The 56,709-nt window shown below is 57.4% G+C and carries 51 protein-coding genes and 12 tRNA genes (2 of these 63 running past the window's edge); 36 read left to right on the forward strand and 27 right to left on the reverse strand.

Annotation, left to right across the window (positions count from 1 at the left end):
* Positions 1–614, reverse strand: partial view of a sigma-54 dependent transcriptional regulator gene (locus tag MRK42_RS03155; RefSeq protein WP_338611761.1) — the start only. Its footprint begins 736 nt before the window's first position; only the first 614 of its 1,350 coding nucleotides appear in the window; it begins with the start codon at positions 612–614; its stop codon lies off the left edge, out of view.
* The gene (locus tag MRK42_RS03160; RefSeq protein ID WP_338611762.1) at positions 589–2,430 is read right to left on the reverse strand and encodes an ATP-binding protein; all 1,842 of its coding nucleotides are present in this window, start codon (positions 2,428–2,430) and stop codon (positions 589–591) included. Before MRK42_RS03160 ends, MRK42_RS03155 begins: the two co-directional genes overlap by 26 nt.
* A gap of 171 nt (positions 2,431–2,601) precedes the next feature.
* Between MRK42_RS03160 and MRK42_RS03165 the strand changes: the two genes are divergently transcribed.
* Positions 2,602–3,072, forward strand: coding sequence for a DUF2753 family protein (locus tag MRK42_RS03165; protein ID WP_201941846.1), 471 nt, complete (start codon positions 2,602–2,604; stop codon positions 3,070–3,072).
* Positions 3,073–3,096: 24 nt separating this feature from the next.
* Here MRK42_RS03165 and MRK42_RS03170 read toward each other — a convergent pair whose 3' ends face one another.
* The gene (locus MRK42_RS03170; RefSeq protein WP_338611763.1) at positions 3,097–3,846 is read right to left on the reverse strand and encodes an enoyl-CoA hydratase-related protein; all 750 of its coding nucleotides are present in this window, start codon (positions 3,844–3,846) and stop codon (positions 3,097–3,099) included.
* A 90-nt stretch (positions 3,847–3,936) separates the two neighbouring features.
* Between MRK42_RS03170 and MRK42_RS03175 the strand changes: the two genes are divergently transcribed.
* The 3 genes from MRK42_RS03175 to MRK42_RS03185 all read left to right on the forward strand — a co-directional run bounded on the left by MRK42_RS03175 (position 3,937) and on the right by MRK42_RS03185 (position 5,871).
* Entirely contained in the window at positions 3,937–4,386 is a 450-nt protein-coding gene (locus MRK42_RS03175; protein ID WP_026456391.1) for a copper chaperone PCu(A)C, read from the forward strand.
* A gap of 94 nt (positions 4,387–4,480) precedes the next feature.
* A complete protein-coding gene (locus tag MRK42_RS03180; protein WP_216993070.1) occupies positions 4,481–5,113 on the forward strand; it encodes a TIGR04219 family outer membrane beta-barrel protein in 633 nt (210 codons plus the stop codon).
* A gap of 77 nt (positions 5,114–5,190) precedes the next feature.
* Complete coding sequence (locus MRK42_RS03185; protein ID WP_042026613.1) at positions 5,191–5,871, forward strand: SDR family oxidoreductase; 681 nt, start codon at positions 5,191–5,193, stop codon at positions 5,869–5,871.
* 93 nt (positions 5,872–5,964) lie between these two features.
* On the opposite strand, the gene MRK42_RS03190 is transcribed toward MRK42_RS03185, so the two are convergent.
* The gene (locus tag MRK42_RS03190) at positions 5,965–7,689 is read right to left on the reverse strand and encodes a proline--tRNA ligase (protein WP_042070400.1); all 1,725 of its coding nucleotides are present in this window, start codon (positions 7,687–7,689) and stop codon (positions 5,965–5,967) included.
* A gap of 273 nt (positions 7,690–7,962) precedes the next feature.
* On the opposite strand from MRK42_RS03190, the gene rlmD reads away from it, so the two are divergent.
* Positions 7,963–9,315 (forward strand): 23S rRNA (uracil(1939)-C(5))-methyltransferase RlmD, encoded by a 1,353-nt coding sequence (gene rlmD / locus MRK42_RS03195; protein WP_042070399.1) that lies wholly within the window; start codon positions 7,963–7,965, stop codon positions 9,313–9,315.
* A gap of 276 nt (positions 9,316–9,591) precedes the next feature.
* Here rlmD and MRK42_RS03200 read toward each other — a convergent pair whose 3' ends face one another.
* The 11 genes from MRK42_RS03200 to MRK42_RS03250 form a co-directional block, all read right to left on the reverse strand.
* Positions 9,592–9,918, reverse strand: coding sequence for a hypothetical protein (locus MRK42_RS03200; RefSeq protein ID WP_052815702.1), 327 nt, complete (start codon positions 9,916–9,918; stop codon positions 9,592–9,594).
* 203 nt (positions 9,919–10,121) lie between these two features.
* Positions 10,122–10,616: a hypothetical protein gene (locus MRK42_RS03205; protein WP_139729286.1), complete on the reverse strand. Its 495-nt coding sequence runs from the start codon at positions 10,614–10,616 to the stop codon at positions 10,122–10,124.
* 17 nt (positions 10,617–10,633) lie between these two features.
* Complete coding sequence (locus MRK42_RS03210; RefSeq protein ID WP_139729285.1) at positions 10,634–11,464, reverse strand: hypothetical protein; 831 nt, start codon at positions 11,462–11,464, stop codon at positions 10,634–10,636.
* 311 nt (positions 11,465–11,775) lie between these two features.
* Positions 11,776–13,938 (reverse strand): AAA family ATPase, encoded by a 2,163-nt coding sequence (locus MRK42_RS03215; RefSeq protein WP_354688898.1) that lies wholly within the window; start codon positions 13,936–13,938, stop codon positions 11,776–11,778.
* Positions 13,935–14,372: a VPA1267 family protein gene (locus MRK42_RS03220; RefSeq protein WP_354688899.1), complete on the reverse strand. Its 438-nt coding sequence runs from the start codon at positions 14,370–14,372 to the stop codon at positions 13,935–13,937. The genes MRK42_RS03215 and MRK42_RS03220 overlap by 4 nt, the downstream gene beginning before the upstream one ends.
* A complete protein-coding gene (gene gmtX, locus MRK42_RS03225) occupies positions 14,365–15,048 on the reverse strand; it encodes a gamma-mobile-trio protein GmtX (protein WP_354688900.1) in 684 nt (227 codons plus the stop codon). Before gmtX ends, MRK42_RS03220 begins: the two co-directional genes overlap by 8 nt.
* Positions 15,048–17,714, reverse strand: a complete 2,667-nt coding sequence (locus tag MRK42_RS03230; RefSeq protein ID WP_354688901.1) for an integrase family protein — start codon at positions 17,712–17,714, stop codon at positions 15,048–15,050. Before MRK42_RS03230 ends, gmtX begins: the two co-directional genes overlap by 1 nt.
* Complete coding sequence (gmtY, locus tag MRK42_RS03235) at positions 17,714–19,171, reverse strand: gamma-mobile-trio recombinase GmtY (protein ID WP_139729281.1); 1,458 nt, start codon at positions 19,169–19,171, stop codon at positions 17,714–17,716. Before gmtY ends, MRK42_RS03230 begins: the two co-directional genes overlap by 1 nt.
* Before the next feature lie 169 nt (positions 19,172–19,340).
* Positions 19,341–19,913 carry a PqiC family protein gene (locus MRK42_RS03240; protein ID WP_042070398.1) on the reverse strand — a complete coding sequence of 191 codons (573 nt, stop codon included), beginning with the start codon at positions 19,911–19,913 and terminating at the stop codon, positions 19,341–19,343.
* Positions 19,910–21,559 (reverse strand): intermembrane transport protein PqiB, encoded by a 1,650-nt coding sequence (gene pqiB, locus MRK42_RS03245; RefSeq protein ID WP_338611765.1) that lies wholly within the window; start codon positions 21,557–21,559, stop codon positions 19,910–19,912. Before pqiB ends, MRK42_RS03240 begins: the two co-directional genes overlap by 4 nt.
* Positions 21,552–22,826 (reverse strand): PqiA/YebS family transporter subunit, encoded by a 1,275-nt coding sequence (locus MRK42_RS03250; RefSeq protein WP_042070395.1) that lies wholly within the window; start codon positions 22,824–22,826, stop codon positions 21,552–21,554. Before MRK42_RS03250 ends, pqiB begins: the two co-directional genes overlap by 8 nt.
* Before the next feature lie 175 nt (positions 22,827–23,001).
* Here MRK42_RS03250 and hfq point away from each other — a divergent pair, with 175 nt between their 5' ends.
* On the forward strand, positions 23,002–23,361 hold the full coding sequence (gene hfq / locus MRK42_RS03255; protein ID WP_026457968.1) for an RNA chaperone Hfq: 360 nt from the start codon (positions 23,002–23,004) through the stop codon (positions 23,359–23,361).
* Positions 23,362–23,489: 128 nt separating this feature from the next.
* Here hfq and MRK42_RS03260 read toward each other — a convergent pair whose 3' ends face one another.
* The 6 genes from MRK42_RS03260 to MRK42_RS03285 all read right to left on the reverse strand — a co-directional run bounded on the left by MRK42_RS03260 (position 23,490) and on the right by MRK42_RS03285 (position 31,023).
* Complete coding sequence (locus tag MRK42_RS03260; RefSeq protein WP_338611766.1) at positions 23,490–24,080, reverse strand: beta-phosphoglucomutase family hydrolase; 591 nt, start codon at positions 24,078–24,080, stop codon at positions 23,490–23,492.
* A 66-nt stretch (positions 24,081–24,146) separates the two neighbouring features.
* Positions 24,147–25,250: an HDOD domain-containing protein gene (locus MRK42_RS03265; protein ID WP_042070392.1), complete on the reverse strand. Its 1,104-nt coding sequence runs from the start codon at positions 25,248–25,250 to the stop codon at positions 24,147–24,149.
* Positions 25,251–25,254: 4 nt separating this feature from the next.
* Positions 25,255–26,895, reverse strand: a complete 1,641-nt coding sequence (locus tag MRK42_RS03270; RefSeq protein ID WP_042070390.1) for a sensor domain-containing diguanylate cyclase — start codon at positions 26,893–26,895, stop codon at positions 25,255–25,257.
* Positions 26,896–27,147: 252 nt separating this feature from the next.
* Complete coding sequence (locus MRK42_RS03275) at positions 27,148–29,169, reverse strand: exoribonuclease II (RefSeq protein WP_042070389.1); 2,022 nt, start codon at positions 29,167–29,169, stop codon at positions 27,148–27,150.
* An 86-nt stretch (positions 29,170–29,255) separates the two neighbouring features.
* The gene (locus MRK42_RS03280; RefSeq protein WP_042026604.1) at positions 29,256–30,155 is read right to left on the reverse strand and encodes a LysR family transcriptional regulator ArgP; all 900 of its coding nucleotides are present in this window, start codon (positions 30,153–30,155) and stop codon (positions 29,256–29,258) included.
* 217 nt (positions 30,156–30,372) lie between these two features.
* A complete protein-coding gene (locus tag MRK42_RS03285; protein ID WP_082043384.1) occupies positions 30,373–31,023 on the reverse strand; it encodes an acyl-homoserine-lactone synthase in 651 nt (216 codons plus the stop codon).
* A 62-nt stretch (positions 31,024–31,085) separates the two neighbouring features.
* Between MRK42_RS03285 and MRK42_RS03290 the strand changes: the two genes are divergently transcribed.
* The 3 genes from MRK42_RS03290 to MRK42_RS03300 all read left to right on the forward strand — a co-directional run bounded on the left by MRK42_RS03290 (position 31,086) and on the right by MRK42_RS03300 (position 34,788).
* Positions 31,086–31,868, forward strand: coding sequence for a LuxR family transcriptional regulator (locus tag MRK42_RS03290; RefSeq protein WP_026457604.1), 783 nt, complete (start codon positions 31,086–31,088; stop codon positions 31,866–31,868).
* 199 nt (positions 31,869–32,067) lie between these two features.
* Entirely contained in the window at positions 32,068–32,676 is a 609-nt protein-coding gene (gene lysE, locus MRK42_RS03295) for an L-lysine exporter (protein WP_026457605.1), read from the forward strand.
* A gap of 132 nt (positions 32,677–32,808) precedes the next feature.
* Positions 32,809–34,788, forward strand: a complete 1,980-nt coding sequence (locus MRK42_RS03300; RefSeq protein ID WP_201941809.1) for a bifunctional 2',3'-cyclic-nucleotide 2'-phosphodiesterase/3'-nucleotidase — start codon at positions 32,809–32,811, stop codon at positions 34,786–34,788.
* Between the two features lie 90 nt (positions 34,789–34,878).
* Here the strand turns inward: MRK42_RS03300 and MRK42_RS03305 are convergent, their stop codons facing one another.
* Positions 34,879–36,888 (reverse strand): methyl-accepting chemotaxis protein, encoded by a 2,010-nt coding sequence (locus MRK42_RS03305; protein WP_042070385.1) that lies wholly within the window; start codon positions 36,886–36,888, stop codon positions 34,879–34,881.
* Between the two features lie 259 nt (positions 36,889–37,147).
* Here MRK42_RS03305 and ruvA point away from each other — a divergent pair, with 259 nt between their 5' ends.
* The 25 genes from ruvA (at position 37,148) to MRK42_RS03430 (ending at position 49,728) form a co-directional block, all read left to right on the forward strand.
* Entirely contained in the window at positions 37,148–37,762 is a 615-nt protein-coding gene (gene ruvA, locus MRK42_RS03310; RefSeq protein WP_042070383.1) for a Holliday junction branch migration protein RuvA, read from the forward strand.
* Between the two features lie 8 nt (positions 37,763–37,770).
* Entirely contained in the window at positions 37,771–38,781 is a 1,011-nt protein-coding gene (gene ruvB, locus MRK42_RS03315) for a Holliday junction branch migration DNA helicase RuvB (protein WP_042026598.1), read from the forward strand.
* 935 nt (positions 38,782–39,716) lie between these two features.
* Positions 39,717–41,273 carry a cytochrome ubiquinol oxidase subunit I gene (locus MRK42_RS03320; RefSeq protein WP_026456929.1) on the forward strand — a complete coding sequence of 519 codons (1,557 nt, stop codon included), beginning with the start codon at positions 39,717–39,719 and terminating at the stop codon, positions 41,271–41,273.
* A gap of 11 nt (positions 41,274–41,284) precedes the next feature.
* Positions 41,285–42,421 carry a cytochrome d ubiquinol oxidase subunit II gene (gene cydB, locus MRK42_RS03325; RefSeq protein WP_061476411.1) on the forward strand — a complete coding sequence of 379 codons (1,137 nt, stop codon included), beginning with the start codon at positions 41,285–41,287 and terminating at the stop codon, positions 42,419–42,421.
* A 15-nt stretch (positions 42,422–42,436) separates the two neighbouring features.
* Entirely contained in the window at positions 42,437–42,553 is a 117-nt protein-coding gene (cydX, locus tag MRK42_RS03330; protein ID WP_026456928.1) for a cytochrome bd-I oxidase subunit CydX, read from the forward strand.
* A complete protein-coding gene (locus MRK42_RS03335; protein ID WP_223379909.1) occupies positions 42,540–42,851 on the forward strand; it encodes a cyd operon YbgE family protein in 312 nt (103 codons plus the stop codon). Before cydX ends, MRK42_RS03335 begins: the two co-directional genes overlap by 14 nt.
* 105 nt (positions 42,852–42,956) lie before the next feature.
* Positions 42,957–43,364, forward strand: coding sequence for a tol-pal system-associated acyl-CoA thioesterase (gene ybgC, locus MRK42_RS03340; protein WP_026456926.1), 408 nt, complete (start codon positions 42,957–42,959; stop codon positions 43,362–43,364).
* Positions 43,354–44,043: a protein TolQ gene (tolQ, locus tag MRK42_RS03345; protein ID WP_026456925.1), complete on the forward strand. Its 690-nt coding sequence runs from the start codon at positions 43,354–43,356 to the stop codon at positions 44,041–44,043. Before ybgC ends, tolQ begins: the two co-directional genes overlap by 11 nt.
* The gene (gene tolR / locus MRK42_RS03350; RefSeq protein WP_026456924.1) at positions 44,043–44,489 is read left to right on the forward strand and encodes a protein TolR; all 447 of its coding nucleotides are present in this window, start codon (positions 44,043–44,045) and stop codon (positions 44,487–44,489) included. The genes tolQ and tolR overlap by 1 nt, the downstream gene beginning before the upstream one ends.
* A gap of 5 nt (positions 44,490–44,494) precedes the next feature.
* Positions 44,495–45,616: a cell envelope integrity protein TolA gene (tolA, locus tag MRK42_RS03355; RefSeq protein ID WP_201941803.1), complete on the forward strand. Its 1,122-nt coding sequence runs from the start codon at positions 44,495–44,497 to the stop codon at positions 45,614–45,616.
* Positions 45,617–45,710: 94 nt separating this feature from the next.
* Positions 45,711–47,036: a Tol-Pal system beta propeller repeat protein TolB gene (gene tolB, locus MRK42_RS03360; protein ID WP_061476402.1), complete on the forward strand. Its 1,326-nt coding sequence runs from the start codon at positions 45,711–45,713 to the stop codon at positions 47,034–47,036.
* 49 nt (positions 47,037–47,085) lie between these two features.
* Positions 47,086–47,610 carry a peptidoglycan-associated lipoprotein Pal gene (gene pal / locus MRK42_RS03365; RefSeq protein ID WP_005313284.1) on the forward strand — a complete coding sequence of 175 codons (525 nt, stop codon included), beginning with the start codon at positions 47,086–47,088 and terminating at the stop codon, positions 47,608–47,610.
* A 12-nt stretch (positions 47,611–47,622) separates the two neighbouring features.
* Positions 47,623–48,414: a tol-pal system protein YbgF gene (ybgF, locus tag MRK42_RS03370; RefSeq protein WP_042070373.1), complete on the forward strand. Its 792-nt coding sequence runs from the start codon at positions 47,623–47,625 to the stop codon at positions 48,412–48,414.
* Positions 48,415–48,588: 174 nt separating this feature from the next.
* Positions 48,589–48,664, forward strand: a tRNA-Lys gene (locus tag MRK42_RS03375).
* A gap of 31 nt (positions 48,665–48,695) precedes the next feature.
* Positions 48,696–48,771 (forward strand) — tRNA-Val (locus MRK42_RS03380).
* A gap of 21 nt (positions 48,772–48,792) precedes the next feature.
* Positions 48,793–48,868, forward strand: a tRNA-Lys gene (locus tag MRK42_RS03385).
* 18 nt (positions 48,869–48,886) lie between these two features.
* Positions 48,887–48,962, forward strand: a tRNA-Val gene (locus tag MRK42_RS03390).
* 22 nt (positions 48,963–48,984) lie between these two features.
* Positions 48,985–49,060: transfer RNA gene (locus tag MRK42_RS03395), tRNA-Lys, on the forward strand.
* 18 nt (positions 49,061–49,078) lie between these two features.
* Positions 49,079–49,154: transfer RNA gene (locus MRK42_RS03400), tRNA-Val, on the forward strand.
* 21 nt (positions 49,155–49,175) lie between these two features.
* Positions 49,176–49,251: transfer RNA gene (locus tag MRK42_RS03405), tRNA-Lys, on the forward strand.
* An 18-nt stretch (positions 49,252–49,269) separates the two neighbouring features.
* Positions 49,270–49,345, forward strand: a tRNA-Val gene (locus MRK42_RS03410).
* A gap of 22 nt (positions 49,346–49,367) precedes the next feature.
* Positions 49,368–49,443, forward strand: a tRNA-Lys gene (locus tag MRK42_RS03415).
* Positions 49,444–49,461: 18 nt separating this feature from the next.
* A tRNA-Val gene (locus MRK42_RS03420) sits at positions 49,462–49,537 on the forward strand.
* 21 nt (positions 49,538–49,558) lie between these two features.
* A tRNA-Lys gene (locus MRK42_RS03425) sits at positions 49,559–49,634 on the forward strand.
* Positions 49,635–49,652: 18 nt separating this feature from the next.
* Positions 49,653–49,728 (forward strand) — tRNA-Val (locus MRK42_RS03430).
* Positions 49,729–49,980: 252 nt separating this feature from the next.
* On the opposite strand, the gene MRK42_RS03435 is transcribed toward MRK42_RS03430, so the two are convergent.
* Entirely contained in the window at positions 49,981–51,294 is a 1,314-nt protein-coding gene (locus MRK42_RS03435) for a sodium-dependent transporter (RefSeq protein WP_042073393.1), read from the reverse strand.
* Positions 51,295–51,704: 410 nt separating this feature from the next.
* Here MRK42_RS03435 and MRK42_RS03440 point away from each other — a divergent pair, with 410 nt between their 5' ends.
* Positions 51,705–52,424 carry an ABC transporter substrate-binding protein gene (locus tag MRK42_RS03440; RefSeq protein ID WP_042073395.1) on the forward strand — a complete coding sequence of 240 codons (720 nt, stop codon included), beginning with the start codon at positions 51,705–51,707 and terminating at the stop codon, positions 52,422–52,424.
* Positions 52,425–52,427: 3 nt separating this feature from the next.
* On the opposite strand, the gene MRK42_RS03445 is transcribed toward MRK42_RS03440, so the two are convergent.
* Both MRK42_RS03445 and MRK42_RS03450 read right to left on the reverse strand, forming a co-directional pair.
* Positions 52,428–53,741: a sodium-dependent transporter gene (locus MRK42_RS03445; protein ID WP_042073397.1), complete on the reverse strand. Its 1,314-nt coding sequence runs from the start codon at positions 53,739–53,741 to the stop codon at positions 52,428–52,430.
* A 243-nt stretch (positions 53,742–53,984) separates the two neighbouring features.
* A complete protein-coding gene (locus tag MRK42_RS03450) occupies positions 53,985–54,824 on the reverse strand; it encodes a 2OG-Fe(II) oxygenase family protein (protein WP_042073400.1) in 840 nt (279 codons plus the stop codon).
* A 206-nt stretch (positions 54,825–55,030) separates the two neighbouring features.
* Between MRK42_RS03450 and MRK42_RS03455 the strand changes: the two genes are divergently transcribed.
* Positions 55,031–55,594, forward strand: coding sequence for a DUF2799 domain-containing protein (locus MRK42_RS03455; RefSeq protein ID WP_042073401.1), 564 nt, complete (start codon positions 55,031–55,033; stop codon positions 55,592–55,594).
* 31 nt (positions 55,595–55,625) lie between these two features.
* On the opposite strand, the gene MRK42_RS03460 is transcribed toward MRK42_RS03455, so the two are convergent.
* Positions 55,626–56,444, reverse strand: a complete 819-nt coding sequence (locus MRK42_RS03460) for a Cof-type HAD-IIB family hydrolase (protein WP_042073403.1) — start codon at positions 56,442–56,444, stop codon at positions 55,626–55,628.
* Between the two features lie 214 nt (positions 56,445–56,658).
* Positions 56,659–56,709, reverse strand: partial view of an MFS transporter gene (locus MRK42_RS03465; protein ID WP_042073404.1) — the final stretch only. 1,203 nt of this gene lie beyond the right edge of the window; 51 of the gene's 1,254 nt are visible here — the last part of the coding sequence; the start codon falls outside the window, past its right edge — the gene reads right to left on this strand; the stop codon is at positions 56,659–56,661.

The raw sequence follows: 56,709 nt of genomic DNA on the forward strand, positions 1-56,709 counted from the left end.
TCCGGCACGGCCCCGCAGTTGATGGCGACGAAGGGTTCGGCCGCGCGCACCGAGTGATCGTGCAGGAAGCGGGCGACCAGCTCCTTGCCACTGCCGGTCTCGCCCATGATCAGCACATCGGCGGGGGCATCCTTGATATGGGTGAGGATCTGGCGCAGCCGCTTGATGGCCGGATGGGTGCCGAGCAGCCTGGGGCCGGGGCCGCTTTGGGCCTCCAGCTCGCTGCGCAGCTCCCGGTTCTCCAGCACCAGGCGCCGTTTGTCGCAGGCCCGGCGCACCACCTCCAGCAGCTGCTCGGTGCTAAACGGCTTCTCGATAAAGTCGTAGGCCCCCAGGCGCATGGCCTGCACCGCGGTAGAGATGTCGCCGTGGCCGGTGAGCAGGATCACCGGCAGCTCGGAGTCGCGCCCCATGATCTCCCGCAGCAGGTCGATGCCGTTCATGCCGGGCATGTTGATGTCGCTGATGATGATACCGGGCCACTGGGCGCCGATATGGGGCAGGGCCTGCTCGGCGCTGGCAAAGGTGGTGACCTGCCAGTCGGCCAGCTCCAGGGTCTGGCCGAGAGAGAGGCGCAAGTGATGTTCATCATCGATCAGCATTATCTGGGTCATGGCTCTCTCCTGAAGAGGTAAAGGCTGGGGATCCTGGCTCGCTGCGCAGGCTGGGGTCGACGGCGGGCAGGGTGATGGTGAAGCAGGCGCCGCCGTGGACCGGGCTGTTGGCCGCCTCCAGCTGGCCGCCAAAGGCGGTGACGATGCGCAGCGAAATGGTGAGCCCAAGCCCGAGCCCCTGGGATTTGGTGGTGTAGAAGGGGGCAAACAGCCGGCTCGCCTCGACCGGGAGGCCCGGGCCGTTGTCACTGACTTCGATCACCACCCGATGATCAACCCGTTCGAGGGTGAGCCAGACCCGGGGAGGGGAGCTGGTGGCGCAGGCCTGCAGCGCGTTGTGCAGCAGGTTGACCAGCACCTGCTCGAGCTGCACCGCATCGGCCCGAACATAGAGGGGCTCTGCCGGCAACCGGGTTTCGATCAGCAGGCCCTGCTTGATCATCTGGCTGTGCAGCAGCGCCAGGCTGGCGTGGATCACTGGCTGCAGCGTCACCGCCTGCAGGGTCTGCTCCCCCTTGCGGGCGAACACCTTGAAACGGGCGACCAGCTCGCTCATGTGATGATTGAGGCTGTTGATCTGCAGCAGATTGTCGCGGCAGCTGTCGAGGCGTCCCTTGTCGAGCAGCTGCAGCGCATTCTCGCCATAGGCGCGCATGGCGGCCAGCGGCTGGTTGAGCTCATGGTTGATGCCGGCCGACATCTCCCCCAGCAGGGCCAGCTTGGCGGCTTGCACCAGCTGCTCCTGGGTATCCACCAGTTCGCGCTGGGTCTGGCGATACTTGTCGATGGTGGCCACCAGCTCCTGGTTGCTGGTGGAGAGGGCCAAAGTCCGCTCGCTGACCTTGTGCTCCAGCTGGTTGTTGAGGCGGGCGAGACGGGCCCGGCCGAGCAGCTCCTGGCGCCAGTAGAGCCAGATCATCAGCACCAGCAGGGAGATGAGGGCGAAGCTGGCCAGTGCCTTGGCCATGATGGGCAGCAGGCCGTGCAGGGGCTTGAGGGTATAGAGATGCCAGCCGGCGCTGGGCATGGCGGTGCCGGTGAAGAGATAACCCTGCCCCCAGCGCCACTCATCCTGGCTGCGCAGCAGACCCAGGGTGGGCTGATCGCTCAGGGGAGCCCCCAGCTTGTCGCCATATTTGCGCTCATCGCTCAGGGTGGCGCGGGTCGTGTCGTTCAACCTGACAAGGGGACGGTAGAGCCACTCAGCCCTGGAGGAGAAAAAGACTACCCCGTACTCGTCGGTCAGCAGGTAGTCGAAGTCATCGCGGCTGTCCCAGCGCTCCTCGATGAGGGAGAGGGCCACCTTGACCACGACCACGCCGAGGCGGTGATCCCCCTCCTGCACCGGATAGGAGAAGTAGTAGCCCCGCCGTCCGGAACGCTGGCCGAGGGCGAAATAGCTGCCGGCCCGCCCCTGCATCGCCTGCTGGAAATAGGGGCGAAAGCGGTAGTTGTCACCGACGAAGCTGTCCTGCTGGCGCCAGTTGCTGGCGGCGATGACGTCCCCTTGAGCAGTCATGAGGTAGATGGCGTCCGTGCCCAGGATTTCGTTTTGCTGCTCCAGCAGGGGGTTGAGCCTGGCGGGGGAGAGCGTTCGCAAAAGCGCCTGCTGCAGCTCGCTGCGGGTGGCGATGAGGGCGGGCAGGCGACGATACTTGTCGAGCTCCACCAACAGCTGGCCCGCCAGCCGCTCATTGTCGAGCTGGGCCTGCTGGCGCAGGCTCTCCAGTCCCCATTGGCGGGCCATGAAGGCGAGCACCACCATCAGCGTGATCCAGAGGCCAATCAGCAGGCCCCGACTTCCATTGTTCATCATTCCCTTCCTTGGTTGGCCACATCTTAACCTGTAGCCGGAGGAGAGAGGATGGCGCCGGTGAAAGAGTGTGACCGGCGCAACAGGCGCCGAGATCCTGCACTGTCTGTCGGCTTGATATTCATTCTCAATTAGGCATCATGAAAGACTCCACCCAGAGGAAGGAGCCCTCCCATGACAAAGGCACAAGACGGGCCGGATCAGGCCCAGACACACTGGCAGCGTTACATGATGGAAGCTGAGCACTCCCTGAGCCAGGGGGCGCTGGGCTCCGCGGTCTGCCTCTATCAGCAGGCCCTTGGCACCATCTCGGCGCCGATAGAGATGACCCAGGAAGAGCCGGATCTCGAGATGCTGGCCTCCATGCGGGTGGCGACCTGCCATCGTCTGGCGGATTTCTGGCGCGCCATGGATGAACCCGCCTACGAGCTGCGTTACCTCAAGCTCGCCTCCGAGCTGGTGACGGCGCTGGTGCCACAATGTCCTAACCGGAAGTGCGAGTCGCTGATAAGCGAACTGGGTTGCTGCCGCGCGGCCCTGCTCGGGTTTCTCAAGCGCCACCCCAACCCCGAGATTGCCAGGCTTATCCAGTTGCAGGACAAGGTGCAGGGCTGCGAGTTGATCGGACGCTTTCGCCTCAACTGACCGGCGCGCTATGGTGGCAACGGGCTAGCCCTTGCGACCGAGCCTGGCGGTGATGCGTTGCTGCGCCTCTTCCCCCTGCAGGGCCTGGGCGAAGGCGCGCGCCTCCAGATCGATGACGAAGTGGACCGCCTGCCTGAGCTCCTGCTTGAGCAGCGCCTTGCTCTTTTGCACTGCCCTGGGCGGTTTGGCGGCCAGCTTCAGCCCCTGTTCGCGGGCAAATGCCAGCAGATCCGCGCTGGCCACTACCCGGTTGGCAAGGCCGAGGCGCAGTGCTTCATGAGCATCCATGGATTCGGCCAGCAGCAACAGCTCGGCGGCCTTCAGGTGGCCGACGGCGCGGGGCAGCAGCAGGCTGGAGGCAAACTCCGGCACCAGCCCCAGCTCGACAAAAGGCAGCTGCAGGCGGGCATTCTCCCCCAGATAGACCAGATCGCAGTGCAGCAGTATGGTGGTGCCGATGCCGACGGCCGGTCCCCCCACGGCGGCGATCACCGGTTTGGGAAAATCGGCCAGGGTGTGGAGGAACTGCAAGATTGGATCGTCCGACTCCAGACTGCTCTTGCCGACAAAATCGGCCAGATCGTTGCCGGCGGTGAAGCACGCCGCCTGACCCTGCAACAACAACACATGTACTCCCTCATCGGCCGCGGCCTGTTGCAACTCGCTCACCAGTTGGCGGTAAAGTTCGGTGTTGAGGGCATTGCGCTTGTCAGGGCGGTTGAGGGTCAGCGTGAGCAAGCCGTCCTGCCGTTCGGCAATGAGAATGGGCGCCATGTCTAAATCCTTGTTATTGAAGGGTGCATAAAAGGTTTCTGTTGGGGTAACCTTTGCCTCGTTTAACAACATCATAAAAGGATTTCAACCATGTTTAAACGTGCGTTTTATTCTCTGCTGCTGCTCGGGATGACGGCTCCCGCCCTGGCCAAGGTGGAGGCGGTCGACGGTTATGTGCGCCTGTTGCCCCCCGGTACGCCCAATACGGCGGCCTTCATGGTACTCAAGAACGATGCCGATCAGGCGGTCAAGCTGGTGGCAGCGTCCTCTCCAGCCGCGGGCCGCGCCGAGCTGCATACCCATCTGCACGAGAACGGGGTCATGAAGATGCGCCAGGTCGAGAGCATCGAGATCCCGGCCAAGGGGGAAGTGGTACTGAAGCCGGGCAGCCTGCACATCATGCTGTTCGAGATCGGCACCCTCTCCGAGCAGACCCCCATGCCGCTCACCCTCACCCTGGATGATGGCCAGCAGCTGGCGTTGTCGCTGCCGGTGAAGCCGATCGAGCCGATGGGCGAGATGCAGCACATGAAGCACTGACATTTGTCGTCGTTTGTTCAGGATTCTCGCTGGGTATTTTGGCTGCGCGGAGTAAAATAGTGCCCTTTCCATCCATGCAAGAGGAAGTGACGTGATGAAAAAGACACTGATTGCCGGTGTTGTTCTGGCGCTGTGCAGCCAGGCTGCCATGGCTGCCGATGACTGGCGTTTTGCCGCCGGTACCGACGTATGGTCTGCCCAGGGCAGCGGCCAGGCATACGGCAGAAGTGCCGATGGCGGTTATGACGACAACTACAACTGGAGCGGCTACCTGCAACTTGAACACGGCATCATCCTGCTGCCGAACGCCAAGTTCGAGATCTCCGATTTGAGCAGCTCGGGCGGCAACTTCAAGAACGATCTGACCGCTTACGATCTCAGCCTCTACTACCGTCTGTTCAACAACGATCTGTTCCAGATCGATCTGGGCCTGACCGGTCGTCACTACGACGGTGAGCAGATGTACTTCAGCCGCAAAGGCTATGACGAAGACATGCTGATGGCCTATGCCGGCACCGAAGTACGGATCCCGGGTACCGGCGTCTCCTTCTTCGGCGACGTGCGTTCCAAGGATTCGGACAACCTGGACTACCGTCTGGGCGGTGCCTACAAGTTCTCCTCCGTACCGGTCAAGCTGCGTGCCGGCTGGCGCGAGGCCAAGGTTGACTTCGACGGCGTCGATCAGCGCATCGATGGCTGGTTCATGGGCGGCGAATTCACTTTCTAATCTGACGGAAGTCGGCATGATGATGTCTCACGTCATGGTGCTGGCAGGTATCTAGCAAGGCAGGGAGAGGAGAGATAATGGGGCACATCATAGTGACAGGGGCGGGCTCCGGGCTCGGCCGGGCATTGACCATCGGGCTGGTTGGCCGGGGCCATCAGGTCGCCATGATGGGGCGCCGTTATCAGAAACTGCAGGAGCAGGAACAGTTGCTCGGCAAGGCGGTGATCGGCATCGCCGCCGACCTCTCTCACCACGAAGAGGTGGAGATGGCCTTTACCGCCGCGGTGGAGTGGGGAGGTCTGCCCGACCTGGTGATCCACTGCGCCGGGGTGGGCGAGTTCGGTCCGGTCGGCGTCTACACCGCCGAGCAGGTACGCAGGGTGGTGGAGAGCAACCTGGTCTCCACCATACTGGTGGCCCAGCAGACGGTGCGGCTCATCGGCGAGAAGGGCGGGGTGCTGGCCAATGTGCTCTCCTCCGCCGCTCAGGTGGGCAAGGCCAACGAGAGCCTCTATTGTGCTTCCAAATGGGGCATGCGGGGCTTTCTGGAGTCTCTGCGGGCCGAGCTCAAGGGCTCGCCCCTGCGGTTGGTAAACCTCTATCCGAGCGGGATCCGCAGTGAATTCTGGGACAACTCGGATCACGTGGATCCGAGCCGTTTCATGACCCCGGAAGACGCGGCGGCCTACATGCTGGATGCGCTGGAAGCCAGAAGCAGTTGCCATGTCACCGATCTCTTTATCGGTCGTAACGAGTAGGGCCGGCTTTTCCTGCTGTTTTGCCAACAGATAGTCAGACAAACAAAAAGCGCGCCATCTGGCGCGCTTTTTTTATCTCGGGCAGCGGGACGATTAACGGCCCAGCTTGGCCTTGATCATGGCGATGATGTCGCTGATGGCCACTTCCTGCTTCTCGCCGGTGCGGCGGCACTTGTACTCCACCACGCCGTTGTCCATGCCGCGCTCACCGATGACGATGGCGTGGGGCACGCCCAGCAGCTCCATGTCGGCGAACATCACGCCCGGGCGCTCTTTACGGTCGTCAAACAGCACGTCCACGCCGGCGGCTTTCAGTTCGGCGTAGAACTGCTCGGCCAGCTCGGCCACGCGCACTGACTTGTGCATGTTCATCGGCACGATGGCCACTTCGAACGGGGCGATGGCGTCCGGCCAGATGATGCCGTACTGGTCGTTGTTCTGCTCGATGGCGGCGGCCACCAGACGGGAGACTCCGATGCCGTAGCAACCCATCTCCATGGTGACGGACTTGCCGCCCTCGTTCAGCACGCTCGCCTTCATCGCTTCGGAGTACTTGGTGCCGAGCTGGAAGATGTGGCCCACTTCGATGCCGCGCTTGAGCAGCAGCTTGCCCTGGCCGCACGGGCTCGGGTCGCCTTCCACCACGTTGCGCAGGTCGGCAACCTCGTAGGTGGCGATGTCGCGATCCCAGTTGGCCCCGGTCAGGTGGAAGCCGGTCTCGTTGGCGCCACAGACGAAGTCCGCTAGGTGGGCGGCGCTGCGATCGACGATGATGCGACCGGCAAAGCTAACCGGGCCGATGGAGCCCGCGTCACAGCCGGCGGCGGCCTTGATCTGCTCGTCATTGGCGAAGGCCAGCGGATTGGCGACACCCGGCAGCTTCTCGGCCTTGATTTCGTTCAGTTCGTGGTCGCCACGCAGCACCAGGGCGATGACCGTCTGGTTGCCGTGCTCGTCCGCCTCGCCCAGCACCAGCAGGGTCTTGGCGACGGCGCTCGGGGCCACGCTCAGGAAGGAGGCGACTTCGTCGATGGTGTGAACGTTCGGGGTGGCGACCTTGGTCAGCTCTTTGGTCGCAGCCGGGCGCTCGCCCGCCGGGGCCAGCGCCTCGGCCATCTCGATATTGGCGGCGTAATCTGATGTATCGGAGAAGGCGATCAGATCTTCACCGCTCTCGGCCAGCACCTGGAATTCGTGAGAACCGGTACCACCGATGGAGCCGGTATCGGCCTGCACCGGACGGAAGTTCAGACCCATGCGGGTGAAGGCCTTGCAGTAGGCTGCGTGCATCTTTTCGTAGGTCTCGACCAGGGAGGCCTTGTCGATGTGGAAGGAGTAGGCGTCCTTCATCAGGAACTCGCGGCCGCGCATCACGCCGAAACGGGGGCGAACTTCGTCACGGAACTTGGTCTGGATCTGGTAGAGGTTCAGCGGCAGCTGCTTGTAGCTGTTCACCTCGTAACGAACCAGGGCGGTGATCACCTCTTCGTGGGTCGGGCCCAGCACGAAAGGACGATTGTGGCGGTCGGTCAGGCGGCACAGCTCGGGGCCGTAGTCGTCCCAGCGGCCGGATTCCTGCCACAGCTCCGCCGGTTGCACCACCGGCATGGAGACCTCGACGGCACCCGCATTGTTCATCTCTTCGCGGACAATGTTCTCGATCTTCTTCAGGACCCGCAGACCGGTCGGCAGCCAGGCGTACATGCCGGAGGCGAGTTTACGGATCATGCCGGCGCGCAGCATCAGCTGGTGGCTGACGATTTCCGCATCGGACGGGGTTTCCTTGAGAGTGGAAAGCAGATATTGGCTGGTACGCATCGCGGTAGACCTTAGCTAAACGGGCGCGGGGCCCTGGATAAATTCAAGGGCGGAATTTTAACAGGCGCAGCGTTGCGGCCCAAGGGCTAAATTTGCCGCAATGGCCAAAGGGACGGCGAGCCTGCGCGGACTCAGGGGGGATAACATCACGACAAGCAGGTTTTTTATGCCTGCAATTTGGCCGGATCTTCGCTAAACTCTGCCACCTTTTCTCGACGGGCAGGGCTATGCCACTCCCGTCCCCCCTTATTTTTTGTACTTTTGGAGCCGCTCATGCCGCTAGTGGGACATCAACACCAGATCGAGATCCTGGAACTGACCGACAAAGGAGACGGCAAGGGACGCCTGTTCGACCGCCCCCTCTTCGTCGAGGGTCTGCTGCCAGGTGAGCAGGCGTTGGTCGAACTGACCGAGGTCAAGCCCAACTACCTGCACGGCAAGGTGGCCGAGCTGCTCCAGCCCTCCGCCGATCGGGTCGCCGACTTCTGCCCCAACACAGAATGCGGTGGCTGCCAGGTGCGCCCGCTGGCCTATCCGGCCCAGCTCAAGCTCAAGCAGAGTCTGGTGCAGAGTGCACTGGAACAGGTCGGGCTGGGTGAGACCAAAGTCAATCCCATCCTCGGCATGGAGAGCCCGTTCGCCTATCGCAACAAGGCGCAGTACGCGGTGCGCGGCTGCGAGGCAGGCGCCGAGATCGGGTTTTATCGCAAGCACTCCCACGATCTCATCACCGCCGATGACTGCGCGGTGCAGGACTCGCTGCACGTCGAGCTCAACGCCCGGGTGCGCAGCTGGATGCGCGAGCACGACATCAAAGCCTATGACGAAGTGGCCCATACCGGCTGCGTGCGCAACCTGATGACCCGCAAGGGGTTCAAGAGCGGTGAGCTGATGGTGGTGCTGGTGACTCTGGGTGAGGAGCTGCCGTTCGAAGCCGAGCTGCTGGCCGCACTGCAAGGTCTGCCGGTCACGACTCTGGTGCAGAACATCAACGAGGCGCGCACCAACCGCATTCTGGGTGACAACAACCGGGTGCTGCTGGGCAGCGGGGTGATCCGCGACAAGATCCACGCGCTCGAATTCGAGATCTCGCCGCTATCCTTCTTCCAGAACAACCCGAGCCAGACCGATGTGCTCTACTCCAAGGCGCTGGAGTATTGCGAGCTGACCGGCAACGAAACGGTGTTCGACATCTATTGCGGTATCGGTACCATCTCCCTGTTCCTGGCCGACAAGGCCGCCAAGGTGGTGGGGATCGAGTCGGTGGAGAGCGCCATCGAGGATGCCCGCCGCAACGCGGCCCTTAACGGCATCGAGCAGACCGAGTTCCATGTCGGCAAGGCCGAGCAACTGATGCCTGCCCTGCACGCCGAAGGGGTGAGCGCCGACGTGGTGGTGATGGACCCGCCGCGCAAGGGCTGTGACAAGGCCGTATTGCAGACCCTGGTGGCGATGGCACCGCGCCGACTGGTCTATGTCTCCTGCAACCCTCAGACCCTGGCTCGCGATCTCGCCTGGCTGGTCAAGCAGGGCTTCGTGCTGGACGAGGTGCAGCCGGTGGACATGTTCCCTCACTCCATGCATGTGGAAGCTGTCGCCCGCCTGAGCCTGCCCGCCAAGGGCTGATCAGGACCACACAGACGCCGGTGGTGAGGTTTCCCGACCCGCCGGCCATAAAAAAACGACTCCAAATGGAGTATATAGTGAAAACTATGTATCTTGTCTAGTGAGTGAGTGAACCCTACGCTACCTCTGGCTTTGCTGCAAACACCGAATCGTACACACTATGTATTATGGTGTGTACGATTTTTTTATGCCATCGCCAGGCTAGCTATTCAGGGCTGACGCATCAGCGCCTTTAGGTGTTTCATTCAGTGGGGAGATTAGTCATTCTGGTCAACATCAGCCTAGGTCGGAGAGCAATCGCCTCATTTCGTCTTCTGGGTTGTACTGCTTGCAGGGCTCGGCTTGCTTCAATGCGTGGTTTACTTTTCTGGTCACCCCGTGCAGTGAAGTGTCGAAATCCTGCTGGCATTGGTTCAGTGCTTTCTCGATTGCGATCTGCGCCTGGAACAGCTCTCTACCCTGTAGATGGTCAGTAGCTTTTTTGACGGCACCTCGGTACATAGTGTCGAGGGTATCCTCGCATTTAGCGCGTTTGAATCGGGTGAGCATGTTTTCATGGCTAAAGAACACAGTGTTATCTATGTCGATGATTTTTTCTTTCATACTGCGCTTCTGACTCAGTTAGGGAAGGTGCGAATAAGTCATATGGCACGAGAGCATTTACTGGTAACCCATTGATATTAAATGACTAAAATTTTCATTTTTTGTTCGTGGGATACTTGTTCGCACTTTCCCTTACATTACAATATGTTACTGTTCCGGTTACGTGTTTGGTGACTTATTCTCACCTTCCCTAGTTGGTGATGTTATTTTCTATAAAAATACCAGCCATCTATATTTGTGAATTTAAGGTATTTTTCAACCTGATTTTCAAGTAGCAATAAGTTTTCTCTAAACTCATTCCTTGCCTTTACACTATGCTCATGTAAATTCGATAGTTCATTTCTATTTCCTGTCAGGTCATTGTCGCTCTCATACTTGGCTTTTTCATAAGATAATATAGCGCTTCCATTTTGCTGTATTTTCCCAAGCGTTTCAAAAATTTGACTTTTTTTATCAAAAAGAAACTGTGATTCCCTAAATGCCTTGGTAAAAACAATTGATTTTTCTTTTATTACTTCATGTGACTCATAATAGGTCGCTTGGTAGTATTCAAGTGCAGCCATGTAAATAGAAAAACGCTTATTGTATAAATCTAATTTTGTTTTCGCACTCGCTATCCTCATCTGAGAAAATGCAACAAAAAATGAGCTAACGCTGACTATGACCGCTATGATGCCAAAAATGTTTATGTTCTCCATACTAACTCCACCAAGTGTTAAAATGGTAACACCATTTTTCTCATGCTCATATCAGATGGAAATACTGGATGAAGTGCATTAGGCTTAATTTTCAATGCCATTTCAACAAATTCTTTATCTTCTTCAAATGCATGCATAATTTCGTACTTTTTTACGCCGAGTCTTTTTGCCCTTCGGACTTTATGCAAGTCATGCCCCCTGAAAGATATGGTTCTCATGAATAATTCGTATAATGAATGTTCAAAGCGACTGTTTAGTTCGTCTATCTTAGAAGAAACAAGTGGCATGCTGCTTATATTTGGCGCTGATTTCAGTAGTTCAATCAAATCGCTTTTCTTTGATTTTGGCGGAATAGATAATTGATTATCTATGCATAATGTTTTTAGGTCACTGACCAGTAACGTGCTAAGTACATCTGTGCTAGTTGCGGGAACAGAAACCTCTTTCTTTGGAAATCGCCCTGGAAATCTTCCAAGTTTCGTGAATATGGCATTCCATTCATCATATTCATCCCACTGCCAATATCTACCTTTGAAATACTTATCCCAAACAACAGAATAGTAGCCTGACATATTCAAGAAGCCGCCATCACATTTTTTTATAATATCATGAATTTCCTTGGCTTCTTTTTTTGTTATTCCTGATATATCTGTAATCATAATATTAAAAACTTCATCATAACACTCGAACAGCTCTTTATCCGGTTCTATTGTTGGCATTGAGAAGATTTCTTTGTCTGGTTTTACTGTTGGCATTGAATTACTTGGATCGATTCGAGTTCGAGTGTTAGTTTTGACGACAGATTCTTCTTTATTTTTTGATGATTTTAAAAAATCAAATAATCCCATTGCGCTCTCCTTAATTACAAATCAAAGCATAAACCCTAGCAATATCGACATTTTACTTTGAGTATCATCAGCAAATCATTAATATTGGCTTTCATGGAATATATGCATAGATTAGTTGCAAAATCAATATAATTTATCTTGTTCTAATGAGAGATATCATTGCCCAGCATTAAGCATCAGGATAGTCGCTCAACTACAGGCACATCTTGCTGCGCAAGAGCGCGGAATAAAATGTGGACAACGCTGCGCGTTGACGCACAATTTATTTCCGCTTGTACCCGTAGTCGCTCCCCAAGGGAGCCGATCTCCTCTCACTTCTTCAACAACTCACGCAGATAGCTGTTCCGGTTATTGGCATTACTGGGGGCGTTGGTGATGCTGGCAAACTCAACTGCACTGCCCACTATGTGAACTTCGTGCTCAGCCCTGGTTATTGCGGTATAGAGCCATGCCCTATCTACAATTCGCCCCCTTTGCAGCGCAACGATGATGCGCGGGAACTGCGAGCCCTGCGCCTTATGGAGTGTGATGCAGTACCCCAACCGCATGCAGTCCAGGAGGGATTGGGTAACATACACGCTCTCGCCTGTGTCCAGCTCAACCACCCCGTAGTCATCTCCGGTTCCAACAGCGCTGGCTAGCTTTCCGAGCGAACCATTTTGGATGCCCTTTTCGTAATTATTTTGAGTGAAGAGGATTACATCACCTTGCCGCAAATCGTTGCGGCAGTAGGTTTCGCCATACATCTCAAATGTCATTCGAACGCCATCAGAGTTGACGGCCTCCTGAATAAGATTATTGATGTCAGCCACCATGGCGGTGGTCGCCCCTACCACGCGGCTGTTCTCAGGTGATTGCTGATACAACTCGGCACAGACCTGGGCGATCCTGTCCTTGGAGGTTTCGTGAAAATGGACGTTACCCATATTCAAGTGCTCGGGAACAAGACCCTGATTGATCAGCATCGAGTATTCGGGAATACCTGTGGCTCCCTTCTGGCGTTTAACTATGTCCAGAGTCACGTTTGCAATAGCTTTTGATGCCACTATATCAGCCAGCACCTTGCCACACCCTATAGGAGGCAATTGGTTTGGGTCACCCGTGAATATGATCCGCACGGCGGGGTGCAGATGGTTGACCAGTCGGTACATGGTGGGCAGGTCGATCATCGAGGCTTCATCAATCACCAGCAGATGGTGTGGATACTTGCCAGAAGGTTCTATGGGCTCTTGCCGCAATAGTGCAGCAATGGTCATGGTCTTAAAGCCTATCGACTCGTACAGGCGCATTGCAGCGCGGCCAGACAGTGCGACAGCATGAACCTCAAAGCCCAATCTACGATAGGCTCGTAGCGCCGTCTTGAGCACTGTTGTCTTGCCTGTACCCGCCCCACCCGTGATACAGCAAACCGCGTTATCAAGACTGGTTAGTACCGCTTCACTCTGTTTCTCGGTCAACTCATAGGGCAGCTCATTAACCGCCGTGAGAAACGCAGCATTGGTGCGTTCGTCGTACAGATTTTGCTGCTTTGCCAGCCTCAGCAATCTCTTGGCAACAACAGATTCCATCAGCAATTGCGCAGTTGGATGATAGGTGCCTGTCGCCGGATTTAGGACGTATTGCGCTTGGTTGTAACCCGCTTTAAATGCCTGTGCAGCCAGTTCATTATCGCCAAGTAGCTTGTTCAAGAGTGGGCGAAGCTTGGCGTGAGTCGTGTAGGTATGGCCCTTTGCCACCTCTTGATGAATGGCAGATTCGAGGGCTGCACTCAACCGTCTGGCGTCTTTTCGATCTACCTCAAACTGCGTTTGAGCAAGGATATCCAGTGCTTTAAAATCCATCCCAAAGCCGATCAGCAGGTAGGGGTTAACCCTGATAGCTTCAATCGATTTTTCGTCATGAAATCGCAGCAATCGCTGCTGAATGGACGAGGGTATTCTGTGCTCCGACATCCAGTTGCAATGACTCAAGTTCTTGTATTTGGCGTAACCCTGAAACAGGGCATCAATGGATTCGTCGCTCAGAACCTCCCTGAGGCGTTTTCGTGATGCTTCTGTGTCTGACATCAGGGTTGAGTGAAAGTGCTCGCCCAGCAGTTGCCACAACGCTCGGGCTTTACTCTCACCAATACCTTTGAAGTCTTTTTCTTTCGCAATAAAGGTGATCAGTTGCTCACCCGTTTCAGGCAAGCTGCATGCGATATGGGTTGGCGACTCGTAGGTATGCTGCTGCATAACATGATCACCAACGCACTTAGTCTCGACAAACCTCGCCCCTGTAACAACCCAGTGTTGACCTACCATCGGCTGGACAGGCAGTGCGTCTACGGAGGTCTTGATGGTGACGTAGTATTTGCCGCTATTTCTCTTGTAGGAGTTTGGGTTTAGCGGAATACCCGTGAATATCACCACGCTGGCTGAGTGATAGGGAACACTGGTCACACGGATCTGTTCGGAGAAATCGGTCTGTGTCATCGAGGCATGAACCCCATTTCGGCAAGGGTCTCTGACAACTCGCCATAACGCTCCAACCTTCGCTGGAGTTCGTTCACCTTGGCTTTCAGCTCAATGTTTTCCTGCTCCAATGTCGATACCCGTTTGGAATCTAGTTGGCGTCGATGAGCGGTAGGATCATACACCTTAGGGCTATCGGTACTGGCTTTGGCCTGGGCTGTTAATGGTGGGAGGACTCCTTTTTCCCTCAGACTGTCTTCCAGCGATTTTAGGTGTTTACGCAGCTCAGGATTTTGGCTTAACGCCGACTTGCCACAGCCAACTGCCTTGGCAATTTCGCCTCGATTTAGCTGCCCTTGAAAAATGATTTGCTTGAAATCATCTTCCGATTGGGTGGCCGACCACGCTTGAAATGCCGCCGTATTTTGCTGTGCTTTTTGTTGACCGTTAGCCATTGCTATCAACCTCACCCAGCAACTTACGAATACCAGTCACAAATCCGCGAGGGAAGATTTCAGTGCCGAGTTCTACATCTTTAACTTGGCCCATCTTTGTGTATTGCCAATTGTGCTGGGTCATACATTCATCAGAAATAGCGTAGGCCAGCGCCTTTCTCTCAGACTCGATGAGCAAGCTCGATACCGAGGGAATGAGTACCACCCCAGGCTCAGTGCTGCTGTCAAATTGCCTGACAGGACGCTTATCTATGGTAATATTGGCATGCTGTTTAAGCAGATTGACTTCTTTAAGATAGCGGTTGCGTTCAGCAATAATTTGCCCAAACAAGGCCCGTACCGCCGGATCTGAAATTCGCTCTAGTAATTTCATGTCAGTCGGCACTTCACGGGAACGTGAATAGGGTGCTAACGGCTTTTTCATGCTGGTGTTGCACTTTTGTGCCCACGCATTAATGAGATCACGATAGTGCTGGTTGCGAGTCGCCCGTATTGCCTCATAGCCAGGGCCATCTTTAGCCGCAGAGATACGTCCAATTTGCACGACCGAGAAATCGCGCTGACCGCTCTCTACATAGTGCTGTAAAATACCATTAAGGGTATCAAGGGATTGCTGAGTACGGGTTGATTTCCCATCTTTTAAAGCTTGCAGAATACTATCTACGTTGATCTCCATTATTTCCCCAACAAAGCAGGTTGCATGATAGTGATAATTTTCGATGCGTTATCGGTGAGCGCGGTAATCCCTGCATCTAATAGTTTGTTGTCTTGCAGATATTCAGCCATCTCAAGGTAGTTGGAAACCTTGCGATAACCTTCCATCTTATTGTCAGGGTCGGCGATTTTTGCCATGTGACGTAGCATTGCATTCGCAGCAATGAGTTGCTGCTTTTCGTCCATTTCCATGAAGATGGGATCTAAACCTTTTCTCATCAAGATCCGATTCAACTGGCGTGAGCGTTTTTCAATCGCTGGTGTTTTGCGCAATGTATCCTGTAAATCAGGGTAGAATTCAGCATCATCGCAAAGCAACGACAGGTGCAATAACTCAGAATCTGTTTCGATGAATTTCAGTGCGTAGCTGACATCTTGCTCTGACCCTACAGCGATTATTTTATCATTCTTATCATCACCGCGAGTCTCTTCAATACGGATGATCTTGTGGATCAACTCAAAACAGGCGATCCAGTCTTTAGCGTATTCATCTGCTTCTACCTGCTGTTTTTCGTAACGGCGTTGAAGCACTTGCAATTCATTGTGTTTCGTAAACGGTAGGCCATCCGCTTCGCAGCCAAACTGTTGGTCTTTAAGTGCTTCCAGTTCACCTTCAATTTCAACCGATAGGTTCGCCGCTTGGTGTGCATGGTAGCTTAATTGGTTAAATTGGGCATTGAGTGCAGGCAGGTAACGTGCCTCTGTGATAAACCAGCGACAACGGATGCAATTTTCAGCACCGTGTGGCACAGGGCCGTGAATCCGAAATGATGCATTCGCTGAGTCTCTAATGATATTGCCACCGTTCCAGCAGCCACCTAATGTACCAACATGATCAGTATTAGTCGTGTTGCCACCGACCAGACAAAGCCCTGTTGCCCGATTTTCCCATCCAATGGGCACGCGCTTGTCCAATGCAGCTTCAATACTGGCCGTATCGTTGTACACCATTTTGCACTGGATTTGGCTCATGGAAGCATCTTTGAGAAAGTTGCGCACCGATTGCTCAGAGCTAGAGTCTAGTTGCGCATGAGCCTCATCCATTTTTGTTGCCATCACAGATGGCGTTATTTTGGTGTAGTAGATAGTCATCAACAAACGGGTGTGACCAGCTAACAATTTAGAGATCACAGGTAAAGGTAACTGTGTATCCATTACATAAGCGGTAATTAGCGACACGCGCAAACTGTGCAGAGGAAATAAAGTAGAGACCATTGCATTGCTTGGCGTACCCTCTGAATATTCGTCAACCAACTTCAATCGCTCACCGTTATCCAGCGTGTTGCCTTGCTCATTCAGTTTGTTTTCAAGCGTGAGTAGGAGCTGATACCAGAATGGCCCTAGTGATTGACCTGATATCGGCTTTACTTTATTCTCATTGTTTTTGGCAGTAGCGTCACGAAATAAAAAGCATATATCGCCCATTTGTTCTAGTTGAACGTTAGATTTAACAAAATCTATATGTTTAGCTAGCAGAGTGGTACAACTTACTGGCTTTTCAATTGGATTATATTTCTCTTGCCAGTTACGCAGTTTTTCCAACCAATAGAACACCTCTTCGTGCTGCCAAGGGATTGTATAGCCACATTGCAGTTCTTCTTTGTTTTGGTCAGCGGTTTTATTGGTGTTAATGTACAATCCGGTGGAATATATACCCGTCATACTATCGTAAATTCGCTTGAATACGCCCTTACCAAATGGACGCTTATCATTGCCCATTGCAAAGTTGTGCTTATCGTTTCGTTGCCATTTGCTCCGCTGATAGCGCCATGTATCGGCCTCACCGCTATCGAGCATCCGCACCTGATAGGTGCGCAGCGGTAGTTGTAACTTAACATAGATTGCCATCGCTCTGACGGGCGACCAGAGTTGAAAAATGGTCATTTGTTTGCCATTGCGCGTTATCGTCTTGTGCTTCCAAACACAATCAGGGTCATGCCTGTCAATCAAATCCGGCCCGACATCGAACCAATCACCGCTCCTTCCTCGCTCATTCTCTCCTGATTGCTGTTGCGCCCAAACCCAATCTTTAAAATGGCGGTAATGATAGGCAGGTAGCAAGCTGTCACCTGCATCACATTGTTGCTTGATTGTCGCGAGTTCCACTTTATTGGGGAGTGGACAGAGAATTTGACGCAACTCCTGAATGTATCGATACGGTAACGGATTGCGCACAGTTTCTGTTTGGCTTGCCCCTCCTCCTGCCTTGCTTAGTGGATTTTTTACCAGTGGTCGTGGAACACCGTGATCATCCGGTTCGGAAAAATGATGCTCAATGATAAAATCGACAAACTCACATGAGTAATTAATCGTTCTTGATGAGTGAGTAGTTGATTTAACAGTCCGGCTTACTATTGTTTGAAACTCTTCTGTCGAGCAACGATGACCATTATACCCCTTAAAAAACAAGGTTGTTTCAGTGGTATAAGGTGCGCAAACAAATAAATAAGATTCAAAGAAACGAGTAAGTGCTACTTGTTTAAGGCTAATAGCTGCATTTTGTTTACTCATCCATTCTGCTGCGAAAACTTGCCATTGATTCCACTCGGGGCCAAGCGTGGTTAGCATCCAGCTAAAGGTTAGATCGGATTTGCGTCCATCCCTTTTTTTGACTTTATGACTTCCCATTATTTTCTCCCTAGCTTTGGATGTTTGCCTGTGAAATAACCTTGGGGGTCGATATCATTAAACCCATGTTCTGTCAGTGCTTGCCAGTCCAGTGGTTTTACTTTGGATTCAGGATTGGCTAATTGAAGCGTGGCTTTATTGAGTTCATCAGACGTTTCCTGCTGCCCCTTACCTGTATAAACGATTTGAGATTCAAGTGAACCGTGGTGCATACATTTACGAATAATCATCGGGCTTAAGCCGGAGCGTTCTAATCGCCTGCCGTAATTGTGCCTGTGACCATGTGGGTCAAGTCCTTCGGCTTTGTTAGGTGCTAATCCAATCCGTTTCAGGGCAGATGCATAGTTTTGGTGAAAAGCATTAATGGTATAGGGATTACCCATTGATTTTGGGTGAAATGAGATAAACGCATAGGGATGGTGGCACTCAATGCTGGCGCGGTAATTCAAGTAAACCTTCCACAGTTTCATAAAAATCTTGCCATAATCAGCAGGAAACCACTGTACTTGAATGTATTTATCTTTATGGTCAATAACTCGACATTTCCAGCCGATGTGATTTGTGCGGCTCATCTTGATCCGAGGAATACGAGCATACTGTTCTTTTAAATAAGCTTCCCTGGTTTGTGAGCCACTGCGACTTTTCCAGTCATAAGGCGCTTTACCTTCAACTTCGTTGTAGATACGAACAGTTGCTGAGTCATGGTTGTAAGTATCTTCGAATACATCTGTTACCCAAAGCGTCAGCGCCTCGCTTTCTCGTAAACCGCCACCGTGCATCAATAGCAGTACAAGCTTATCTCTCAGTGCTACACGAGGATCTTTTGCGCGGCCAACACCTTCCAAAAAAAACTTTTCCCAATGAGTTTCTGGAAAAGAAATTGCAGCATCGTCGGTTTGGGCGAGGGGGGTACGCCCTTTGATAGTGCGGGCCATTCGAACGGTCTTGTTGATACTTTTATCTTCGATATGACCCAGAAAGTCATTTTGATTTTTGCGAAACCACGCCGCATAGTTCAGGCGCTGTTCGTGCTGGGTTGCCTCTCGCAGCGGATTCATATTCACCGTGCCTTGCTTGTTTGCGAGCCAGCTAGTGAATGCCGTTAATCTGGAAACATGTCTATTGGCATTCTCCCTCGATGTGGGTATCCAATACAGGCCAGAAGGATCAAGCCCATCATCACCGATAGTGCCCGTATAGAGGCGCTTGGCGAATGTTTGGAACAGAAGTTTAGGATCGTTGAATAGACTGTGATTTGCTTCCATGTAGTTTAAAAGGAGAGTAACTGCCCTGATAAAGCCCTTCATCATTGAAATGCTATTGCCGTCTGCCTCCATCTTTAGCAAGTAGTCAGTAACGACACCTAACTCACCTTGTTCAGTCAGCAGGATAGGCATTTCGCTTTTGATGCCGGTGTTGTCTTCGACAACGGTTGCACGAACACTAACGACAGCCATGATTTTGTCTCACATGCACAAAGTACATGAAATACACTATAGTAACCACTATGAAAATGTGCAACAAAAAGGCAAATTTCTTTGCCTTAACACACAAAATACATACTTTACGGCACTATAGATAACATTTGGAGTCGTTTTTTTATATCTGCCGCACGGAGTGAGGGGATTAACCCGCGCTCAGGCGCACCTCGGTGGCGATCTGGTCGAGCAACAGCTGCCAGCCCTGACCCAGTTCGCCGACCAGCGTATTGTAGCCGTCGGCGGGCAGTACCCGTTCCTGACGGAAGGGGGCGTCGCGCAGCACTGTGCCGTCTTCCGCCAGCAGACGCCAGCGTCCGCTCAGCACGGCGCGCCCGTCGTAGCGCCCCTGAAAGCGCTCCACCACTATGCTCAGCACGGGCCCCTTGCGGGCGCCATCCTGCCGTATCACCCAACCGGGCAACCGGGCCGAGAGGCCGTTCATGGTCACCTGATTGAGCTGATCATCCAGCGAGCCCGCCCAGCGGTGGTACTCGGTGAAGTGCAACTCCTGCCCCTCCAGCTGATAGACCATGCTGATCCGGTCGAGCTGGCTGGCCAGGGTGATGGGTCGCAGCACCAGCTGGTGCTGCGGAGTGGCCGGGGCCGCGCCGGATGACGGCTGGCTGGCGTCAAGCGAGTAGTAATGCAGGCTGGGCTGGCTGGCGCTGCAACCGGCCAGCAGGCCGAGCAGGGCCAGCGTCAGGATCTGTTTTTTCATTGTGTTCCTCGCTTGGGCTCAGGGTCCGATGGTTGGGCGCGATCGAAGATCAGCGAGCTGGGTTGCTCGTTCAAGGAGTGCACCAGCGGCTGCAGCTCACGCATCAACTGATTGAGGGCCTGTACCGACTGGCGCAGATCCTGGTTGGTCTGTGAATGGCCGTCATAGGCCTGCAGCGTCTCCTGCAACTGTTTCAGGCTCTGGTTCAGGGATGCCGGCAGTTGCTGGGTCGCCTCCTTGCTGGTCAGCTTGTCCAGGTTGGCACTGACCGCACTGATGTTCTTCAGGGTCCCATCCAGGGTGGAGAGGGAACTGTTGACCTTGCTGAGGGTGGTCGCCATGTCCATGTCGACAAACTTGTCGAGGATCAGGTTCACCTTGCGCTCGATCTGATCCAGCCCTGCCTGCACGGTCGGGAAGACCTGATAGCCGGAGATCTTGGCCTGCTCGAAACGGGGCGCATCCGGGTAGAAGTTGAGATCGATGAGTTTGCCGCCGGTCAGCAGGCTGGAGGTCTTGAGGCTGGCCCTGAGACCTTCCTTGAACTGCTTGCTGAACAGGGCGCGCCACTGCTCTTTCTCCGCCTTGGCGTAGCGGTGGGAGAGGCGCTGCACCTCGATGCGGGCCAGCACCGGGATCTGGCGATCCTGGAACAGGCGTACGCCCTTCTCCTCGATGAGATAGGGGGCAGAGATAACGGTACCGACCCGGATGCCGCGATACTGCACGGCTGCGCCCGGGTGCAGACCGGCCACGTTGTCGTCGAACAGGAAGACGTAGTCGATGAACTGATCCAGGCTACCGGCCAGCACGCTCGCCTCATCCTGGAACAGGGTGAACTCGTCGCGCTGCTTGGCCGGCTCGCCAGGAGACCAGCCGGGCGGCAGACCCATGGTGATGCCGCCGTCGATCAGGCTCTCCAGCGAGTCCATCTTCACCTTCATCCCTTCGCTGTTGACGGACAGCTCGAAACCCGGGGTCAACCAGAAGCGGGAGTTGCTGCTGACCAGGATGTCATAGGGGGCGTTGATGAAGATCTGGTACTGCATCTCGCTCTTTTCAGGCAGGAAGGTGGCTTCTTCCACCTGGCCTATGGTGAACCCCTGGTAGTTGATGGGGGAACCTTCTCCCAGCGCGCGGGCATCGCGGCTGGAGAGGATCAGGCGCAGCCCCTTGGCACTCTGCGAAGCGAGCGGCGGCTTGTCGAGCATGGCGTACTCGTCCCGCGCCTTGCCCTTCTTGCCCGGCAGGAGTTCGATATAGGCGCCGGAGAGCAGGGTCCCGAGACCCGATACCCCTTCCCGGCCGACCCTGGGCTTGACCACCCAGAACTGGCTGTCGCCCTTGAGCATGCCGGAGGCGGCGTTGGTGAGGCGGCCGCGCAGCACGGCATGGCTGTAGTCATCGCTCAGCTCGACCGTCTCGATGCGGCCGACGTCGACCTCCCGGGAGCGGATCACCGTCTTGCCCGCCACTATGCCTTCGGCAGTGGCGACCGTCAGGGTGAAGCTGGGGCCCTGGGAGTACCAGTGCTGGAACAGCATCCAGAGACCGATGAACAGCGCCAGCAGCGGCACCATCCAGATTGCGGCGGCAGAGCTCAGAAAGTCAGAGCCCTGTTTCCACCTTGTTTTACGCTCACTCACGTTCGCGTTCTCCTTGTTGTAAATCCCAGATCAGGCGGGAGTCGAAGCTCATGGCCGCGACCATGGTGATCAGCACCACCCCTGCAAAGGCAACGGCCGCGGGGCCGGGGTAGATGGTCATCAGATTATCGAGGCGGATCAGGCCCGCCAGAATGGCCACCACGAAGACGTCGATCATCGACCAGCGTCCGACAAATTCCGTCATGCGATAGAGCTTGAGCTTGCGTAGCGGCGAGGCCGCGTGGCCGTTTTGCACTGCGTAGCAGAGCCAGAACAGCGCCAGTATCTTCACCAGCGGTACCACCACGCTGGCAAAGAAGATGACGGCGGCAATGGGGTAGGAGCCCATTGCCCACAGTAGCACCACGCCCCCGAGAATGGTGGAAGGGGTGTCATCCCCGAGAAACACCGTATCCATGATGGGATAGATGTTGGCGGGAATGTAGAGAATGCTGGAGGTAATGAGCAGGGCCCAGGTGCGGTTCAACCCGCCCGGCTTGCGATCGTGCAGGTGCCCGCCGCAGCGGCCGCAGCGATGGCTGCCCGCCTTGCTCAGGGCGCCGCAGATATGGCACCCCGTCAGGCCGCTTTCCATGGCGCTGGCATCGGTTGTCTCATCGACGCCGCAGGCATCGGTCGGGCCGAGCAGCCGCTGCCATAGCCACATGGTGTCCAGCGACGAGATCATCTTGACGAGCAGCACCGTGTAACCGACGAAGGCCCAGAAGGAGAGCCCCATCTTGATGTCGGCCATCCCCATCAGCTTGACCAGGGAGATGAGCACCCCTACCAGAAACACATCCACCATCAGCCAGGGCTTTATCTGGCAGAGCAGGCGACCGAGGGAGCGCAGTGCTTTGCTGTGGAGATCCTTGTCGACCCGCCACAGCACCAGCATGATGGAACCGATGTAGATGAGCGGCAGGCCGATCAGGGTCAGACTCAGCACGGCGCCGAGGAACAGGTAACCCTCGTCCACCAGGGTGGAGATGCACTGGATGAACGTCATCTCCTGCCCAATTCCCTTGCTGGAGAAGGACATGAAGGTGAAAGCATTGGCGAGCACGAACATGATGAGCGCCGCAAACCCGTAGGCGATGGGGCGCAGCTCCTGATCCGGCAAGTAGCGGCTCAGGGTGTGGCCGCAGCGTGGGCAGCAACTGGCCTGGCCCACGGCGAGGGGGGTGGCCGGGATCAGCAGGTCACACTCTTCGCAGGCGGTGGCATCGTGGACATAGGTCCGAGGTGGGTGTGAAGCCGGATGCAAAATAAAACCTCGAATAAGGCTCGTCAGGAAGCCAGAACCGCCGATTATCGCAGTTGTGCCGGCCAGCGGCCAGTCCCCGTGTAGCACGATTGTTGATGAGCATGCGAATGACTTTGACAAGCCACTGGCCATTTAGCACAATCAAACGCCACTTTTTTCCGCGGGACAATAATTTATGACAACCGAATCCCCAAGTTACTCCACGATTGAGCAAGCCTTCTCCCTTGGGAACGGGCAAGATTCCGCCCTTAACTGGTTGCGCAAGAACCGCAGCCAGGTCGCGATTTTTCTGGTGAGTGGCATCAAGCTGGAAGGAACCATCAGCGGTTTCGATCAATACAGCGTGCTGCTGACCGATGCCCATGGCAATCAGCAGCTGGTCTACAAGGCCAAGATCTCCACCATCGCCATGCACACCGGTCGTCCGCAGGTGAATATCCAGCGTGCACGCAAGCCGCGGGTCTCCATGGCGCCGCGTCCGCACGGTGCTCCGGGTCGTTATGACGACAACCAGGGCGGCGGCAACCACGAATAATCCCTTGCCCCGCCTCTGCCGCCATCCCTCCCGGGTCTGACGGCAGCGGTCGTTCGCTCTCATTTACATTCATGTCCCGTATGAGAGCGAACGTCATCTGTCTGCTTTCGGGCGAGATATTTGCCCGATCACGCCACCATCTCGACCGGTTTTCCTTCCCTGACCAGACAGGTTTGCATGCCTGCGGCCTGACCCGCCTGCACGCCGATGCCGGTATCTTCAAACACCAGACAGCCTGACGGCTCGACCCCCAGCTTGTCGGCCACCAGCAGGAAGGTATCCGGATTGGGTTTGTGCAGTTCCACGTCGTCGGCGGTCACCACCACCTCAAAATAGCGATCCAGACCGGTATTGCGCAGCACCGCCTGGGCGTTGACGCGGGGGGAGCCCGTGCCTATCCCCATTGGGATGAGGCCGTGGTGGCGTTCGATCAGGGCCTGCATGGCCGGGAAGACGGTCGCCTTGTGCAGATTGGCCACATAATGGTCTGTCTTGCAGCGAGTAACCTGAACGGGATCGAGTGGGATCTGCTGCTCTTCGGCCACCAGCAGGGCAATCTTGCGGCTCGGCATGCCCCCCAGTTCATAGAACCAGTCGGCATCGAAATGGAAGCCAAATTCACGGGCAGTGTGTTCCCAGGCGGCCAGGTGGAGCGGCATGGAGTCGACCAGGGTGCCATCGAGGTCGAAGACCAGGCCTTGGAATCCGGAAAGGGTCATGGTGCTGAGTCTGTCTCTGGAAAAAGGGAGCCCATTTTAGCCACAGGTGCCCCTCCTCGCCATTGGCTAGCTGGTGAGAAACGCTTGCCCCCACATTTGCGCCTGAAAATAGATGGGTGTCAGCCTGGTCGGGTCCAGCTGATAACGCGGCGCCAGCTGGGCCAGCAGCGGCCAGTTGCCCTGTTCATAGGTGGTGACCAGCTGGAACAGGTGAAACAGCGGCCCTTCCCGCAGCTCGATGGCGCGCTTCACGTTCTTGGGCAGATGAGCCTTGAGGGCATCCGACAGTAGTGAACCATCCAGCACCAGTCCCACCAGAAAGGCCCAGCTGGCCTCCGATTTGCCAAGGGCGGTCAGGGCGATCAGCTCGCAGAAGCGGCCACGGGCGATGGCCATGCGGGTGCAGGCCTCCGGCATATGCGGACTGATCCGGGCCAGGCCGTTGATCAGCACGAATTTGCGGATCTCCTGCTCCCCCAGATAGGAGAGCGCGCGGGAGACGGAAGTGATGGGGCTGGCGTGATCAAAACCAGGCGCATTGACATAGGTGAGCAGCTGACCGGGCAGGTAGGCATCCTGCTCCAGCAGTTTGGCGACCTGATTGAAGGAGAACTCCTCGTGGCAGATGAGCTGGAGAATTTGCTGCACCAGCGCCATATCCGGCTGGGTGGCCCGCTGGTTAACCAGCTCGGGGCGGGCGAGGAAACCGCCGGCGAAGAAATCCACTCCAGCCTCCCTGAGGGGAAGGAAATCCTGCCAGGTATCGATATTGAGGGCCATCCGCTTGTGTTCAGTGGGTTGGCAGATCCCCTCTTCTCCCATCCAGAACACCAGCAACCGGCTGGCGCCGAGCCAGCGGGGATCCCGGTGGGCACCGTGGACGGCGAGCCGACGACGACTGTCACGCCACTGTTCGAGCACCGGAAAGGAGGTCGGAAGGCGCTCGCTGGAGGCCTCCACCAGGGGAATGGTGTCCTGATCGAACAGCAGGGGGCGTTGATCATCCAATTGTTCGTGGCTGAAAGGCACCAGGTATTGACGCCCTTGGGCCAGCATGCGGCAATGCTGGGCCAGTGCAGGCCACTGGGCCGGGTCGACGAGCTGATAATCGATACCGTAGGCCACCAGGGCCAGGCGGCGATTGAAGATGGGATAGCGGCGCAGCAGCATGGGATCACCGATAGGTCAGAGTGCGAGCCCTCCCTTGCGACTTGGCGTGGTAAAGCGCCTGGTCTGCCTGTTCGGTCAGGGTTTGCCATGCCCCGTCCTGGGAGGGAACCAGATAGCTAAAGCCTATGCTAACTGTAATGAAATCAGCAACTCGTGAACCTGGATGGGGCACTTTTAGCTGGGCCAGTCCATCATGGATCCGTTCAGCCAGCTGCTCCGCCTCTCCCGGTTGGGGGGCGCACAGCAGGATCACGAACTCCTCGCCACCATAACGGGCTACCAGGTTGGTACGCCGTCGCTCCGCTTCCCTGAGCACGCTGGCGATCAGGCGCAGGCACTCATCTCCCTTGGCATGGCCGAAGTGGTCGTTGTAGGCCTTGAAGTCATCCACGTCGATCATCAGCACCGCCAGCAGGCTCTGGGTACGGCGAGCCCACTCCCATTCCCGTTGCATGGTGAGATCCCACTGGCGGCGGTTGGCGATACCGGTGAGCGGATCTTCGAGGGAGAGCATGGAGAGACGCTGGTTGGCCTCCTCCAGCGCCCGGTTGGTCTCGGCCAGCTGCATGGTGCGCTCGGCCACCCGAACCTCCAGCTGGCGGTTGAGTTTCTCCAGCTCCTCCTGGGTGCGCTGGCGGATCAACAACTGCGACAGCATGGCGGCGTATTGCTTGAAGATCTCGCTCTGGTAGGCCTTGAGTGGCCGTTGCCACAGCAGGTTGTCGGCGGCGATCCAGCCGATGGGGGTGGCGCCGTCCCACAGCGAGACCATGGCGTTCCAGCCGCGGCCCACCTGCTGGCGTTCATAGTAGAGGGGGGTATCTTCCAGCACCAGCACATAGTCCTTGCTACGCAGCGCCTGCTGTACCGTGGGATGATCAGGGATGGGGCTGATGAAGCCGCTCTCGTCCACCAGTTTGCCTTCTTCATCTGTGCCCCAGGTGCCGCGCATGGTCTTGCCATCGGGCTCGATGAGGAAGATGGCGACCCGATCGAATTGCAGCTCCTCGCGGGCCAGCACCACGGCTTCCCGCAGCAGCTGGTGTTCGCTCTGGCTGCGAGAGAGGGTGACGCTGACCGTGTGCAGGGCCTGCAACATCTGGAGGAAGGAACGCTGCATCGCCTGGCTCTGCACCAGATCGGTCTGGGTGTGGCGGCGCTGATCCCGTTCATGATCGATCTGCCAGGCCAGCAGATGGTTGCTCAGCTCGGCTGTCAGGTAGTGGGTCAGCAGCTGGATCCCCTGGCGCTGATGACGGGAGAGGCGATCAAGCCGGCGCCGGGTTTCCAGATAGATGACGCCATCCAGCTCCTGATGACGTTTGAGGGGGAAGCAGACGCGCAGCTTGGGCTGTACGGTTTCCACATATTCCCAGGTATCGCTCTGCGGCTGGATCTGCTCCACCACCATCTGCCCGTGTTCGACGGCCCGGGAGATCAATTCATCCGGCAACTGCAGCGTCACCAGATGGGCCGGATCCAGGGTTAGCAACCCCTGATCCGGATGAAAGCTGTAAAGCAGGGACTCCGGCGCCTGCAACCAGAGATAGAGGCGCTCCGCCTCGGTTTTCTCCCTGATGGTCGCGAGACTCGCCTCGCAGAGCTGCGCGAAGCTGGTGAACTGCTCAGGTGCCCATTCTTGCATGCCAATATCCCTTTGGGTGTACCCAAGCGAGTATATATACACTCCCTCTAATATATTGATTGAAATATTAAAAAAGAGAGCCAGTGCGCATAAATTCTGCTGCTTTAAGGTTGGGAGACGGTCGCAATTTGCCTGAAGGGGGCGACTGGGTCGTTAGCAGGTGAGAAAGCATGATCTGAACGAGGAGAGCAGGCATCAGGGACATAAAAAAGCCCGCACAATGGCGGGCTTTTTCTATAAGTTGACAGGTGTTTACTCTGCCTTGGGCGTTTCTTCGGCCGGGGTTGCATCGGCTTCGGCTGCCGGTGCGACCGGCGCCGGACCCGGCACCAGTTCCACCGCCGGCTTGGCGATGAGGGAGCGGGTCTCTTCCACCGCCTCGGTCAGCTTCACCTCGATGATCTGGCCGAGCTCGTAGACTACCTCGGTCTTGTCCAGATAGACGCGGCCGTTGTCCCAGTTGCACTCAAGGCGCTCCTTGTTGTCCAGGATGTGGCGGGCGGGCATGAACACCACGGCACCGTTCTCCTGCAGGCGCAGCTTGAGGCCGGCACGCATCACGTCGATGATCTCGGCGTTGAACACCTGATCGGTACCGGCGGCAGCCTTGAGGTAGCGCACATAGAGCCAGTCGCCGATGTCGCGCTCCACCATGCGGTGCAGGCGGCGGCAGGCGGTCAGATGTTCGGTGAGCTCCTGGCTCGGGCGCTCGCCCGGGGTCTTGCCGGCGATGACGGCTTTGAGCAGGCGATGGTTGACCATGTCGCCGTATTTGCGAATAGGTGATGTCCAGGTGGCGTAGGCATCCAGACCCAGGCCGTAGTGGGCACCCGGCTCGGAGGACATCAGGGCATAGCTCTGGAAACGGCGGATCTTGCCGTCCAGCCAGCGGGTATCGAGGCCGTCGATCCAGCGGCGCAGGGCGCAGAAGCCGGACAGGCTGGCGATCTCTTCCTTCTCGAACGGAGCCTCTGCGCTTTTCAGCAGGTCGATGGCGCCGTCGAGGGACTCCTCGTCAAAGCCGGTGTGGACGTTGAAGATGCCGTAGCCGACGGTCTTGCCCAGCACGCGGCCGGCGCAGATGTTGGCGGCGATCATCGACTCTTCCACCATGCGGTTGGCGATGCGGCGTGGTTCGACGTGAATGGCCAGCACTTCGCCATCTTCGCCCAGTTCGAAGTCGTAGTCGGGACGATCCGGGAATACCAGTGCATGCTCGGTGCGCCAGGCGATGCGCGCCTCCGTCATCGCCTTCATCAGCGGCAGCTGGGCCAAGACGCCTGCGTCGATATCCAGTTCTTTGCCGTGCTCGGCCCAGTCGGAGACGTCGTCATAGTTGAGGCGGGCGTGGGAGCAGATGCGGGCGGCGAAGAACTCGGTCTCCTCCTGCAGCAGGCCATCCTCGGTGATGAGCAAGCGGGCGCACAGGGTGTTGCGCTCCTCGCCCTCTTTCAGGGAGCAGAGCTCGTCGGAGAGGGTGCGCGGGATCATCGGCACGTTGCGGCCCGGCATGTAGACGGTGAAGGCGCGCTGGGCGGCTTCCTTGTCCAGCTCGCTCCCTTCGGCCACGTAGGCGGTCGGGTCGGCGATGGCGACCAGCAGCTCCCAGCCGTTGTCCAGCTTGGTGATGGCCAGGGCGTCGTCCATGTCCTTGGTCTTGGCGCCGTCGATGGTGAAGAAGGGCACCTGGGTCAGATCGCGGCGGGGCAGTTCTTCCTCTTCGATCACCTTCCACTCCGGCAGATCCGCCGGCTCGACCTGGGCCAGGTTGTGGCGCGCCAGCACCACCCACCAGGGTACGTTGTGATCTTCCTGGGAGGCGATCTTCTGGGTGATCTCGGCGGAGAAGTTGCCGTCAACCAGGGCGTGGCGCTTGAGAGTGGCGACTACCCAGTCCCCTTCCTTGAACTCTTTTTCGTCCAGCCCCTTCTTGACGCGGGCCTTGATGGCATCCTTGATGAGCGGATGGTCGGCTACCACGTTGAGGCGGTCGCGGAACATCTTGACCCGGGCCACGAAGCGGGTGATGGATTGCTCCAGCAGCTCGTCCGGCTCGGCCACTTCTTTCTCTTTTTCGGTACGGATCAGGGCGGTCACCCGGTCGCCGTGCATCACCTTCTTCATGTAGGGCGGCGGCACGAAATAGCTGGTCTTCTCATCGACCTCCAGAAAGCCGAAGCCCCTATCGGAGGCGCGGATAACACCCTCTTTCTTGGGGATGTTTTCGCGGATTTGTTGCTTGAGCTGGGCCAGCAGCGGATTGTCTTGGAACATAAGTGAGGAACCTGAGTGGAGACCTGATGAAGAAACGCCCAGCACTATACGTTTTTAGCCCTCCAAAGCCAAGGTGAATGGCCTTTTCAGCTTGGTTGCAGCTGGCAACGGGCGTAGTCAATCAGCCTCAGGGAGAGCTGTTTGTGGATGCCTTTTTCCAGTACCCATCGGTGCCAGTAGAGTCGCTCTGTCAGGCGCTGGTCCGGGCTGAGATTGACCAGGCTGCCCGTGGCCAGATGCTGGCGGATCTGCAATTCCGGGATGAGGCAACAGGCCAGCCCCTGCTCGGCCATGGTGACGAAGGCCTCCGACGAGTGCACCGTATGGCAGGGATAGCCGCCGGGCTCCAGCCCGAAGTGGCGGCGCATGAAGCTGACGTGCATGTCGTCGCGCTGATCGAACGCCACCGCAGGGGCCTTGGCCAGCGCTTCCCGGGTCAGGCCATTGGGGAAGTGGCGCGCGACGAAAGCGGGGCTGGCGGTGAGCAGGTAGTGCATCTCGCCCAGCTCGTCGATGCAGCAGCCCGCCAGCGGCTGGGATTGCAGGCTGATGGCGCCAAACGCCTGCCCCTCGCGTACCTTGTCGAGGGTGCGGCTCTCGTCATCCACCAGCAGATTGAGTTCGATGGGGTGTTGCTCCAGCAAAGGGGCGATGGCGGGCAGGAACCAGGTAGCCAGGCTGTCGGCGTTGACGGCAATGCTGATGCGGATGGGGCCTTGCGGCGTAGCCGGGGTCAACTCGCCCGCCAGTTCAATCTCGAGCTGGTGCACCTGGCGATAGTGAGCCAGCAGTTTCTGGCCGAGGGGGGTGGCCTGCAGCGGCTGGCTACGGATGAGCAGGGGTTCGGCAAATTGCTGTTCAAGTTGCTTGATCCGCTGCGAGATGGCGGACTGGGTGAGGTGCAGCGATCTGGCCGCCCGTTCGAAATTCTGCTCCTGCAGTACCGCATCCAGTGCCCGCAGCAATTTGTAGTCCAGCTCTTTCATGCCATCTCCCTGTCTTGATCCCGTGGCAGACTCTACGCGAGCCGGATCCGGACAACAATGACCGGTTGCGATGAGAGTGGGGCAAGGCCGCTAGTGTGATTTTTTACAGTAGTGGTTAACCGGTTCAGAGAGGATACTGCACATCGCCGCACGGGCAGTGGCTGCCTGATGTGGCTCATAGCGATGCGTTTATCCCGGGCTTGTTTCCCGGGATTTTTTATGATGATGCGGCCAGCGGATGTGGTTGGGATTGAGCAGGACGACTATGGGGCTGGTAATGACCGAGCAGGGGTTGGGAAACGGCACGGGCAAAGCGTTCATCCAGATGGAAGCGGATACCGACGCCCCGAACCGCTCCCAGATCGACGGCCTGGCGATGGCCGAGGCGTTCGATGGGCAGGCCGAGACGGCGGAAGATGCGCTCCACTGGCAGACTGACCACGGCGACCAGCTCGCGGATCCCGTGCGCCAGGGCGAAGGCGTAGACCTCGCGGAAGATGACGCAAGTCAGTTCGCTGACGCCGTTGCTCATGCGCGGGGCGCGGGAGGCGTCGATGGCCAGCCGGGTCAGTTCCCAGATCTGCGGGCTGCATGGCGGGCGTTCACCGGCCAGGGCGGCGGGAAAAATGGTCGGGAGCATGTAGGCATCGGCGCAGTTGAGCAGGCGGATGCAGCCACACACTCCCTGCTCATCCTCGATCAGCACCCAGTGAGTGTCGGGGGTGTCGAAGCTGTCTCGCTCAAGTCCTTGACGGGACTCCACATCCCAGCCGAGTCGGTCGGAAAAAACGTCGTTTCGAAAGCGATAAAGTTCACTTTCGACCTCTTTTCGCGGGTGTTCTCTCAATTTCCCTCTGAAAACCAACATCATGGACTCTCTCTCTTGTTATTCGCGGTTATAATCACATGTCTGGCCAAGGGGGCTTTTATATGACAAGAGACCAACTGCTTGAGTATCTGGAACATTTCAGTACGGTGACGGATGGCAACCGGTTGTCCGAGCTGATCGGCAGCTTCTCGCTCGGGATGGGGTACGACTATTTCCGCTTCGCGTTGATCATGCCGATGTCGATGCAAAGGCCCAAAGTGGTGCTGTTCAACCAGTGTCCGGATTCCTGGGTTCAGGCCTATACCGAACACAACATGCTGGCCAGCGATCCCGTGATCCAGCTGGCACGCAAACAGACCCTGCCCATCTACTGGAACCGGCTGGATGAGCGCGCCCGTTTCCTGCAGGAAGGGAGCATGGACGTGATGGGGCTGGCCGCCGAGTTCGGGTTGCGCAATGGCATCTCCTTCCCGCTGCACGGGGCTGCCGGTGAAAACGGCATCCTCTCCTTCATCACCTCCGAGCGAGCGTCGAGCGATCTGCTGCTGGAGTCCTCGCCGATCCTCTCCTGGATGTCCAATTACATCTTCGAGGCGGCTATTCGCATCGTGCGCCTCAGCATGGTGGAGAACCTGGACAAGGAGCCTCTGACCGATCGGGAGACCGAGTGCCTGTTCTGGGCCAGCGAAGGGAAAACCTCGAACGAGATCGCCTGCATCCTGGGGATTACCGAGCGCACAGTGAATTACCATCTCAATCAGGTCACTCGCAAAACCGGCTCCATGAACCGTTATCAGGCCGTGGCCAAGGGGGTCAGCAGTGGTCTGCTGTTGCCGAACCTGGAGCAGGTGGTGGTGACCAACTTCCCCATGGTGTTGCAATAGTGCGTATCCTGACCAGTTTGCTGGATTCTCCTGCCGTCATCGGGGAGGCCACAATTGTCAGATCCGGTAATTGACAAGCGGTTGCAAAAGGGTGTGATGGGTTATTAGCAAAATGAATCAACCAGTAAATCAATGAATTTCTCTGGATGATTTGCCCCCGCTATAGTGCCACTCACTCATCACTACCCTCGGTACTCTTATGCTCGCGACCACTCTGCAAGGCTTTACCCTCGGCCTTGCCATGATCATCCCCATCGGTGCCCAGAATGCGTTTGTGCTTAGTCGGGGCATTCATCGCAATCACCATCTGCTGACGGCAACGCTCTGCAGTTTTTGTGATCTGGTTCTGATTGCCATCGGGGTCTTTGGCGGCGCCAATCTGATCGCCGCCAACCCGGTCGGCCTGACGGTGCTGACCTGGGGGGGCGTGCTGTTTCTTGGCTGGTTTGGCGTGCGCTCCCTGCGCAGTGCCTGGCGCGGCCAGGGAGAGGGACTGGCGGATTCGCCGCAGTTGATGGGCGCCAGAAGCGTGCTCGCCATGACCCTGGGGGTTACTCTGCTCAATCCTCATGTCTATCTGGATACCCTGATGCTGCTCGGTTCCCTCGGCAGCCAGGTGATTGAACCGCTGCGTCCGGCCTTTGCCGCCGGTGCCATGCTGGCGTCTCTGGTGTGGTTCTACTCCCTGGCGCTGGGAGCGGCGGCACTGGCGCCCTGGCTGGCCAGGGGGAAGGTGCAGCAAGGGATCGATCTGCTGGTGGGCCTCATCATGCTGGCCCTGGCGCTGCAACTTGCTATGGGACGCTAGGCTGGCGGCTGTTTTTATGGTCCTAGGTCATAAAAATGGGCCTCGATACCTGTCTGAGTCACTTTCTTCTGATAAATTTCAGTACTCCATTATGAGATCTGGTTAGATCAGGAGTACCCAGTGAATAAAACCATGAAGTTAGGGGTTATCGCCTCCGTCGTGCTGCTATCAGCCTGCGGAGCAGAACAACAGGAGAAGGCGCAGCCTGGCGTGGTCTCGCTGCGGCTTATCCAGACCTCCGACATTCATTCCAATGTGCTGGGGTATGACTACTACCAGAACAAGGAAGATCGCAAATTCGGCCTCTCCCGTACTGCCGTGCTGATCCGGGAGGCCCGCGCCGAAAACCCCAACAACCTGCTGCTCGACAACGGCGACCTGATCCAGGGCTCGCCGCTGGCCGACTACATCTTTGAGCAAGCGGGCGAGGGCTACCTCGACAAGCAGGCGCATCCCGTGTTCAAGGCGATGAACGAGCTGGGTTATGACGCCGGCAACCTGGGCAACCACGAGTTCAACTACGGGCTGGATTACCTCGGCAAGGTGCTGCAAGGGGCCAAGTTTCCCTACGTGAATGCCAACGTGTTCGCAGCCGATGCCTTCAAGCGAGATGGAGAGGGCAAGATCGACTGGAGCGGCAACAAGTTCACCCCCTACCTGCTGCTGGAGCGTCAGGTGACCGATGACAAGGGGCAGCCACAGACCGTCAAGGTCGGCATTCTGGGCCTGACCCCGCCGCAGGTACTGCAGTGGGACAAGCGTCACCTGCAGGGCAAGGTAGTGGTGGCCGACATGGTCGAGACCGCGAACCACTATATTCCCGAGCTGCGCGCCAAGGGAGCCGATCTGGTGGTCGTGGTGGCGCACACCGGCATCAATGCCGGCAGTTACGAGGCCATGATGGAGAATGCCGCCTGGCACCTGGCCAAGGTGGAAGGTATAGATGCCCTGATGCTGGGTCATGCCCACAAGAACTTCCCGGGGGACTTCCCCAATCTGCCGGAGGTGGACAACCAGGCCGGCACCCTGAGTGGTGTACCAACCGTGATGCCGGGCTTTTGGGGCAATCACCTCGGCATCATCGACCTCAAGCTGGAACAGGTGGATGGCAAGTGGCGGGTGAAGCAGAGCCAGGCCAGCCTGCGCCAGATCGATGCCAGCGAAGGGAGCAAGGTGGATGCGCGAGTCACCGAGCTGGTCAAGGCAGACCATGAGGGCACCAACCAGTGGCTGGATCGTCCTCTTGGCAAGATCACCAACCCCATCCACAGCTTCTTCGCCCTGGTGCAGGACGATCCCTCGGTGCAACTGGTGAGCGATGCCCAGCGCCGGCATGCCGAACAGTTGCAAAAGGATGGCCTGCTCAAGGAGCCTTATCCGATCCTCTCGGCGGCGGCGCCGTTTCGTGGCGGTCGCAACGGCATCACTGACTTCACCTATGTGCCGGCGGGGGATATCTCCCTGCGCAACGTCTCTGATCTCTACATCTATCCGAACACCTTGCAGGTGGTCGAGGTGAACGGGGCCACCGTCAAGGAGTGGCTGGAGATGAGTGCCGGCCAGTTCAACCGGGTGGATCCCGCCAGCCGCGAGGTGCAGTGGCTGGTGAACGAGAGTTTCCCCACCTACAACTTCGACGTGATCGACGGGGTCAGCTACGAGGTGGATATCACCCAGCCCGCCCGTTACAACAAGGAAGGGGTCAAGGTGAGCGAGGGCGAGCGGATAGGCAAGCTGACCTTCAACGGCAAGCCCGTCGATCCGGCCCAGAAATTCTACGTGGTGACCAACAACTACCGCGCCAGCGGTGGCGGCCACTTCCCGGGAGTGGATGGTGGCAATATCGTCCACGAAGATCCCTTCGAGACGCGTGAAATTGTGGCCCAGTACCTGAAGTCACGTTCGACCAGCCAGCCCCAGGGCTTCAGTCCGTTGGCCGACAACAACTGGCACATGAAGGCGCTACCTGCGGGCGTCGATGTACGCCTCTACTCCTCTCCCCGCGAGGAGGCCAAAGCGGTGGCTGGGGCGGATCTGGCCTATCAGTCCACCTTGCCGATGGATGATGAGAAGCATCCCGGTTACGCCATCTACCGTCTGGTTCGCCAGTAACAGGGCATGGCCGGAGACAGACTTCGGCCAGTAGAAAACAACATGCCAGCCCGTTTGTCCGGGCTGGCATGTTTCGTTTTTGTGGCCGGGTCAGACCCGGAACTGGGAGAGCAGGCTCTGTTGCTGCAAGCTGACCTGATGGAGGGAGGAGGCGATATGCAGGCACTCCTGGGCCTCCTGCTCGCCGGTTCTGGCTTGTTGGCTGATCCCCGATACCTTGTCGGAAGATCTGCTCAGGGTGAGCGAGAGCTGGCCGGTGGCATCGGCCACCTGCTGCACCATGGTGGCCAGCCGGTCGATGGCCTCTTCCACCCGAAACAGGATCTGCCTGGTATTCTCGGAATCCTGCATCCCTGACTCCACCGTCTTCATGTTGCGCTGCATCATCAGGTAGGCCGTCTCCGTCTGCTGCTGGATGCTGCTGATCACCTGGCTGATTTCGGCACTGGAGGCGGCGGTACGGCTGGCCAGGGTACGTACCTCGTCGGCCACCACCGCAAAACCGCGACCCATTTCTCCGGCCCTGGCGGCCTCGATGGCGGCGTTGAGGGCCAGCAGGTTGGTCTGCTCGGAAATACCGCTGATGGTGGAGATGATCTGGCCGATCTGGCCCGCTTGCTCCTTGAGGGAGTTGATGGCAATGGCACACTCGCCCACCTCCGTCACCATGCGTTGCATGCCCGTGGTGGCGGACGCCATATACTGGCTGCTCTCGACGGTCAGCTGGCGCACGTCGTTGGCATTCTGGGCGGCCATGCTGCAGTTGTCCGAGATGTGAGTGGCCACTTGCACCATCTGTTCGCTGTCCTGATGCAGCGCCTGGGCGTGTTCCGCCGTCTGGCGGCTGCTCTGGCTGATGGCTTCGACCCGGTTGACCGAGGTGTGCACGTGCTCGCTGATGTGCTGGTTGTTGTCCATGGTCGAACTTATCATCTGCTGCAGCTTCTCGATGAAGCGATCCACGCTGTTGGCCAGCGAGCCAATCTCGTCATCCCGCTGCAGGTTGATGCGCACGTTGAGGTCTCCGTCCCCTGCCGCTATATCCTGCATCCGCCTGTCGACCTGCAGCAGCGGGGCCACCAGTGTGCGGGTCAGCCAGAACCCGCAGAGGATGACCGCAATCAGGCTCAACACCAGACCGGTCAGCAACAGGCCGTGGGTATGGCCGATGATGTCGTGCAGCCGGGCGACCTGGTCTTCCACTGTGGCGTCCCCCTGTGCTTCGATATCAACCAGCTGTTTTTGCAGCTCATCGGCACTGGCTTCGTAGCTAGCTTGCTGGATTTGATAGGCGCTCAGGGCCGAAGTCCAGGTCTCCAGCAGCTGATGGTGCCGTGACATCAGGGTGCGGTACTGGCTGGCCAGCGACTGGCCGGCAAATTCGCCGCTCCCTTCGCTGTCGAACAACCCGGTGGCCAGCATGCGATCAACGGCGCTCTGGTAGAAATCGGTCGCCTCCTTGAGCTCTTCCCTGATGGCGGGGGTGACGCCCTGGCTGCGCATCTTCTCCAGCGCATAGAGTTGGCGCAAGAAACCGATGTTGGCCTCCATACCGCCATCGGCGGCTTCCCAGCGGGTGGCAAGACCGCCATTCCAGCTGATGAGCTGGTCGGGGGACTGGGTGAGCGCCTCGACGGCGCCATCGCCGATCACTTCCAGCTGGGTCGAAATACGCTCCATGCGCTCGGCGTTATCCCGCAGCGCCTTATCCACCTCGATATAGCTGTCATGGAGGCCCAGCAGTTTTTCCTGTTGCTGCTGATACTCCTGCTTGCGCTGCGTCATGGCGGCGATGGTGCTGTCGTCGATCAGCTTGCCCTGGGCGACCCGGGACAGTGCATCGTCGGCGGTGGCCCTGGCGGCATCGAGGGCCGGACGATCAAGGGGTGTGCCGTTTTGCATCTTCTGGATATGGAGTTGCTGGTTGCCCAGTTCGATGGAGCCCTCCATGGCGCCGTCCGCGGTTTGCCAGGCTGCGCCCAGCACGTAGGAGAGCAGTGCCTCCAGCCGCTGACTGCCATACCAGCCCGCAGCGCCCATACCCAGGGTGCAAGCGAGCAGTATGGTGAGCGCCAGGGTGAATGTGGTGACAATTTTCATCTGATGCCTTCCTTGGTATCGACACTGGATCGAACAGAGTTCCGAACGGATTCAGTGTAGTCGTTTATGTTCCGGCACAACGCCTGCGGCGTGGCAGGGATCGCCCGTGCCTTGTAACCAATAAGGAAAGCATGGTGGTGAAAGGCATAAAAAGCCGCTCTGACCACCCGGTGGTGTAAGGCCTATGCTGGATACTTATCCAGTTATTCTTTATGCTATGAACCAATTTTCGAATCGTCGTATTGGTAAGGAGAGAGCCGTGATCGGTCGCTTGAGAGGCATTGTCATTGAAAAGCAGCCCCCCGAGGTTTTGCTGGAGGTTGGCGGGGTCGGCTACGAGGTGCAGATGCCCATGAGCTGCTTCTACGACCTGCCGGATATCGGCCAGGAGGCGACCATCCAGACCCATTTCGTGGTGCGTGAAGATGCCCAGCTGCTCTATGGCTTCAACCACAAGCAGGAGCGGGCACTGTTTCGCGAGCTGATCAAGACCAACGGTGTGGGCCCCAAATTGGCGCTGGCCATTCTCTCCGGCATGACTGCCAGCCAGTTTGTCCTGTGTGTCGAGCGCGAGGAGATAAGCTCTCTGGTCAAATTGCCCGGGGTGGGCAAGAAGACGGCGGAGCGGCTGGTGGTCGAGATGAAGGACAGGCTCAAGGGCTGGGTCAGCCACGATCTCTTCTCGCCGGCGGCCGTGCCCCTGCCTGCCAGCGAACCGGCCCTGCGGGCGCCGGATGCGGCAGAAGAGGCGGCCAGCGCGCTGGTGGCCCTTGGTTACAAGCCACAGCAGGCCAGCCAGATCGTCAGCAAGATCGCCGCCGATGGCATGTCGGTGGAAGAGATCATCCGTGAATCCCTGCGTAGTCTGGTGTGAGGTAGTCGATGATTGAAGCGGATCGTCTCATCTCGGCAAGTGCCGCCCGTGAGGATGACATTATCGATCGGGCCATTCGTCCCAAGAAACTGGCCGACTACACAGGCCAGGATACCGTCTGCGAACAGATGGAGATCTTCATCGAGGCGGCGCGGCAACGGGGAGAGGCCCTCGATCACCTGCTGATCTTCGGCCCGCCGGGTCTGGGCAAGACGACGCTGGCCAACATTGTCGCCAACGAGATGGGGGTGAACATCAAGACCACCTCGGGTCCGGTGCTGGAAAAGGCCGGCGATCTGGCGGCGCTGCTCACCAACCTCGAGCCCAACGATGTGCTGTTCATCGACGAGATCCACCGCCTGAGCCCTGTGGTGGAAGAGGTGCTCTACCCGGCGATGGAGGATTACCAGCTCGACATCATGATAGGGGAGGGGCCGGCGGCCCGTTCCATCAAGCTCGATCTGCCCCCCTTCACCCTGATTGGGGCCACCACCCGGGCCGGCTCTCTCACCAGCCCGCTGCGGGATCGCTTCGGCATCGTCCAGCGGCTGGAGTTCTACAACGTCAAGGATCTGACCGACATCGTCTCCCGCAGCGCCCGTTGCCTGGGGCTCGACATGTCGGAGGATGGAGCCATCGAGGTGGCGCGGCGTTCTCGCGGCACCCCGCGAATTGCTAATCGTTTGTTAAGGCGGGTGCGGGATTTTGCCCAGGTCAAGTCTGACGGCAAGATTGACGGCCCCATTGCAGCCCGCGCCATGGACATGCTGGACGTGGACAACGAGGGGTTCGACTTCATGGACCGCAAGCTATTGTTGGCTGTCATCGACAAGTTTATGGGAGGCCCTGTGGGGCTCGATAATCTGGCGGCCGCCATCGGGGAAGAGAAAGATACCATCGAGGATGTGCTGGAGCCTTACCTGATCCAGCAGGGATATCTGCAACGCACTCCCAGAGGGCGGATAGCGACCACGCGAGCCTATGCCCATTTCGGCCTTCAGCGGCCAGATGAGAAGTGAAAACAGACACTTGATTAGAAAACCGCCGCCAACGGCGGTTTTTTTATTGGCGGGATAAAAAAAAAGCCCACGGCGGATGCGGTGGGCAAAGACAATTCAGGATGGATGTTCACAACCAGTGAGTACGTCCGGATACAGACCGGAAAAAAACGAGTGAGCCGTCGCGAGCTCTCAGAGTCGGTTCAATTGATAGAGTTGAACAAAAGAAAGCTTGTAGTAGCTGATGGTTTTAGCAACAAACTTTTTCATCTTCGATTCCAATAAACAGGTTCAAACGGATGGTCGGATACGTACCGTGAACCCTGATTAACCGGCCTGTATCCAAGGGGATGTCCTCACTGCGAGGCGCATTGTAGGAGTTCGAATCAGCCCGGGCAAACAAGAAAAATTGCACCATTCAAATTAGTTTAACTAATGATGAATTTGGTCTGATTGATTCGCATGAGTATGCATTGTTTGCAGTTTTAAATTGCTTTTTCGAGGCGGCCAGAACAATCCGGATAACATGATAAACATGACCTTGGCTGTTATTTTTAAATTAAACTACAGAGCGAGATGTTAAAAATTTAAATTGATTTAAATCAATGTTTTACATCAAGTCTAATTTTGTGATCCAGCTCTCTTCATCGCATTGTAAATAGTTTAAAGATGCCTTTTGAAGCCATGTAATTGGGTCGCTTTTACATTGATTTCAATCAAATAAAGGTGATATAAAACCACGGTCATCATGGGCGAGAATAAATTCCAGCTGGTTGTTTTAGAATTGTTAAACATTAGCTTTCTTTGTTCTCAGATATTGCCTTGTTGTTAATATTGGTCGTTGGTGAAGGGGTTTTGTTGTGAGGATTTACAGCGAGCTCCATTTGCTAACCCCCAACGGAAGCTTTGTCCCTAAATCTTAAAATAGCCGTGCCAATAATCGGTGAGGAAACATCATGATTGCTGAGCATGTGGTCGACCTATCGCGGTTCCAGTTCGCTGCGACGGCCCTTTATCACTTCTTGTTTGTCCCCCTGACGCTGGGAATGACCTTCATTCTCGCGATCATGGAATCTGTCTATGTTATGACCAACAACCCCATCTACAAGGACATGACCAAGTTCTGGGGCAAGTTGTTCGCCATTAACTTCGCCCTCGGGGTGACCACGGGTTTGACCATGGAGTTCCAGTTCGGGACCAACTGGGCTTACTACTCCCACTATGTCGGCGACATCTTCGGGGCCCCGCTGGCCATCGAAGGGCTGATGGCCTTCTTCCTGGAGTCCACCTTCGTCGGTATGTTCTTCTTCGGTTGGGATCGTCTCTCCAAGCATCAACACCTGGCTGCCACCTGGTTGATGGCGCTGGGGACCAACCTCTCCGCCCTCTGGATCCTGGTTGCCAACGGCTGGATGCAGAACCCGGTCGGTGCCGAGTTCAACTTTGAATCCATGCGCATGGAAATGGTGAGCTTCGCCGATCTGGTGTTCAACCCGGTAGCTCAGGTCAAGTTCGTGCACACTGTTGCAGCGGGCTACACCTGCGGCGCCATGTTTGTACTGGGCATCTCCTCCTACTACCTGCTGAAGAATCGTGATGTGGCCTTCGCCCGTCGCTCCTTCGCCATTGCTGCCGCCTTCGGTATGGCCTCCATCCTCTCCGTGCTGGTGCTGGGTGACGAGTCCGGTTACGAGACAGGTGAAGTGCAGAAGGTGAAACTGGCTGCCATCGAAGCCGAGTGGGAGACTGAACCCGCGCCAGCCGCCTTTACCCTGTTCGGTATTCCGAATCAGGAAGAGATGCGCACCGACTACGCCATCAAGATCCCTTATGCCCTTGGCATCATCGCGACCCGTTCCCTGGACGGTCAGGTGACCGGTCTCAAGGATCTGAAGAGCGAGCACGAGCTGCGCGTGCGCAACGGCATGACCGCCTACGACCTGCTGACCAAGCTGCAATCCGGCGACAAGTCTGACGAGACCCGCGCTCGCTTCGACGAAGTGAAGCAGGATCTGGGTTACGGTCTGCTGCTCAAGCGTTACACCAACAATGTGACCGATGCGACCGAGGAGCAGATCATGGCTGCGGTGGATGACTCCATCCCGCACGTACTGCCGCTGTTCTTCGCCTTCCGCATCATGGTAGCGACCGGCATGGTGATGCTGGTGCTGATCGGCCTGGCCTTCTATGACAGTGCCCGTCACCGCATCGGCGAGCGCAAGTGGCTGCTCAAGGCCCTGCTGTGGGGTATCCCGCTGCCGTGGATCGCCATCGAAGCCGGTTGGTTTGTAGCCGAGTACGGCCGTCAGCCCTGGACCATTGCGGAAGTGCTGCCGACCTTCGTCTCCGCTTCCAACGTGCCTGCGTCCGAGATTTGGTTCTCTCTGATCGGTATCTGCCTGTTCTACACAGTGCTGCTGATTATCGAGATGTACCTGATGTTCAAGTTTGCCCGCCTCGGCCCTAGCAGCCTGAAGACCGGCAAGTATCACTTCGAACAGCTCAAGGCATAAGGAGAGTAACCATGTTTGATTACGAAACTCTGCGTGTCATCTGGTGGGTGCTGGTCGGTGTGCTGCTGATCGGTTTCGCCATCACTGACGGCTTCGACATGGGGGTGGGCGCACTGCTCCCCTTCGTCGGCAAGAAAGACATTGAACGTCGTGTCATGATCAACTCCATTGCCCCCCACTGGGATGGCAACCAGGTGTGGTTGATCACCGCAGGTGGCGCCCTGTTCGCCGCCTGGCCGCTGGTTTATGCCACCGCATTCTCCGGCTTCTATGTGGCGATGATCCTGACCCTGATGGCGCTGTTCTTCCGTCCGGTCGGTTTTGACTACCGCTCCAAGCTGGAAAGCCCGAGATGGCGCAACAACTGGGACTGGTGCCTGTTCATCGGTGGTGCCGTACCGCCCATCGTGTTTGGCGTGGCGTTTGGCAACCTGCTGCAGGGCGTGCCGTTCGAGTTCAACCAGTTCCTGATGTCCACCTATCACGGCAACTTCTTCGGCCTGCTCAATCCGTTCGGCCTGCTGGCCGGCGTGGTGAGCCTGTGCATGTTCCTGGCGCAGGGCGCAACCTGGCTGATGATGAAGACCGAAGGTGAAGTGCTGGCCCGCTCCCGCACCGCCGCCATCGGCAGCTCCCTGCTGACCATGGTGCTGTTTGCCCTGGCCGGTTGGTGGGTCAGTGGCATGGATGGCTATGTCATCGTCAAGGCCGCCGCGACCGATGCCGTCTCCAACCCGCTCGGCAAGGAAGTGGTGCAACAGGCCGGCGCCTGGATGAACAACTACAGCCTCTACCCGTGGATGGTGGCAGCCCCCGTGCTGGGCCTCTCCATGAGCCTGCTGGTTGCCGTGTTTGCCAAGCTGAACAAGGGCTGGCTGGCGTTTACCTGCTCCTCCCTGGCGATGACAGGCATCATCCTGACAGCCGGTTTCTCCATGTTCCCGTTCGTGATGCCCTCAAGCCTTGAGCCGTCACAGAGCCTGACCATGTGGGATACCACTGCCTCCTTCAACACCCTGCAGGTGATGACGGTGGCCGCTGCTATCTTCGTGCCGATTGTGCTGGGTTACACCCTCTGGACCTACATCAAGATGTATGGCCGGGTGACCAACAAGCACATCGAAGATAACCAACATTCGGCCTACTAAGAAGGAGCCCTGACAATGTGGTATTTCACCTGGATCCTGGGTCTGCTGCTGGCCTGCGCATTTGGCATCATCAATGCGCTGTGGTTGGAACACACCGAGAACATGGATCGCCAGATCGATGAAGACAAGTGATCGACTCGCCAGGCTGGCCGCTCCCCTGGAGCGCCAGCCATGGCAGGGGTTGATGTTGCTGGCGGCGGCCCTGTTGGGCGTCGCCATCTTGCAGGCCCCGAACCTGATCGCGGCCAACACCAGTGAACACGGTCACTGGCTGGCGCCCTGGCTGATGTGGGCAGTCTGCTGCGGTGTGCTGCACGGGCTGGGATTCCACCCCCGTAGCCTGTTCGGACGCCTGTTCTTCAACCCCTGGCTCGCCTTGCCCAGTTTGTTGTACGGGCTCTGGTTGATGCAGTCATATTTCCTTTCATAAAAAACGGGGGGAGGCAGGATTTCCCTGTCTCCCCCTGCTTCTTTCCTATTCAGCCCTGCGCTATGATAGCCCCCCATCTGACTGTCGAATGGATCACAGATTGCTATGGGGGAAGTCTTTGAGTTTCCGGTGCGTGTCTACTACGAAGATACCGACGCCGGAGGCATCGTCTACAACGCCAATTATCTCAAGTTTATGGAACGTGCTCGCACCGAGTTTCTTCGTGCCATGGGCGTCGAACAGGACGTCCTGCTGCAGGAGGGATTCGCCTTCGTTGTGACTCGCACTGAGATCGATTTCCGCTCGGCGGCCCGTTTTAATGAATTACTGAATGTGTTAACGCAAGTGACTGAAATGAAACGCGCATCCCTGCGCTTTTCCCAGCAGATCCTGGCGGCCGACGGACGACTTGTCGCCCGGGCCATGGTACAGATAGCCTGTGTCAGTCATCCGCAAATGAAACCTGTCGCAATACCTGAAAATATCAAGGGAGTGCTGTTAAGTGCACGCTGAAATTTCGTTTATTGGCCTGTTTTGGCAAGCCAGCCTGTTGGTCAAACTGGTCATGATCACCCTGATGGGGATGTCCGTGGTCTCCTGGGCGCTGATTATCCAGCGCTCCAAGGTGATCAAGGCGGCCAATCTTGCCTCCGAGCAGTTTGAAGACAGATTCTGGTCCGGGGTCGATCTCAATCGCCTCTACCAGGAGTCCTCCTCCCGCCGCGATGACATCGAAGGCATGGAAGACATCTTCTACTCCGGCTTCAAGGAGTATGCCCGTCTGCTCAAGGCCGGCGCCCGTGGTCAGGATGCGGTGATGGATGGTACCTACCGTGCCATGCGTGTCTCCCTTTCCCGCGCGGTGGACGATCTGGAATCGAACCTGCCGGTGCTGGCGACTATCGGCTCCATCAGCCCCTATATCGGTCTGTTTGGTACCGTATGGGGGATCATGAACGCCTTTATCGCCCTGGGTCAGGTGCAGCAGGCGACCCTGCAGATGGTGGCTCCGGGTATCGCGGAGGCGTTGATCGCCACCGCCATGGGTCTGTTTGCGGCGATCCCGGCGGTTATCTTCTACAACCGCTTCTCCAACAAGGTCGAGCGGCTGGAGAACGCCTACGCCAACTTCATGGACGAGTTCTCCACCATTCTGAACCGTCAAATTGCTCAGCAGCAGGGTGATCAGTAATGCAAACCTATCAGCGGATCCGGCGCAAGAAGGTGGCCGAGATCAACGTGGTTCCCTATATCGACGTCATGCTGGTGCTGCTCATCATCTTCATGGCGGTGACGCCCGTGATCACGCAAGGGGTCAAGGTTGATCTGCCGCAGGCTGAATCCGAGCAACTGCCGGAAGATGCCAAGCCGCCCTTCATCGTCAGCGTCAACACCGACGGTGAATACGTGATCAAGGCGGGCGAGGCGGATGACGAGCCGGTCCCCAGTGGCACGCCCGAGGCGATGCAGCAATACATCACCGAGAAGGCCATGGGCTATCTGGCCATCAACCAGAACGCCCCCGTGGTCGTCGCCGGTGACAAGGCTGTGCGCTACGAGGAGGTGATCCTGTTGATGGTGGCCCTCAAGAATGCCGGTGTGCCTCAGGTTGGTCTGATGACGGATCCGGTGAACTGACGGAGATGGATGTGAAGCGTGGTATTTCCGGTTATCTCGTTGCATCGTTCCTGCTGCATCTGATCATCGGCATCATCCTGTTTGTCGGTCTCGACTTCAGCAAGCCCAAGCGACCCGAGTCAACGGGGCAGATCGTCAATGCGGTGATGCTGGACAGCGAATTCCTGGATCAGCAGGCGAAGCAGATCCAGCAGCAGAAGGCCCAGCCCAAGGCTGCCGAGCAGAAGAAAAAGGAAGAGGCGGAGCAGGCCAAGCGTGAGCTGGCCCAGCAGCAGGAGCGTCTGCGCATCGCCGAGACCAAGCGCAAGGAAGCTGAAGAGGCGACCCGCAAGGCCGAGGCCGAAAAACAGAAAAAAGTAGCCGAGCAGAAGCTGGCGGAAGAGAAGGCCCAGAAGGCCGAGGAAGCCCGCAAGCTGGAAGAGCAGAAGGCCAAGAAGGCGGAAGCCGAGCGCAAGGCAGCAGAAGATGCCAAGGCGCTGGCGCTGAAAAAGAAAAAGGAACAAGAGAAGAAAGAAGCTGAGGAGAAGGCCAAGGCAGAAGAGGCCAAGGCCAAGAAAGCGGAAGCGGAGAAAAAAGCCAAGGCCGAAGCCGAGAAGAAAGCCAAGGCGGAAGCAGAGAAAAAAGCCAAAGCCGAGGCCGAGAAGAAGGCCAAGGAAGAGGCGGCCAAGAAGGCAAAAGCTGACGCAGAGAAGAAAGCCAAGGAGGAGGCCGAGAAGAAGGCCAAGGCCGAGGCTGAACGCAAGCGCAAAGCGGCGGAAGAGGCCAGATTGCAAAAAGAGATGGAAGCCATGATGCAACAGCAGCTGGCGGCCGAGGCCAATGCCCGCAGTCAGGCGGCATCGGCGGCGGCGCAGGGGGAGGTCGACAAATACGCGGCCCTCATCAAGGCCACTGTTGAGCGGTATATGATTTTGGATCCCACAATGCGGGGCAAAACCTGTACTATCGGTGTACGTCTTGCGAGCTCCGGCTTTGTCATCTCGGTGGATAATGGCCAGGGTGATCCGGCTGTTTGTCGCTCCGGCAAGGCGGCGGTCCTGAAGGCTGGCTCCTTGCCGGTACCCAAGGATCCTGCGGCATTCGAGATGTTGAAGGAGTTCAACCTCAAGTTGGAACCGAACATCTAAATACGGGATAACGGGGTCATTGACTGTGGTGGGCAGCATCTTGCTGACAAAGGAATCGAACCTCTCATTTTTATTGGAACCGAGTATTTAAGCCATGATCAGAAAAGTGTTTTTTGCTTTGGTTGGCTGTTTGTTGCTGGGCCAGAGTGCCCAGGCGGCCCTGGACATCGTCATCACAGGCGGTATCGATAGCGCACGTCCCATCGCCATCGCTCCCTTCAAGTGGGAAGGCAATGGCCAGCTGCCGCAGGACATCGCCGAAGTGGTTTCCAACGACCTGATGCGCAGCGGCAAGTTCAAGCCGCTGGCCCGCAGCCAGATGCCGCAGACCCCGAGCACCAGCGGTGAGATCAACTTCGCGCCCTGGGCTGCCCAGGGGGTAGAAGCGGTCGTGGTCGGTACCATTGCGCCGGTCGGGGATGGCACCTACAAGGTCAACTTCGAGCTGGTCGATGTGCTCAAGGGCCAGCTGGCCAAGGCACAGGGCGGTGAAAGCAGCGGCTACATCCTGGACAGCCGGATGGCGACCATCCCGGGTGCCCAGATGCGCCAGTTTGCCCACCGTATCTCCGACATCGTCTATGAGCGTCTGACTGGCGAGCGTGGCGCCTTCCTGACTCGTCTGGCCTATGTGGCCGTCCAGCAGGGTGCCCAGTTCCCGTATCAGCTGCGTATCTCCGATTACGACGGTTACAACGAGAAGACTCTGCTGCGCTCCCGCGAGCCGCTGATGTCGCCATCCTGGTCGCCGGATGGCAGCAAGCTGGCCTATGTGAGCTTCGAGAACCAGAAGTCCGAGATCTACGTGCAGGATATCTACACCCAGCAGCGCAGCCTGATCACCAGTTTCCGTGGCATCAACGGGGCGCCGGAGTGGTCTCCGGATGGTCGTCGTCTGGCTATCGTTTTGTCCAAAGATGGTCAGCCTGATCTCTATGTCGTTGATGTGGCTAGCAAGCAACTCACTCGAGTCACCAATAACCGCACCATCGACACCGAACCGTCCTGGATGCCGGATGGGCAAACTTTGCTGTTCACCTCCGAACGTGGTGGCAAACCCCAGATTTATAGCGTAAATTTGTCGACTGGCGTGACTCGCCGGATGACCTGGGAAGGTGAATCCAACCAGGGGGCATCCATTACTCCGGACGGCAAGACCATGGTGATGGTGACCCGGGTTCAGGGACAATATCGCATCGCACGTCAGGACATGGAAACCGGTGCTCTGTTGGTGTTGACCCAAAGTGCTCTGGACGAGTCGCCCAGTGTGGCTCCCAATGGCAGCATGATCATTTATGCCACCATCTATCAGGGTCGTAAGAGTCTGGCATTGGTGTCGACTGATGGTCGCTTCAAGGCTGTGCTTCCGACCAGTAGCGGTGAAATACGTGCACCAGCTTGGTCGCCCTTCTTGAATTGATAAAAATCCGATTGTTTTTTGTTTTGTTATAAAGGTTTAAGGAAATAGCATGCAACTCAATAAACTGCTCAAGGGTTTGGCCATCGCACTGCCACTGTTCACCCTGGCCGCTTGTAGCTCTTCTTCTGATTCCGACGCCGCTGGTGCCGAATCAGGCATGACCGACGGCATGGGCGGTGTACAAACCGGCGGCGCCAACGGTATGTTGTCCCCGGAAGAGCAGATGCGTCAGAAGTTCGAAGCACTGCAGCGTGACAACGTCATCTACTTCCCGTTCGACGGTTATGACATCCAGGGTCAGTACGCTGATCTGCTGGATGCCCACGCCAGCTACCTGCGTGAGCGCCCGTCCGTCAAAGTGCTGATCGAAGGTCACGCCGACGAGCGTGGTACTCCGGAGTACAACATCGCGCTGGGCGAGCGTCGTGCCAAGGCTGTTGCCAAGTATCTGCAAACCCTGGGTGTGCAGGCTGAGCAGCTCTCCATCGTCAGCTATGGCGAAGAGAAGCCGCTGGATCTGTCTCACACCGAGGATGCCTTTGCCAAGAACCGTCGTGCGGTCCTGGTTTACTAAGGTTTGATTCGGATGAATTTTGTGTATAAGCAAGCGGCCATTTCGATGGCCGTTTTATTTGCAGTCACTGCTCATGCCGCGGCTCCAGTCAGCGACCTGGGCGGTGATTCGAGCGGTGGCGTTATCCTTAGCGGCAATAACGGTGCCATAGTCCCGTCTGGCAGCCTGGAAGACAGGGTCGCCTTGCTGGAGCGCACTCTCAACGCCCGTCTGCGGATGCAGGCCGAGTTGCAGCAGCAGGTTGACTCCCTGCAAGGTGAAGTCTCCGAGCTGCGTGGTCAGCTGGAGCAACAGACCTACCAGATGGAACAGTCGCAGGAGCGTCAGCGCCAGCTCTATCAGGAGCTGGACAAGGTCGCCAGCAGCCAACAGGCCGCTCCTGCCGCGCCCGCAACCACTCCCGCAGCAGCTGCCAACTACTCGACCAACCAGGACGAGAATCAGGCCTATGACGCCGCGGTGAACATGGTGCTCAAGGAGAAGAACTACGACAAGGCGATTCCTGCCTTCGAAGGGTTCATCAAGCAGTTCCCGAACTCCAGCTATGTCCCCAATGCCCACTACTGGCTGGGTCAGCTGCTGTTCAACAAGGGTGACAGAGCCGGTGCCACCACCCAGTTTGCCACTCTGGCCAACAAATACAGCAAGTCGCCCAAGCGCGCCGATGCCCTGCTGAAGCTGGGGATGCTGGCACAGCTGGATGGCAAGAAGGCGGAAGCCAAGAGCTTCTATGAGCAGGTGATCAAGGGATATCCCAACACCTCGCCAGCCCAGTTGGCCAAGCAGAGCCTGAGCAAGCTGTAACATTGCCGTATGTTACTGTTTTCGTAACGGTACTGTAAAAACGGCGCGCATTTGTATGCGCAGTGAGCAAACGGATTTAAATTACGAATTTTAGGTTGCACCGGAAATTTAAATCCGTAATATAGGCCGCCGTCAGAGCCGAAGCGGTAACGCGGTCGGAGCTGGTCGTGGTGAGGGTCGTTAGCTCAGTCGGTAGAGCAGTTGACTTTTAATCAATTGGTCGCTGGTTCGAATCCAGCACGACCCACCATTTTCTCCACCAGGTGGAGACAGAATTCCCAGGTCGTTTAGCTCAGCTGGGAGAGCACCTCCCTTACAAGGAGGGGGTCACTGGTTCGAGCCCAGTAACGACCACCAGTTTTAAAAAATGATACAGATGGGTCGTTAGCTCAGTCGGTAGAGCAGTTGACTTTTAATCAATTGGTCGCTGGTTCGAATCCAGCACGACCCACCACCATTTAGCAGTATCCCAGGTCGTTTAGCTCAGCTGGGAGAGCACCTCCCTTACAAGGAGGGGGTCACTGGTTCGAGCCCAGTAACGACCACCAGTTTTGAAAAAATGATACAGATGGGTCGTTAGCTCAGTCGGTAGAGCAGTTGACTTTTAATCAATTGGTCGCTGGTTCGAATCCAGCACGACCCACCATCATTTAGCAGTATCCCAGGTCGTTTAGCTCAGCTGGGAGAGCACCTCCCTTACAAGGAGGGGGTCACTGGTTCGAGCCCAGTAACGACCACCAGTTTTAAAAAATGATACAGATGGGTTGTTAGCTCAGTCGGTAGAGCAGTTGACTTTTAATCAATTGGTCGCTGGTTCGAATCCAGCACGACCCACCATCATTTAGCAGTATCCCAGGTCGTTTAGCTCAGCTGGGAGAGCACCTCCCTTACAAGGAGGGGGTCACTGGTTCGAGCCCAGTAACGACCACCAGTTTTAAAAAAATGATACAGATGGGTCGTTAGCTCAGTCGGTAGAGCAGTTGACTTTTAATCAATTGGTCGCTGGTTCGAATCCAGCACGACCCACCATCATTTAGCAATATCCCAGGTCGTTTAGCTCAGCTGGGAGAGCACCTCCCTTACAAGGAGGGGGTCACTGGTTCGAACCCAGTAACGACCACCAGTTTTAAAAAATGATACAGATGGGTCGTTAGCTCAGTCGGTAGAGCAGTTGACTTTTAATCAATTGGTCGCTGGTTCGAATCCAGCACGACCCACCATCATTTAGCAATATCCCAGGTCGTTTAGCTCAGCTGGGAGAGCACCTCCCTTACAAGGAGGGGGTCACTGGTTCGAGCCCAGTAACGACCACCATCTTTGCAAGAACACTGAAATCTGTAGCAATGTTTCAGAAAAAATCCCCACTCAGGTGGGGATTTTTTTTGCCTGTCGTTCGGCGTGCCGGCTGTTCTTCTGCCGCATTGCAGCCTCTCTCTTCTTCGCCTTACTGCCACTACCCGTCGTCATCATGATGGCCTGCGGCTATATTCGCTTGCTTTACCAAGGTTCATCCAGGATTCCGGACAAGAAAAAAGGGCAGGCCAGGGCCAGCCCTCTGGCATGGGCTTACAGGATGCCGCGGATCAGGATCCCGGCGATCAACAGGGGGGCCACGATGCGCCAGCACCAGAGCAGAGCGAGCCGCAATGCGGGCGACAATCCTGCCGGCAGGATGCGTTCCCCCAGCCGCCAGCCCAGCAGCAGGGTCAGCACCAGACCAAACAGCGGCATCATCAGATTGGAGGTGAGGTAGTCGAGCAGTTCGAAGATGGTCTTGCCAAACAGGGTCAGATCGCTCCAGGGGCCGAACGACAGGCTGACCGGGATGCCCGAGGCCATGATGAGCAGGGTCAGCACCCGGCAAGCCCCACGGCGTGACCAGCCCCACTCTTCGGTGGTGAAGCGCACCAGGTGCTCCAGCATGGAGATGGAGGAGGAGAGGGCAGCGACCAGCAGCAGCAGGAAGAAGACTATCCCCAGTCCCTGACCGAACGGCAGATGGTTGAATACCGCAGGCATGGTCATGAAGGTCAGCCCCGGGCCTGCTGCCGGATCGATGCCGGTCGATGCCAACGCCGGGAAGATCATCAGGCCCGCCAGCACCGAGATGAAGCTCGCCAGAGTGACCACCCAGACGCCTGAGCGCACCACACCCTCGCTATTGGGCAGGTAGGCGCCATAAGTGGTGTGTACCCCCAGACCAATGGAGAGGGAGAAGAAGGCCAGCCCCAGCGCATCCAGCACGCTCTGGCCGGTCAGCATGGTGAAATCCGGCAGCAGCAGCTGGCGTACCCCAGCCACGGAGCCAGGCATGGATAGACCCACACAGACCAGTAGCAGCATCATGACGAACAGGGCCGGCATCATCCAGCGCAGGGCTCGCTCCACCCCTTTCTGGATCCCGCCCTGTACGAACCACCAGGTCAGCCCGGCAAATACCAGATGGGTCAGCACAGGCCACCAGGGATTGCTTACATAGCCGTTGAACAGGGCGGTGAGGGCGCTTCCCTCGCTCAGGTTGAGCTGGCCACTCACGGCCAGTGCCGCATAGCCGACGGTCCAGCCGCCGACCACGCTGTAGAAGCTGTAGATGAAGAAGCCACACAGGATCCCCATGTACCCCATCCAGCGCCAGTTCGGACCCACCAGTTTGCGGAAGGCGCCGAGCACCCCTCGCTGACTATGGCTGCCGAGCAGGGTTTCGCCGACCTGCACCGCCACCCCCAGGGTGAAGCTGAACAGCAGAAACACCAGCAGGAAGGCGCCCCCGCCATTGGTGGCCGTCACATAGGGAAACTTCCAGATCGCGCCAAGGCCGATCGCCGTGCCGGCGGCTGCCAGCACATGACCAAGACGGGAAGACCACTGAACCTGACTCATGCAACCTCCGGGTAATGCAACATCGAATCGATACTCCTTGGGCAAACAACAATATGGGCAACAACAAAAAAGGCCGCCCGAGGCGACCTTTGCAATGAACTTTCAGACAAGCTGTGCGTGCAAGGTCACCTCTCTTGCGAGCTAAAAAATCGACCAAACAGCACGAGGATGGCAGACATGAAGAGATGACCCGAGCAATAAACCGAGTCGACAGCCTAAACTATGGAAAGATAAATTGACACATAAAATAAAAAATTTTTATATGTGGCTATCTCGCCATTTTCCCACAGGGCGATCATCGGGCAGCCGCTTCGCTACCTTGTCCTTGATGGCTGGGGGATAATCACCCTCGTTTCCTATGGCGTGCGTGGCCGGAAGCCGGTATCACAGCAGCAAAGGCAGGATTGCATATGAAATGGATCTTCATCCCCTGGTTGTTCCTCAGTCTGAGTCTCTCGGCCCAGCCAGCCCTGACGCTGCTCAGCCATGAGCTCCCTCCCTTTACGTATCTCCATGAGGGCAAGCTGGATGGGTTGGCCGTGCGACTGGTGGAAGAGGTTCAGCAAGAACTGGGCGAGCATCAGCCTATCCGGGTCTATCCCTTTAAACGGGGGTTGGCACTGACCAGGCTGGAGCCGGGCTATGCACTGTTTGTGACCCAATGGACGCCGGAGCGGGCTCCCCATTACAAATGGGTCGGGCCGCTTTTTCTCAATCGGGTCGTGATTTACCAGCCTCCCGGCATCCGGCAAACACTGACCCGGCTGGACCAATTGCGTCATCTGCCCAGAGTCGGGGTGGTGCTGGGCAATGCCGATGACGAGCGGCTAACCCGGGAGGGCTATACCAATCTGGTACGTTATCAGACCGTAGATGAAGCCTTGCAGCGCCTGCTGCTTGGCAAGATAGACGCCCTGCCGGTAGGGGAGATGGTGCTCGATGCCGCGCTGGAGCGGCTGGGCCTGTCTGCCAAGAGTGTTACCAACAGCGGGGTCATATTGCACGACTCCTGGTTGTATCTCGCCTTTGGCAAGTCACAGGATGATGCCGTGATTGCCCGTTGGCAGGCTGCCCTCGACAAGGTCAGGGCCGCCCATCGTGAAGGCAGGTTCCCTGACCACAAGCGCTGAGGATCAGACCAGTCCCCGCACCAGGATCCCGCCGATCAGCAGCGGTGCCAGCCAGCGCCAGCCATTCATCAACAGGTGATGCCAGTGGGCCGCCAACCCCTGCGGCAGTGCCTTGCGTCCCAGCTTCCAGCCCAGCAACAGGGTCACCATCAGGCCGAACAGCGGCATCATCAGGTTGGAGGTGATGAAATCCAGCAGTTCGAAGATGGTTTTGCCAAACAGGGTGGCATGTTGCAGGGGGCCGAACGACAGGCTGACCGGAATGCCGTTGAGCATGATGACCGCCGTGATGGCGCTGCAGGCCTTGCGACGGGACCAGCCCCAGCTCTCGCACAGGAAGCACTGCAGGTGCTCCAGCAGGGAGATGGCAGAGGAGAGGGCGGCAAACACCAGCAGGCCGAAGAAGATGACCGCCAGCCCCTGGCCGAACGGCAGCAGTTGGAACACAGCCGGCATGGTCATGAAGGTGAGGCCGGGCCCTGCCGCCGGATCGATGCCGGTCGCGGCCAGCACGGGGAAGATCATCAAGCCGGCCAGTACGGCGATCATGCTGGCCAGCAGCACGACCCAGAGGCTGGAGCGCCCGACCCCTTCGCTGGAGGGCAGATAGGCGCCATAGGTGGTGTGAATGCCAAGGCCGATGGAGAGGGAGAAGAAGGCCAACCCCATGGCGTCGAGCACGCCGGACATCCCCAGCTTGCTGAAATCGGGCATCAGAAAGTGGCGCACACCCGCCATGGCATTGGGCAGGGTCAGGCCAAATGCCACCAGCATCAGGATCATCAGGAACAGGGCCGGCATCATCCAGCGCAGGGTGCGCTCCACCCCGCGCTGGATCCCCCCTTGCACCACGATCCAGGTGAGGGCGGCAAACAGCAGGTGGGTGAGGATGGGCCAGGTGCCATCGCTAACGTAGTCATTGAAGCGGGCGGTGAGGGCGGCTGCGTCCCCCTGGTTGAGCTGACCCGAGATGGCCATGCCGGTGTAGCCCAGGGTCCAGCCTCCTACCACGCTATAGAAACTGAAGATGAGCAGGGTACAGAGAATGCCCATGACGCCGACCCAGCGCCAGCGCTTGCCGAGCAGTTCGGAGAAGGCACCCACCACCCCGCGGCGGCTCATGCTGCCGAGCAGCGTCTCCCCCATCAGCACTATGACCCCCAGGGTGAAGCTGAACAGCAGGAATACCAGCAGGAAGGCGCCACCGCCATTGGTGGCCGTCACATAGGGGAACTTCCAGATAGCGCCGATCCCCACAGCGGAGCCGGCGGCGGCCAGGATATACCCGAGGCGGGATGACCATTGGGACTGCTTCATAAGAACTCCAATCGAGCGCCCCTTGGTGGGGCTAGAAAGTAGGGTCTGAAAATGGGGCTGGAACGGCACTCAGATTACGGAGGGAGGCGGGCAATCACAACGACGCTTATGGGGATGAAGACAGGATTTTTGGCATGATTAACCAATAAATCATATCTTTGCATGCAATCATGCCAAAAAATAAAAACCGGAGCGGGTTTGCTCCGGTTTTTCTGTCAGATCGTGCAGATCGTGCCTGCGGGACTAGATGACCCCCAGCTCCCGCAGCCGCTCCATCAGGTAGCTGTGGGCGGTGTGACGCTCGGAGAGTACCACGTCCGGCCGCGGATGGAGGAACAGCGGCAGGGAGATGCGCGACTTGCTGGCACTGCCGCCGGTCGGGTTGATGACGCGGTGGGTAGTGGAGGGGTAATAGCCACGGGAGGCCTCCTGCAGCATGTCACCAATGTTGATGATGAGGGTGCCAAAATCGCACGGCACGTCCATCCACTCGCCGTCGGAACCCTTCACCTGCAGGCCAGGCTCGTTGGCAGCGGGCAGTATGGTCAGCAGGTTGATGTCCTCGTGGGCGGCGGCGCGGATGGCGCCCGGCTCCTCGGTGCCGTCAAACGGCGGATAGTGCAGCACCCGCAGCAGGGTCTTCTGGCTCTCTTCGGTCATCGAGGAGAGCGGGCAGCTGTAGTGGGTAGCGATGTCGGCCGGTGTGTATTGCTCGACCCAGCCCAACAGCTCGGCGGCCAGGTTGTTGGCGAGGGCATAATACTCCATCGCCTGCTCTTTCAGCTCTGCCGGCATCTGGCCCCAGGGGTAGATGTGGAAGTACTCCTTGATGTCTTTCTGGCTGTGGCCCTTGGCCACCTCTGAGACTGACGGCGGGAAATAGCCGTCCTGGGTCTCGCGATTGAACAGAAAATCCTGTTTCTGCTCGCTCATGAAGAAGCGATACCAGTTGTCATAGATGGACTGCACCAGTTCTTTCGGGATGGGGTGGTTGGTCAGTACCCCGAAGCCGGTGGTTCGCAGGGATTCGGTAAAGCGCTGCGCCGCATCGGGCGAGCGGTAATCGACGGTCAGGACTTTCATTATTTTTGTTACGCGCCAGTTAAAAGATGGCGCAGTGTACCCCGCACGATGCGCCAAGGAAAGCGGGCCGCGAGCCCGGTTCAGGTAAGCCGTAAATAGTGATAAAAAAGTCAAAAAAAGGTATCCGTCAGAACCCGCCTCCATCCCTTGTCCCAACCCGGCATCCTCACTAGAATGCCAGCCACTGTCTTTTCCGGAGCCCTCTCATGTCCCCCAAGATCCTGTTGTTGACCCTGCCCTTGCTGCTCGCCGGTTGCAGCTCGCTGTCGGAAGAGGAGTGCCGTTCCATGAGCTGGTACAACCTGGGGCATCAGGATGGAGAGCAGGGCAAGAGCCGTCAGCAGGCGCGGGACTATGTTGCCACCTGTGGCGAATATGGCCTCAGGGTGGATGAGGGCGAGTGGCTGCGGGGTTACAACAAGGGGCTGGAGCTTTACTGCATTCCGGAGCTCGCCTACAGCAAGGGCAAGTCTGGCATCGCCTATCAGGGGGTATGTCCCAACGATGCCAGCTTCCTGCAGCAGTATCAGCGCGGTTATCAGGAATATCAGCTGGAAACCCGCCTGAGTGAAATTCGCAACGAGCTGGCCCGCAGCGAGCGGGAGATCGATCAGCTTGAGCGCAGCATCCGCAGCGAAAAGGATACCCAGCAGCGGCAGTACTACCGTGACAAGCGCTATCGCGCCATTCGTCATTACGAATCCCTGCGCCGTGAATATGATCGACTGCGCTTTCCGGATCGGGTGATCCAGTTCTCCTTCGGAGGCTGAACCGGTCCGGCAAGACCGGCCCAGCACCTGGTCAGGAGAGTACCCAGCGCTGCAGCGCCAGGGCGATACCGTCCTCGTTGTGATCTGCGGTGACCCGATCCGCTGCCGTCTGGATCTGTGACGCCGCATTGCCCATGGCAACCGCCAGCCCAACTTGCTCGAACATGCTGAGATCGTTGTTGTTGTCGCCGAAGGCCACCACGTTTTCCATCGCGATCCCCTCACTCTCGGCCCACTGGGCCAGCCGGTTGCCCTTGCTGCAACCCGGTTGCACCAGCTCTACCGCGTAGGGGGCGGCCCAGTCACGGGTAAAGGGCATGGCATCCACCACATCGCTCATGAAGGCGTGCAGGCGAGCCGGATCCTGGTTGAACAGCTCCAGCTTCCAAATTGGCTGCGCCAGCCAGCTTGCCGGATCGTCTGCCGGCAACAGAGAGACCTTGAGATGTTCCGGTTGCCGGGTCGACCAGTGGCGGATCCGGGTAACGTGCTCCTCGCAGCCAAGAAAGCCAATGCCTTCGCTTAAGTGAAACAGGGCCCCCATCGCCTGGGCCTCAATCTGTCCCAGTAGCTGGTCAAGGGGGGCGATCGCCAGGGGATCGCCATCCAGGATCCGATCCTGCTCCGGATCGTATAGGTAGGCGCCGTTGCTGCAGATGATGGGGGTATCGAGAGCGAGTTCGTGATGGAAGGGGCGTGCCGTCATGAAGTGGCGTCCCGTCACCAGCAGCACCTTGATGCCCCGGGTACGAGCCTGATCAAGAGCCGCCCGGGTAGCAGACGAGATCCTGTGATCCCGGGTCAGCAGGGTGCCATCCATATCAAGAGCAATGGCCTGAAAATTACTCATATCATCTCCAGCAATGTCGGTCCGGGCGAGGTGCCATACCATCTCGCGGCGAATGGGGTTGTCCGTGTCGGTTATTGGTTCATTCCGGATCCGGCATCAGACACGGGACAAGGCTTCTACCCTCCCAAACCCGACGTGCGGATGCAAGCCCTGACAGGGAGCCGGACGGAAATCTGTGATCTGACGGCAGTGCAGACTCTTTATCTTTACTTCCTCACTCCGCCTGCACTTCGAGCTGGTTCGGGGCCGCTGCCACTGGTTGTCG

Origin of the sequence: Aeromonas sp. 19NY04SH05-1, assembly GCF_040581895.1 — a bacterium.
Lineage (GTDB): Bacteria > Pseudomonadota > Gammaproteobacteria > Enterobacterales > Aeromonadaceae > Aeromonas > Aeromonas enteropelogenes.

Bases quoted from the DNA above. Each gene is read 5' to 3' on its own strand.
- MRK42_RS03160 (WP_338611762.1), bottom strand. From the start codon at position 2,430: ATGATGAACAATGGAAGTCGGGGCCTGCTGATTGGCCTCTGGATCACG.
- MRK42_RS03165 (WP_201941846.1), top strand. From the start codon at position 2,602: ATGACAAAGGCACAAGACGGGCCGGATCAGGCCCAGACACACTGGCAG.
- MRK42_RS03170 (WP_338611763.1), bottom strand. From the start codon at position 3,846: ATGGCGCCCATTCTCATTGCCGAACGGCAGGACGGCTTGCTCACGCTG.
- MRK42_RS03175 (WP_026456391.1), top strand. From the start codon at position 3,937: ATGTTTAAACGTGCGTTTTATTCTCTGCTGCTGCTCGGGATGACGGCT.
- MRK42_RS03180 (WP_216993070.1), top strand. From the start codon at position 4,481: ATGAAAAAGACACTGATTGCCGGTGTTGTTCTGGCGCTGTGCAGCCAG.
- MRK42_RS03185 (WP_042026613.1), top strand. From the start codon at position 5,191: ATGGGGCACATCATAGTGACAGGGGCGGGCTCCGGGCTCGGCCGGGCA.
- MRK42_RS03190 (WP_042070400.1), bottom strand. From the start codon at position 7,689: ATGCGTACCAGCCAATATCTGCTTTCCACTCTCAAGGAAACCCCGTCC.
- rlmD (WP_042070399.1), top strand. From the start codon at position 7,963: ATGCCGCTAGTGGGACATCAACACCAGATCGAGATCCTGGAACTGACC.
- MRK42_RS03200 (WP_052815702.1), bottom strand. From the start codon at position 9,918: ATGAAAGAAAAAATCATCGACATAGATAACACTGTGTTCTTTAGCCAT.
- MRK42_RS03205 (WP_139729286.1), bottom strand. From the start codon at position 10,616: ATGGAGAACATAAACATTTTTGGCATCATAGCGGTCATAGTCAGCGTT.
- MRK42_RS03210 (WP_139729285.1), bottom strand. From the start codon at position 11,464: ATGGGATTATTTGATTTTTTAAAATCATCAAAAAATAAAGAAGAATCT.
- MRK42_RS03215 (WP_354688898.1), bottom strand. From the start codon at position 13,938: ATGACACAGACCGATTTCTCCGAACAGATCCGTGTGACCAGTGTTCCC.
- MRK42_RS03220 (WP_354688899.1), bottom strand. From the start codon at position 14,372: ATGGCTAACGGTCAACAAAAAGCACAGCAAAATACGGCGGCATTTCAA.
- gmtX (WP_354688900.1), bottom strand. From the start codon at position 15,048: ATGGAGATCAACGTAGATAGTATTCTGCAAGCTTTAAAAGATGGGAAA.
- MRK42_RS03230 (WP_354688901.1), bottom strand. From the start codon at position 17,714: ATGGGAAGTCATAAAGTCAAAAAAAGGGATGGACGCAAATCCGATCTA.
- gmtY (WP_139729281.1), bottom strand. From the start codon at position 19,171: ATGGCTGTCGTTAGTGTTCGTGCAACCGTTGTCGAAGACAACACCGGC.
- MRK42_RS03240 (WP_042070398.1), bottom strand. From the start codon at position 19,913: ATGAAAAAACAGATCCTGACGCTGGCCCTGCTCGGCCTGCTGGCCGGT.
- hfq (WP_026457968.1), top strand. From the start codon at position 23,002: ATGACAACCGAATCCCCAAGTTACTCCACGATTGAGCAAGCCTTCTCC.
- MRK42_RS03260 (WP_338611766.1), bottom strand. From the start codon at position 24,080: ATGACCCTTTCCGGATTCCAAGGCCTGGTCTTCGACCTCGATGGCACC.
- MRK42_RS03265 (WP_042070392.1), bottom strand. From the start codon at position 25,250: ATGCTGCTGCGCCGCTATCCCATCTTCAATCGCCGCCTGGCCCTGGTG.
- MRK42_RS03270 (WP_042070390.1), bottom strand. From the start codon at position 26,895: ATGCAAGAATGGGCACCTGAGCAGTTCACCAGCTTCGCGCAGCTCTGC.
- MRK42_RS03275 (WP_042070389.1), bottom strand. From the start codon at position 29,169: ATGTTCCAAGACAATCCGCTGCTGGCCCAGCTCAAGCAACAAATCCGC.
- MRK42_RS03280 (WP_042026604.1), bottom strand. From the start codon at position 30,155: ATGAAAGAGCTGGACTACAAATTGCTGCGGGCACTGGATGCGGTACTG.
- MRK42_RS03285 (WP_082043384.1), bottom strand. From the start codon at position 31,023: ATGTTGGTTTTCAGAGGGAAATTGAGAGAACACCCGCGAAAAGAGGTC.
- MRK42_RS03290 (WP_026457604.1), top strand. From the start codon at position 31,086: ATGACAAGAGACCAACTGCTTGAGTATCTGGAACATTTCAGTACGGTG.
- lysE (WP_026457605.1), top strand. From the start codon at position 32,068: ATGCTCGCGACCACTCTGCAAGGCTTTACCCTCGGCCTTGCCATGATC.
- MRK42_RS03300 (WP_201941809.1), top strand. From the start codon at position 32,809: ATGAAGTTAGGGGTTATCGCCTCCGTCGTGCTGCTATCAGCCTGCGGA.
- MRK42_RS03305 (WP_042070385.1), bottom strand. From the start codon at position 36,888: ATGAAAATTGTCACCACATTCACCCTGGCGCTCACCATACTGCTCGCT.
- ruvB (WP_042026598.1), top strand. From the start codon at position 37,771: ATGATTGAAGCGGATCGTCTCATCTCGGCAAGTGCCGCCCGTGAGGAT.
- MRK42_RS03320 (WP_026456929.1), top strand. From the start codon at position 39,717: ATGATTGCTGAGCATGTGGTCGACCTATCGCGGTTCCAGTTCGCTGCG.
- cydB (WP_061476411.1), top strand. From the start codon at position 41,285: ATGTTTGATTACGAAACTCTGCGTGTCATCTGGTGGGTGCTGGTCGGT.
- cydX (WP_026456928.1), top strand. From the start codon at position 42,437: ATGTGGTATTTCACCTGGATCCTGGGTCTGCTGCTGGCCTGCGCATTT.
- MRK42_RS03335 (WP_223379909.1), top strand. From the start codon at position 42,540: ATGAAGACAAGTGATCGACTCGCCAGGCTGGCCGCTCCCCTGGAGCGC.
- ybgC (WP_026456926.1), top strand. From the start codon at position 42,957: ATGGGGGAAGTCTTTGAGTTTCCGGTGCGTGTCTACTACGAAGATACC.
- tolR (WP_026456924.1), top strand. From the start codon at position 44,043: ATGCAAACCTATCAGCGGATCCGGCGCAAGAAGGTGGCCGAGATCAAC.
- tolA (WP_201941803.1), top strand. From the start codon at position 44,495: ATGGATGTGAAGCGTGGTATTTCCGGTTATCTCGTTGCATCGTTCCTG.
- tolB (WP_061476402.1), top strand. From the start codon at position 45,711: ATGATCAGAAAAGTGTTTTTTGCTTTGGTTGGCTGTTTGTTGCTGGGC.
- pal (WP_005313284.1), top strand. From the start codon at position 47,086: ATGCAACTCAATAAACTGCTCAAGGGTTTGGCCATCGCACTGCCACTG.
- ybgF (WP_042070373.1), top strand. From the start codon at position 47,623: ATGAATTTTGTGTATAAGCAAGCGGCCATTTCGATGGCCGTTTTATTT.
- MRK42_RS03435 (WP_042073393.1), bottom strand. From the start codon at position 51,294: ATGAGTCAGGTTCAGTGGTCTTCCCGTCTTGGTCATGTGCTGGCAGCC.
- MRK42_RS03440 (WP_042073395.1), top strand. From the start codon at position 51,705: ATGAAATGGATCTTCATCCCCTGGTTGTTCCTCAGTCTGAGTCTCTCG.
- MRK42_RS03445 (WP_042073397.1), bottom strand. From the start codon at position 53,741: ATGAAGCAGTCCCAATGGTCATCCCGCCTCGGGTATATCCTGGCCGCC.
- MRK42_RS03450 (WP_042073400.1), bottom strand. From the start codon at position 54,824: ATGAAAGTCCTGACCGTCGATTACCGCTCGCCCGATGCGGCGCAGCGC.
- MRK42_RS03455 (WP_042073401.1), top strand. From the start codon at position 55,031: ATGTCCCCCAAGATCCTGTTGTTGACCCTGCCCTTGCTGCTCGCCGGT.
- MRK42_RS03460 (WP_042073403.1), bottom strand. From the start codon at position 56,444: ATGAGTAATTTTCAGGCCATTGCTCTTGATATGGATGGCACCCTGCTG.